The organism is Burkholderia sp. JKS000303, assembly GCF_002563755.1.
GTDB classification, from domain to species: domain Bacteria; phylum Pseudomonadota; class Gammaproteobacteria; order Burkholderiales; family Burkholderiaceae; genus Burkholderia; species Burkholderia anthina_B.
Genome location: NZ_PDBZ01000002.1, coordinates 1 through 57671 on the forward strand (window position 1 = coordinate 1; position 57671 = coordinate 57671).

The following is a 57671-nucleotide window of genomic DNA, read 5'->3' on the forward strand; positions in this document are numbered from 1 at the left end:
CCCACTTCGTTTCCCACTTAGCTATATTTGGGGACCTTAGCTGGCGGTCTGGGTTGTTTCCCTCTTGACACCGGACGTTAGCACCCGATGTCTGTCTCCCGTGATTGCACTCTTCGGTATTCGGAGTTTGCTATGGCGGGGTAATCTGCAATAGACCCCCAAACCATGACAGTGCTCTACCCCGAAGGTGAGACACGAGGCACTACCTAAATAGTTTTCGGAGAGAACCAGCTATTTCCAAGTTTGTTTAGCCTTTCACCCCTATCCACAGCTCATCCCTAACTTTTCAACGTTAGTGGGTTCGGACCTCCAGTACGTGTTACCGCACCTTCATCCTGGCCATGGATAGATCACTTGGTTTCGGGTCTACGCCCAGCAACTGAACGCCCTATTCGGACTCGCTTTCGCTACGCCTGCCCTATACGGTTAAGCTTGCTACTGAACGTAAGTCGCTGACCCATTATACAAAAGGTACGCCGTCACCCCTTTCGAGGCTCCGACTGTTTGTATGCATGCGGTTTCAGGATCTATTTCACTCCCCTCCCGGGGTTCTTTTCACCTTTCCCTCACGGTACTGGTTCACTATCGGTCGATCACGAGTATTAGCCTTGGAGGATGGTCCCCCCATCTTCAGACAGGATTTCACGTGTCCCGCCCTACTTGTCGCACACCTAGTTCTTTCGTACTGTTTTCGCCTACGGGGCTATCACCCGCTATGGCCACACTTTCCAGAGTGTTCGGCTAACAATACAAATAAGAGTGCAAGGCTCATCCCATTTCGCTCGCCACTACTTTGGGAATCTCGGTTGATTTCTTTTCCTGCGGTTACTTAGATGTTTCAGTTCACCGCGTTCGCTTCGCATAGCCTATGTATTCAGCTATGGATACTCCAAAGGAGTGGGTTTCCCCATTCGGACATCTACGGATCAAGCTTGTTTGCCAGCTCCCCGTAGCTTTTCGCAGGCTACCGCGTCCTTATCGCCTGTGATCGCCAAGGCATCCACCACATGCACTTGTTCGCTTGACCCTATAACGAGTCTGTCTCATCGACAGTTCGTTACAGGTTGAGTTCTCGCATTTGTGCCGTATTCCAATTGAGTCAAACATAGAGTTCGAATCATCTTGAGATACATCGATACATCACAACCCGGATAGTTTTCACGTCCATCTCATAGACGCTTCCGCTATCCAAATTACTTACTTCTTCCAGATTGTTAAAGAACGACAGCCGATATGGTGTTACTCATATCACTCTGACTGGCTCAATCGCCAATGACAAACGTTCGACGAAGTCGAACGCTTGTCATTGAAGATTGGTGGAGGCAGACGGGATCGAACCGACGACCCCCTGCTTGCAAAGCAGGTGCTCTCCCAGCTGAGCTATGCCCCCATGTACAGGTATGCCTCAGGGTGTACCGTCCGCCAAGACGGTGGTGGGTCTGGTTGGATTCGAACCAACGACCCCCGCCTTATCAAGACGGTGCTCTAACCGACTGAGCTACAGACCCCTGAGTCTGTCTTTAATTTACAGCCGATAAGCGTGAGCGCTCAACTTTGCGAGAAGCTCTAGAAAGGAGGTGATCCAGCCGCACCTTCCGATACGGCTACCTTGTTACGACTTCACCCCAGTCATGAATCCTACCGTGGTGACCGTCCTCCTTGCGGTTAGACTAGCCACTTCTGGTAAAACCCACTCCCATGGTGTGACGGGCGGTGTGTACAAGACCCGGGAACGTATTCACCGCGGCATGCTGATCCGCGATTACTAGCGATTCCAGCTTCATGCACTCGAGTTGCAGAGTGCAATCCGGACTACGATCGGTTTTCTGGGATTAGCTCCCCTCGCGGGTTGGCAACCCTCTGTTCCGACCATTGTATGACGTGTGAAGCCCTACCCATAAGGGCCATGAGGACTTGACGTCATCCCCACCTTCCTCCGGTTTGTCACCGGCAGTCTCCTTAGAGTGCTCTTGCGTAGCAACTAAGGACAAGGGTTGCGCTCGTTGCGGGACTTAACCCAACATCTCACGACACGAGCTGACGACAGCCATGCAGCACCTGTGCGCCGGTTCTCTTTCGAGCACTCCCACCTCTCAGCAGGATTCCGACCATGTCAAGGGTAGGTAAGGTTTTTCGCGTTGCATCGAATTAATCCACATCATCCACCGCTTGTGCGGGTCCCCGTCAATTCCTTTGAGTTTTAATCTTGCGACCGTACTCCCCAGGCGGTCAACTTCACGCGTTAGCTACGTTACTAAGGAAATGAATCCCCAACAACTAGTTGACATCGTTTAGGGCGTGGACTACCAGGGTATCTAATCCTGTTTGCTCCCCACGCTTCGTGCATGAGCGTCAGTATTGGCCCAGGGGGCTGCCTTCGCCATCGGTATTCCTCCACATCTCTACGCATTTCACTGCTACACGTGGAATTCTACCCCCTCTGCCATACTCTAGCTTGCCAGTCACCAATGCAGTTCCCAGGTTGAGCCCGGGGATTTCACATCGGTCTTAACAAACCGCCTGCGCACGCTTTACGCCCAGTAATTCCGATTAACGCTTGCACCCTACGTATTACCGCGGCTGCTGGCACGTAGTTAGCCGGTGCTTATTCTTCCGGTACCGTCATCCCCCGACTGTATTAGAGCCAAGGATTTCTTTCCGGACAAAAGTGCTTTACAACCCGAAGGCCTTCTTCACACACGCGGCATTGCTGGATCAGGCTTTCGCCCATTGTCCAAAATTCCCCACTGCTGCCTCCCGTAGGAGTCTGGGCCGTGTCTCAGTCCCAGTGTGGCTGGTCGTCCTCTCAGACCAGCTACTGATCGTCGCCTTGGTAGGCCTTTACCCCACCAACTAGCTAATCAGCCATCGGCCAACCCTATAGCGCGAGGCCCGAAGGTCCCCCGCTTTCATCCGTAGATCGTATGCGGTATTAATCCGGCTTTCGCCGGGCTATCCCCCACTACAGGACATGTTCCGATGTATTACTCACCCGTTCGCCACTCGCCACCAGGTGCAAGCACCCGTGCTGCCGTTCGACTTGCATGTGTAAGGCATGCCGCCAGCGTTCAATCTGAGCCAGGATCAAACTCTTCAGTTTAAACCTGTTACTGTTTTCGGTTCAGTTAAGAACCGGTCGCTCACTCAAAGCTGACAGGAATATGAATTGCTTCATAAACCTGACTTACTTTAGTGTGAGACTCTTGATACTTTCGCTATCTGATCCGAGGATCAGCTCGCGTCCATCAAGCGCCCACACTTATCGGCTGTTAATTTTTAAAGAGCATTTCTGCGAGGAACTTCGTGTCTCTCAGCAGCGCTGCGTTTTCAGCAGCAGAGAAGCGAGATTATGAACCGTCTTTTTCAACTCGTCAACAACTTTTTTAACTACTTCGTTGCGACGGTTGGGGTTCAACGCCTTGTGCGCCGGGGCTCTACAGCAACCTCGACCGCACTGCTTCCCTTCCTTCTTCTCTCGCGCTGCGTTTCCGTTAGCGCGAAAGAGGCGTGATTCTAAGCACCCACCCCAATCTCCGCAAGCCCTTTTGTGAAAATATTTTGAAAAAGCCTCCGTGCGCTACCGCGCACGGAGGCTTTGGGTATGGCGGGCCTCGGTCACAACAGAGACTCCCTATATAGGCAGCACGCTGCATCGCGTGTTCGATCGTATTGCGCATCCCTGTCTCGCGGGCCACCTGGCTGCCGAACATATAAAGGGATTCGCGCTGTCGAGTATCATGCCGCGATCGAACAACGCACTCATACCGACGATGGACAGCACCACTCAATCCGGCGACGCCGATCTCCGCGACGAATATGCAGCGCTGCGCGAGCGCGCCATCATGCTGGAACAACACGTTCCGCCGCTTCTGCAACGCATCTCGGATGTCCTCCCGCGCATCAGCGGCGAATCCGAACTGGCGGACGAGCATCGCGAACGGCTCGTCGGCGCACGCAACGCGGCGATGGTCTCGATCGAAAACTATCAGCAGGCAATCCCGTTCCTGCAGACGGCCGATTCGGTCATCGAGCAGCTGGACAAGACGCCCGAGCGCGACGAAGACATCGAGTGGCGCGAATCGCTGCTGCAACGGCTCGATGAACTGATCGACGTCGCGGTCGTGATGATCGACGATGCGCAAGGTTATTTCGAGCAGGCCACCGCTTGCGATCTGTCCAGCGTGCCGAAGTCCATTCTCGAAGACTGAGCATCGCCCGAGCGCGCGGCGTATCGACTGCCCATGTCGCTTACGCCGTCTGCGTCGTGCTTGCGCGGCGAACGGTTGCTGCGTGCATCGCGCAACGCCGACAATTCACCACATCTCCCGAAAAAACTCACCTTGCCGTAGCCGGCATTCGCCGGCCGCACACCATGGTCAAAGCGCGTCGAGCGCAATCGTCTCGCTGACGACCGGCACGCGGATATACCCGCCCTGCGCATCGCCATAGGCATGCGCGTTTCCGTCGATCACGTATTGCGCGGTCAACGCACAAAGCGTGGCGTCCCGCGCGTCGACCGATCGCAGCGTCGAGACGTCGATCCCCAACTGTTCCAGCAATTGCCGGCGCTGGATGCGTTTCTGCTTCGCGGAAGCAATCGCCTTGCCGAGCATCGCGCAGGTAATCGCGTACGGATAAGTCTCGAAGCTCACGCGGCCGCCGGCATACCGCGCATCGGTCAGCAGCGGATACGCATCCGCCAGCGCGCGGTAGACGCGCTCGCCCATGAACATCCAGTCGAAGAAGCCCGACGTGCTCGCGATGGCCTGCTCGCGCGACGGCGTCGGGAAACACGAGATCCGTTCGCGCGCGAGCGCCTGCTCGGCCGCCCGACGTCCGCTGCCGGTCCACCACTGGCTCGGCGCATCGACGCCGACGGCCACGACATCATGCTCGATGCACAGCGAAGGCAGCGCCTCGGGCGCGATCTTCGCCTCTCGACACACGATCGCCGAGCCACGCAGGATCACGAGATCGCATTGTTTCCTGTCGCCGCCCACATCGACGCCCGCTACCGCGGGCAGCGGCCGGGCGGTGGATCGGGATCGGACCGCCGACATGGCCGCGGTCAGTGCGTCGGCCGTGCGTCGTACGCGACGTCGAAGATCCCCTCCAGACCGGGATGCACGCCGCGCATCCGGTCGACGACGGATTTCGCCCAGTCGAAGTACGCCTGCTTGCGTTCGAGCGGCCAGTCCGCGGGCGGATGCCGCGCGATGTCGCGCAGGTTGCAGATCTTGTCGGCCAGCTTCACGAGCTTCGCGCGCCGGCTGATGGTCGCCGCATGCTCGACCTGCAGGCGCTTGCGCTCGTCCTTCGGCAACGACTTGTCGTCGGTGACCTCCATCACGATGTCGGCGACGTCCTTGCCGAACAGCCGCAACAGCTCCTGTTCGGTGGTCTCCGTATCCTCGATCGTGTCGTGCAGCACGGCAGCGACGATCACGCGCTCGTCCTCGATGCCGGCTTCGTTTGCCAGCACGTCGGCAAGCGCAATCGGATGATTGATGTACGGCGACGCCTCGTCGTCCTTGCGCCGCTGATTGCGATGCTTGTCCGCCGCAAACGCAATGGCGGCTACCAGCTTATTCATATTGACCCCTCGTGTGGCCGGTCCCGCGACCGGCGGAACCGGTCGCGTGCGTTTCGGAACCGCACATACTACCTGTACGCGATGACCTTTCCCGAATATCGGGACATCGGGCCGCCCGGCGTCATGCGCCGGCGGCCTCACGCTGCAGCGCGACCACGTTGACCTGTGCGCCGAACACGTCCCGCACGAGCGGCAGCAAATGGTCGTGGTGCGTCAGGAACAGCACCTGGGTTCGCGTCGACAGATCGCGCAGCGCCTCGAGTCCGGCCTTCGCGCGCGCATCGTCGAAGTTGATGAACAGATCGTCGGCGACGAACGGCAGCCCGGTCCTGCTGGCGAGCTGCAGTTCCAGCGCCGCGATCCGCAGCGCGAGAAACAGCTGGTCGCGCGTGCCTTCGCTCAGGCCGGTGACGTCGACCGACGTGCCCTTCGTGCGCCGCGCGTACAGTGCGGGCGGCGTTCGTTCGGTGTCGACGGTCAGCCGCGCAAATTCGCCCAATGTGAGCCCCGCGAAGATCTCGCTCGCGCGCCGCAGCATCGGCCCCTGCTTCTGATCGCGATAGCGATCGGTCGCCCACTTCAGCAAGCGGCTCGCGGTGGCCGCCTCCAGATACTGTTCGGCCGCGTCGCCCATCGCCGCCAGCGCTTCCTGCCGCTTCGCCTCGGCCACGGCCGCGCTCGCGTGGCCGTCGATCGCGCCGAACGCCTGTTGCACCACGACCTGTTGCTGCGCGAGCGCGTTCAGCCGCTTGCCGACGTCGTCGAGCGCCTGCTTGGCCGCTTCGAGATGCACGGGCACGTCGGCGATCTCCTGCTCCGCGACCTCGGCTTCGATGGCCTGCTGGGACAACCCGTCGCCGTCGCGCACCAGCGCCTCCTTTGCGGCATCGACGGCCTGCCGGAACTGGCGCTGCCGATCCGATCGCTCGGCCAGCGGCAACGCCGCGTCGATCGACACGACGCCGGCCAGTTGCAGCAGCGGCTGGATGCGGGCATCCGCGCCCGCCACCGCGGCGGCCGCATCGGCGAGCTTGCCGTCGGCCTGGCGCACGGCCTCGTCGGCGCGACCGATCGCGCGCGCGGTTTCGCGCGCCGCCGCCACGCGCATCGTCAGCTTGCGTGCAACGTCCAGCCAGTCGCCGCTCGTGAGCCACTCGGGTTCGAGCGCTTCGGCCAGCCGCCGTGCACCGGCCTCGAGCGCGACCAACTCCGCGCGAATCGCGGCAATCCGGTTGCGCGGCGCATCGGCGTCGACCAGTTCGGCCGTCACCGTGTTCGCGAGCGCGAGCGCGCCTTCCGCAGCAGCCTGCGTCACTGCGTTCGCGGACAGTTTCGCGTCGGCAAGCGCGTCACGCCACTGCGTGCTCCATGCATCGTAGGCGGTCTGGGCCTGGCCGGCGCGCAACCGCGCCGTCGCGCATCCGCGTTCGGCTTCGCGCGCGCGATCCTCGAGGCTGTCCTTCTGCGCGAGCGTCTTCTCGGCCGACTGCACGAAGGTCTCGGCGATGGCGATGAGCGCCGCCAGCCCGTCCGCGTCACTGCCGCGCGATACCAACCGCAGCGCCGAACGCAACGCGGCTTCCGCATTGGTCCGTGCATCGCGTATCGTCGCGAATTCGCGGCGCTGGCGCTCGAGCTCCGTCTGCGCGGCGAATACCGCGTCGCGCTTCGCGAGCCAGTCGCCCATCGTCGCCAGCGGCATGCCCGGGACGCCCGCCGTCGCCGCTATGTCGGACCACGCGTCGCGATGCGCGGCCAGCTCGCGTTCGCGCTCGTCCACCGCGGCCTGCCGGCGCGTCAACACGGCGCGTGCGGACTCGACCTGCTGACGCAGCGATTGCAGCGTCGCCGCCGCTTGCGTGGCACCGAGCTGCGCATCGACGAGTTCGTCGGCCAGGCGAATCGCATCGTCGACGGCCGGTGCGCCCACGGCGAGATCGACCGCGCCGCTGCGAATGTCGCCCCACGCGCCATCACGACGCGCACGCGCCGCCAGCACCTCGGCGGTCGTGACGACCTTGTGGGTCTCCGCGAAATGCTTCTCCTGCAGTTCGAGCCGTTCGTGTTCTTCGTGCGCACCGTCCCGTGCGTCGCGTGCAGCGGCCGCCGCGCTCGCACGCTCGCTTGCTTCGTTGAGCAGCGCCCCGAGCCGAGCCGCCGACGGCACGTCGAGCGCACGCAGCGTGTCGACCGGCTGGCGCCACTGGCCGAGCGCCTCGAGCGTGTCGGCAAGCGTACGCTCGGCCGCGGCGATGTCGCGTTCGAGTGCCTGTTCGCGCTGGCCACTCGTGCGAAAACCCTGCGCATCGGCAAGTGCTGCACGCAGCGCTTCCGGTACCTCGACGGTCGACAGGCGCGCCAACTGCTCCTGGACCTGGGCAAGTTCCTGCGTGCGCTCGTCGCGCGATTCGCGCGCACCGGCGAGCGCCTGATGCAGCGCGCCGTGGTCGCGCAGCAGGTTGGCCACCGTCTTCAGCGACAGCGCAGTCGGCAGTGCCGCGCGCAGCGACGCCTCGTCGGTCGGCCAGCCGAGCTGCGCGGCGGCGGCACCCGCCGCGGACAGATGTCGCTCGACGTCCGAACCGAGCAGCAGCAGATCCTGTGCGTGATTCATGCACGCGCCGCGCAAGCGGTCGAGCACTTCGATGTCACCCTCGAGTGCCAGTGCATCGGCATCCGGATCGATCGCATCGCGCGCCTGCTGTTTCGCGAGCAGATCGGCACGCCGTTCTTCACGCACCTTCTGTTCGGCCGCGAGATCGCCCTGCGCTTTCAGCAGGTCCGCATACGCGGTCGGCGGCAACTCGACGACCGTGCCCAGCTCCGCCAGCGCCGCTTCCTTGACCGTCAGTTCCTTCAGATACGGCGCCAGCCGCCGCACACGTTCGAGCTTCGAGCGCAGCGCTTCGAGGCGGCGCTGCTCCGCGCGCGCCTGCTCGATCTCGTGCTCGACCGCGTCGCGCGCCTCCTTGCGGTCGACCCAGTCGCGCGTACGCACCTGGACCGTCTTCAGTTCGCCGACGGCTTCGTTGAACGACGTCTCGGCCTGCGCGAACGCGCTGCCGCTGCGGCGCGGCGCCCACAGCTCGACCGCCCGCGCGTCGAGCTCCTCGCGCACGGGCCCGAGCGTGCCGACGCCTGCCGCCGACTCGAACAGCACCTGGCCGAGCTTGTCGGAGGCATCGAGAATGCTGCGGCCGCCGTCGACGAGCCGTCCGTGGTCAAGCCCGAACATCTGCTCGAAGAACTCGCGTGTCGCGCCGTCGAGGATGCCCGCGAGATAGTCGTCCGGCAGCTTGTCGTCGGCGGGGGTGCGCAACGGGCTGCGTCCGCGGGCGCGATGAAACGCGAGCGCGCCGGCGCCGCTCTCCAGCACGCCACCGATCCGCAGTTCGGGCGTCGCGTGCAGGAAGTCGAGCGGCGTCTGCAGCTTCATCCCGAACAGCAGTTCCGACACGGCCGTCCGGATCGTCGACTTGCCGGCCTCGTTCGGCCCCACGATCACGTGGAAATCCTGGCCGGCCGACGGGAAGCGCAGCGTCTCGTCGGTGAACTTGCCGTACTTGATCAGATCGAGTTGATTGATGCGCATCGCTTATTCCCCCCTCGCCAGCCGCGCGAGCAACGCGGGACCGACCTGCTCGACGAGCGCCGTGAGCTCGCTCGCACGCGCCATCGTCAGCAGCGGCACCTCTTCCTTCACGTCGCTGCGCACCTTGCCGACGAACGGCTTCAGGTCGCGTTCGAGCAGCGCGAGAAAGTCCGGATCGTGTGCCGCGTCGGCCAGGATCTGCTTCAGGTCCTCCAGCGCTTCGAGTTGCTCGCTCTCGCCCTGTTGCTGCTCGGGCGCGGACGTCGCGAGCCGGACCTTCTCCAGCCACAGCCGCTCGTTGCCGATGATCCCGATCTGGTTCAACACCTCCGCGCGCAACTGCGTCGCCCGACCGAAAAAGAGGCCGTGCGCGGGCGTGCGCCCCGTGACCGTCACGCGCACCGCGCGCGGCACGTGGCCATCGACTTCCAGCAGGGCCTCCAGCGACTGGCCGATCTTTCTCGACAGATCGGCGACGGTGAAGCAGTCGGACGCATCGACGGAGACCGCCTCCCAGCGCAGCACGTCGAGGTACAAACGTTCGACGTGCGTGCGGCCCTGCTCGAGCGTCACGAGCACCGCGCCGCGGCGGCCCGTCTCGCGGATGTGGCGCCCCTGCAGATTGCCGGGAAATACGACGGTCGACGGCCCCGACCATTGCTGGAACTCGTGCACGTGGCCGAGCGCCCAGTAGTCGTAGCCCTTCGCGTGCAGCTCCGCCAGCGTGCACGGCGCGTAGTTCGCGTGCGCCGCATAGCCTTCGAGTGCCGTGTGCAGCACGCCAATGTTGTAGTAGCCAGGCACGGGATCTGGATAGCCGATCGCGAGATTGTCGACGACGGCCTTGTCCTTGAAGCTCTGTCCGTGCAGCGCGATGTCGAACTCCGGCAACCGGTGCGTTTCCGGCTTCCGGTGGCCGAACACGGTGACGTTGTCGGGCAACGTCAGCTTCTTCGTCATCTCGCTTTCGGCATCGTGATTGCCGCCGAGCACGAATGCGCGAATGCCAGCCTTGCGCAGGCGGCCCATCTGCTGACCGAAGAAAATGCCGGTGTTGTGGTCCTTCCAGTCGCCGTCGTACAGGTCGCCGGCGATCACGAGAAACGCAACCTCCTCTTCGATCGCACGATCCACGAGTTGCCGCAGCGCCTCGCGCGACGCGCTGCGCAGCTGCGCGGCCGGCGCGTCGGGATACGCGCTCAGGCCGTGCAACGGGCTGTCAAGGTGAATGTCTGCCGCGTGGATGAACTTCACGAAGATTCCTCTGTGTCATGGCGAAGGGGCGACGTCGATCCGCATTGTGCGCCGTCGAGCGGCGAGCGCGGTCGGCTGCTGCCGGATGCGCGGTCGCGATGTGGCAACGGGCCGATGGTACCGCCCGTCACCGGCGGGTCGGGATGGTACCTGAAAGCGGGTGCCGCGAATGCGCGCGGCCTGGCGTCCGTCAACGACCGCGTGACAGCGCGATCTCGACGAGCCGGTGATCCGAAACCCGGTAGACACGATGCGGCGCGCTACCGCTCGCATCGCAGGATCTTACGAAGTCGGTGGCGGACGGCACCCGTGATCTGCGTCCCCGCGCGCGTCACTCGCCACGCGGCACGGGCGGCGGTGCAAAACCGTTGTCGTTACCCGGGAACGGATTCGCGTTGCGACGCAGCGCATCCTCGTCGTTCTCCTTCTGCGCGAACAGCGCGACGCCGATCACCCCGACGTTCGCCGTATCGCCGTACTTCGAATTCGCGACATAGCTGTCGGACACCGACGCGAAGCGGAACGCAGCGACTTCATCGCGACTCTTGCGGAACCCCTCGATCGTCAGCGTGCGCCCCGGATACAACACATAGCCGCCGTTCGTGTAGCTGCCCGGCCGCCCCGACAGCACGTCGAGCCCGTCGACCGTCGACACGACCTCGAACGCGCGACGCCCCTGGTTGCGCAGCACGATCATGTAACGCGCCCCCTCGACACCGGCCATGTGCCAGCGGCCGTTGCTCCGCGCGAGATGCAGCGGTGCGCCCTTCTCGTCCGTGAACGACAGCGCGATGTCGCCATTCGCGAGCGCGACGCGCGTGGGCAACCGGCGCATCCGCGACGCCGGCGGATGCCCGGGCAACGCATCGTTGTAGTAGACCGATGCGAGATCCGTCGGCGTCGTCAGGTCCGCCCGTTCGAAATCGACCTTGCGGGTTTCGGAACGCACCGACTCGCCCCATGCGGTGCCGAGCCCGCGGCGTTCGCCGGCTTCCTGGCTGGACGGTGCGGGAGCGGGCGCAGCGGCGCTCGCAGAAGGCGGAGGCGGTGATGCGCACGCCGCAAGCCACAGCACGCAAGCGAGCGCGAGAAGACGGAGCAGGATGGTCATGATCGTGATGCCTCGGAATGTTATCGGACCACGCCGGACGGGCCGGGCGGCACTTTGGTGTCATCTGTCGTCACGATGCCGATCGGACATGCTTGCCTGATCGACCGGCGCCGCCACGCGCAGCGGCCCGGCAACCGGAAGCCCCGCTATTTAAGCATGGCGGGCGGGCAATGGGCAGCGCGTGCGGGGCGCTTCCCGTTTCGGTCCGCGGCAGACGCATCCGGCCACGATATGCGGCGCGCCAATAAAAAAGCCCGGCCCGCATCGAAGCGGGCCGGGCCTTGGCTCGGAGCGGATCGCTTACTGCGCGCCGCCTTGTGCCGACGCCGAACCCTGCACGCCGACCGATGCGCCGCCCTGCACCGAGTTCGTCGCGCCCGCGAGCGCTTCACCGGCCTTCGCCTTGGCGCCGCCGGCGACGTTGCCCGCCGTCGACATCGCGCCTTGCGCGTGGCTCTTCGCCGAAGCCGCGGCGTGCTTCACGTGCGACTTCGTTGCGTGCGCAGCCGATGCCGCCGCATCCTTCGCCGAGCCAGCGGCCGAGCCGACCGCGTGCGTCGCGCCGCCCACCGCATTGCCTGCCGCGGAACCGACGCCGCCGACCGTCTGGCCGACGCCGTGCAGCGCGCCACCGACGAGGCTGCCTGCGCCCGAACCCGAGCCCGCTGCATTCGCGCCTGCGCCGCCCTGCACACCCACGCCGCCGCCGAGCAACGGCGTCTGGACCTGTGCGCCGACGCCGGCGGAACCTTCCGCGCCCGTCTGCGCCGTTTGTGCGAAAGCAGCCGATGCGATTGCCGTCAGCGCGGCACCAAGCAGGATCGTGCGAATCTTGTTCATGGTCATTCTCCCCAAAGACGTTGTTGCTGCGGGCCGCCTTCGTGCGGCTTGTCGCATGCCTTGCCGCGACGTGCGGCAGGTGGAGCTAATGTAGCGGCGCCAACGTCCGAAACCATCAAATTGCGGGGACTGTTACTTCAGTTGCAAATGCTGACGATTGACTCACACTGTTTGACAATCAGGCCTCCCGGCCATGGATTGCGAATCGCCCGATGGCATGCATCGGCGCAGCAGGCACGAGGCATCGGTCAGCACGGGAAGCGACCGTTTTGATACGCATTCCAAAGCAAGTGAATCGGCCAGCCATCGACTCGACCCGACAGCCGGCTTCTCGCGATCAGCTCGATGTCGTCGGCAACGCATGCCGCAATGTCGGCGTTCCCCGACGCCCTGAACGCGAGCCTGAACGCCTTTTCCCTCAGCACGTCCACCGCCGGCTTGTCGAGCGCGGCGCCCGGATCGCCGTCGATTTCGTCGAACGCCGCCATCCATGGCGTATCGAAAGGCTCGGCATCGCGACTGTCCAGCACGCGCTCGCAATCGACGTCGCCGAGGAAATCGAAGAAGCCCGGGGCCGACAGGATCGCGTCCATCTCAAGCAGATGCGGGTTCGTCACGGCAATCCTTTGCCACGATACGTGGCGATTCCATTCATCGGCCGGCCCCGCCGCGCACCGCGTCGGCGTTCCGATCTGCGACGCGCGGCTCCGGCGCTGCCATTGCCGGCAGGCCGGAGCCGCGCGCCATCGCAGGATACCGCCCGCTTACGGCCTGAACGTGTCACCCAGCACGACGCCTTCGCGACGCGGGTCGGTGCCACCCTGCAGCACGCTCGCCTGTCCGAGCGGCACCCGCATCACCGTATTGACGCCGCTCGCCTGCGCGGACGTCGACACCTTGTGGCCGAGTGCGACGAGCCCCGTGATCAGCGGATCGTTCGCGCCGCCGTTCGACGCATCGACGTTCGGATGTTCACCGCCGATGGTCGTCGTCGGGCTGTTGCTTGCGCCGAAATCGACGAGCCCCGCGGATTGCTGTGCATCGAGCCCCCAGTCGAGCGCACCGACCAGCGTCTTGACCACGTATTGCGGAATCGTACCGCCGCCCGGCGAACCGGTGGCCATCACGAACGCGCCACGCGAGCCATCGGCGGCCTTGCCGAACACGATCGTCGGCGCCATCGAGCTGCGCGGCCGCTTGCCGGGCTGCAGGCGGTTCGCCACCGGATTGCCGGCGCTGTCGAGCGGGTTCGCCGAGAAATCGGTCAGCTGGTTGTTCAGCAGGAACCCGTTGGTCATGTGAAACGAGCCCATGCTCGACTCGACGGTCGTCGTCGCACTCAGCACGCTGCCGTCGCCATCGACGATCGTGAACTGGTTGGTGCCGTGCTCGATCAGCGTCGTGTCGACGCCGAGCGGCACCGAGCCGAGATCGCCCGGCTGCGCGGTCCCCATGCTCTTGCTCGTGTCGATCAGCGCCGCACGCGACTTCAGGTACGGCTTGTTCAGCAGCGTGTCCCACGTGCCGCCCGGCAGCGGCACGAAATCCGTATCGGCCACGTACTTGTCGCGGTCGGCATACGCAAGACGCTCGGCCTCGGTCACGAGATGCACGCCGGCGACGGTCGGCTTGCCGCCTTCCAGATCAATCGCCGTCGGCTTCAGCGGCTTCAGGTCGAAGTTTTCGAGAATGCCGAGCGCCGACGCGACCGCGATGCCACCCGAAGACGGCGGCGGCATCCCGCATACCCAGTAGCTACGATAAGTCGTGCACACGGATTCGCGGCGCTTCGCCTGGTATGCGGCCAGATCCGCGACGGTCGTCTTGCCCGGCGTGATCGTCGAGCCGTCCGCGCCCTTCGCCGTCGCGATCTTCGCAACGATGTCCTGCGCGATCTGCCCCGTGTACAGCGCGTTCGCGCCGGACTGTGCCATCAGCGTCAGCGTGCGTGCGTAAGCCGGGTTCTTCAGCACGGTGCCGAGCGTTTTCGGCGAACCGTCCGTGTTCAGGAAATACGCGGCGGCCTCGGGATCGCGTTTCAGGTTCGCGGCGTTCGATGCGATCGCGTCGGCGAGCCGGCCGCCGATCGGAAAGCCGTTGGTCGCGAGCGTGATCGCATCGCCGAACAGGCCCTGCCACGGCAGCTTACCGTGATCCTGCTGCAATGCCTCGATGAGCCTCGGCACGCCGATCGTGCCGATCGAACGGCCGCTTGCGCGCGCGTTCGGTTGCGGCGCCGACTGGTCGCTCTGGTCGTCGACGTAGCGCAGGTAGTTCTCCGTTGCAGCGGCAGGGGCAGTCTCGCGTCCGTCGTACGCCTGCAGCGTCTTGCCGCGCGCATCGTAGTAGAGCAGCACGCCGCCCGACCCGAGGCCCGTCGCCTCCGGCACCGTCAGACCCAGCACGGCCTGCACGGCGACCGCCGCATCGGCGGCCGTGCCGCCGCGCTTCAGCACCGCGCAACCGGCTGCGCTCGCATACGCGTTCGAGGTCGCGACGAGATAGGTTTTTGCATAGACGGGTTTCATGCCGGTGCGGTAGCCCGACGCGGCTTCGGGCAGCGACGGGTCGCCCGGCTGGTTCGAGCCGACGACAACCGTCGAGCCGCTGTTGTCGATCGCGAGGCAGCTCGCGTCGGATCCGGGCGTCGGTGTCGCGCCGGCGTCGTTTTCGATGTCGTTACCGCCGCATGCCGTCATCATGGCGGCTGCAACCAGTGCGGATGCATACGGGAAGATCGCTGTTCTGTTCATTGTCTGTCGATGTTCTTGTAGGTCGTTGCGATGTTCGTCACGCTGCCTGCGACCCCCTCGGTGCGCGGGCAACGCAGTCGATAGTCCCACGAACGGATTTTTTTGCGCAATAAGGAAATGACGCGATGCGCCCGGCTGTTGTGTGTGCAACGTCACCGAACCTGCACGCGCAATCGCGCGACGCCCATGTGCTGCATCGTGCTGCGTCGCGAAACGGCCTCACTTGACGACGCCCGCGCTTGCGCCGACAATCGCCGCACCTTCCTGGCGCGGGCACTCGATCCAGCCGGCACGTGCGTCTCCTCGACGCTGCGCCGGCTTCAGGTCTTCCAGTCCCGATCTCCGCGCCGCCGTGCTCACGCACGCATATCCACCGGCCCGGCCGGAAACGCTGTCGCAAGTATCGTCCCCAACGTCGGTTCAGCACCGCGCGCTCGAACGTGCGCGTGCCCATTCAATTCGGAGTCCGTTATGATCGTTCGCCTTTCCAAGGCCGCCATGGTGCTCGCCATGGCTTTCTTCGCATCCCTCGTCGCGTTCGGCAACATGACCGATTACGCGACGAATTTCGCGTTCGTGCACCACGTCTTTCTGATGGACACGACCTTTCCCGGCAACGGCATCATGTACCGCGCCATCGACACACCGTGGGTCCATCACGCCGGCTATGTCGCGATCATCTCGATGGAAACGCTGACGGCCATCCTGTGCTGGATCGGCGGCATCCGGCTGCTTCGCGCGCGACGCGCGAACGACGCGGCATTCCGTGCCGCCAAATCGTGCGCGATCGCCGGGCTGACGCTCGGCTTCCTCACGTGGCAGGTCGGATTCATGTCGGTCGGCGGCGAATGGTTCGGCATGTGGATGTCGAAACAATGGAACGGCGTGCCGGACGCGTTTCGTTTCTTCATCACGCTGCTGCTCGTGCTCGTCTATCTGACGATGAACAACGACGGGGTCGACGGGACTGACGCGGCACGCACCGCGCGTTGAGCCATCGCTTGCATCGCGCCGGCAGACGCATCGAACATCGCGGCGATTGCCGGCGCCACCGCGTTCCGCGGTATAAATCGTGAATGGACACGAATCGCTGGACTCACGATCCCGTCGGCACGTTTCGCACGTGGCAGGAAACGGCCGCGACCGGTGCCGGCCACCGGCCATTCGCGCCGCGCTCGGTCGTGCAGCACGTGGCGATGTTCGACCGGTTCCTGCGTCACCTGATCGCGCACCGCGTATCGCTGGCCTCCTTCGGCCCCGAGCACGTCGCGGCATTTCTGGCGGAACTCGAACGCACCTGCGCGCCCGGCACGTCGACGCGTGTTCGCTACGCGAAGCTGATCGACCGGCTGAGCCGGCATCTGGTCGAAGCCGGCGTGCGGACGCACCACCCTGCCGGCCGGACGACGCGCGATCCCGTCTGGCCGGATAGCGAACCCGAACCGTGCTGCCTGTCGTCCGATGCCGACGCCGCACTGCAGCGTCATGTGCAGCCGCAACCGGCGGACACGCCGGCCGCGTGCCGGAATCGCGCGATCGTCGCGCTGCTGCTCGCAAGCGGGATCACGTCGGCCGAGATTCGTGCAGTGACATGCGACGCGCTCGATCCCGACGCGCAGCCGCCATCGCTCACCGTGCCGCGCCATCGCGCGCGGCCTGCGCGAACGATCGCACTCGCTTCGTTCGCGTGGACGCCGCTCGCCGCATGGCGAGCGATGTCGCCCGATGCGCCCGCATCGGCGCGACTGTTTCCTGCCCCGCGCGGCGGCGGTGCAATGAACGACATGTTTCTGCTGCTCGTCGTGCGCGATGCGCTGACCGCGATCGGCTTTCATGCGGCGGACATGAGCCCGCGCGTGCTGCGCAATACGTATGCACGCCGCCAGTTGCTCGATGGTCATCCACATGCCGACGTCAGCGCGATGCTCGGCCTGGCCAGTTCGCGAACGGTCACGCGGATCCGTCAGACGCTGACGCCCGATGCGGCCGCGGACCGCGCCGCGCGCGAACGCTGATCGGGCTCGCGCGCACGGCGACGCGCAGCAGCGCCTATTCGCCCGGGTTCGACTGGACGAGCCGCAGGATCCGGCTGTCGTACGGCGACTGCATGACTTCGGCGATGCGGATTGCGGATGCGTCCGGGTGCAGCGGATTCAGCAGGAAATTGTGCGCATGCGGCACGACGACGCTCGGCACGCGCAGCAGTGCGCTCGGCTGCGTGTGCAGCCATTCGGTGCCGGCGCTGCGGGTCCAGTCGAGATTGGTTCGCCAGTCGGCCGGCGCATCGCTTTCCACGATCTCGGCGACGTCCACCGATTCGGGCGCCTCGATGCGAAGCAGCTGGTAACCGCTCGGCAATTGCGCAACGGTGGTGATTTCGAAGTGCACGAGCGTCTCGAGCAGCGCGAGCGCCGGGTGCTCGGCGAGATAGACGACGGGCTGCCCGGCAAAATGCCAGCGCCCGCCGGCACGCAACCCGCCGATGCCTTTCAGGTCCGCGTAATTGCTGATCCGCCACAACGTCGTCAAGCGAAGTACCCCTCGTCGACCTGCGTGAGGACCTCTTCGACGAGTCGCGCGCCGTGCTCGGTGCTCGACATGTCGAGTGACGTGCGGCCGCCGAAGCGCTGGAGCCCGTTGCGCAGCCACGCCATCGCCTTGTCCTGATCGCCGAACGTGGCCGTCGCCTGCGCGACGATGCGCGCAAGACGGATCGCCTTGTCGGACTCCTCCGGCGACAGGCGCTCGTGCGCCTGACGGCGATGACTCAGCGTGCGTCGCGGGATGATGAACGCGAGTTCGTCCGACTTCAGGCCATGCTCAGACAGCCGGTCGATCACCGCGACGTCGACCCGTGAACTCGCCAGCTCGGCAAGATCGGCGCCCGAGCGGACGCGAATCGCGAGCAGTTGCTCGAGTATCGTGAATTCGGCCTGACGCGGATGCGCGACGCCCGAAGGATGGAACGCGATGGTGCTCATGACCTCTCTCCGGCAATTTGCCCAATCATTATAGGCGTTTTGCCGGGAAGGCGAGGATTTGTCGAGTGTCGGGGAACGGTCGCCTCGGCGGGCCATTGCCTGCCGGTGTCGGCGGGCTCCTCCCCGTAACGTTTCGCCGGGAGTGCGCGAATCGAAGATTCGCCCGGGGAGGGTGGCTCCTGAAATTCAGTATATAAAGTCGATGCCAACGTCGAATCGTTGTCACGTAACAACTTTTCTTACTGATAAATGCGTCCAGCAGGCCTCCGGCGCACCGTCGTCAACCCGCCCAGACCGACGCTCGGATCACGCTGCAGAAGTTGCCCGCGTGGAAACGCGGATCCTTGTCGGCCAGCACATCGGCCTTCACATTGCCGAACGTCGTATCGGGCTTGTGACGGATGCCGTCGTAGAACGCCTGGATGATGTCTTCCTTGAAACGCGGCGTCCGCGGATGCGCACGGACGACCGCGTCGCGCTCGACGTCGCTGTACTCCGGATAGGTCAGCCCAAGCACGTCCATCTCCACCCCGGCGGTTACGAGCGCGACGACCGGATGCATGTGCTGCGGAATGCCGGGCGTGGTGTGCAGCGCGATCGAGGTCCATACGACGTCGATGTCCTGCTGCGAAATGCCCCTGCTCGCCAGGAACGCGCGCGCGGCGTTGGCGCCGTCCACTTCGAATCGCTCGCACGCGCTGCTGTGCTGATGCGTCAGCCCCATGTCGTGAAACATGCAGCCGCAATAGAGCAGCTCCGGATCGAACTTGAGCCCGCGGCGCTGGCCCGCCAGTGCACCGAAGTAATAGACACGGCTGGAGTGATGAAACAGCAATTCGGACTCGGTATCCCGGACGAGCTCGGTGATTTCGCGAGCCAGTTGGCTATCGGGAACGGCGATGCCGGCGACGTTCATAGTCATGGTCGACCTCCATTGAAGACAGCATCGATTCTCCGGAATCCGACATTTGGCATCAATCGACGTAGTACGCCAAATCCTGCCATTTCGCTCGCGCGACGGCCATGACTGCCGAAACCGTGAAAACGCATCCGCAAGGCACGCGGACAACAGCGCGTCGCGACGTGTCGCGCGTCTATACTGCTACGCGTCACGTTCGACACATCGACACAACCCGCAACCGATCATGCCGAAGGTCGTTGGTATTCTCGCGGTACCGGGCGTACAACTGCTCGACGTCTCCGCCCCACTCGACGTATTCGCACAGGCAAACGCCGAATGCGGCAAGCCGTTCTATACGACACGGATCATCGCGACCGAGTCCGGCCCAATCCGCAGTTCGTCGGGCGCGCAATTGCTGGCCGACTGGATCGCACCAGACATCCCCGATCGCATCGACACGCTGCTCGTCGCCGGTGCGCCCGGCGCGACCCGCATCGCGCTGCGGACCGACGTTCTCGCCTGGCTGCGATCGGCCGCCGTGCAAAGCAAACGTTACGGGTCGATCTGCACGGGCGCATTCATCCTCGCCGCGACCGGGCTGCTGAAAGGACGACGCCTGACGACGCACTGGGCCGCCGCCGATGCGCTCGCCGAAGCCTATCCGTCGCTCGCTGTCGAGGCAGACGCGCTGTACGTGCGGGACGGCAAGCTGCGTACCGGTGCCGGCGTCACGGCAGGGCTCGATCTCGCGCTCGCGCTGGTCGAGGAGGATCTCGGCCGGGACATCGCGCGGCGCGTCGCCGCGCAACTGGTCATGTTCTTCAAGCGCCCGGGCGGGCAACTCCAGTTCAGCCGCAGCGGCGAGGCGCGCCCGGCCGGGCGCTCGGTCCTGCAGGAAGTCCAGCGCTGGATCGCCGGCCATCCGGAATTCGAACACTCGGTGGCCGAACTCGCGAAGCATGCGGGGATGAGCCCACGCCATTTCGCGCGACTCTTTCGCGCGGAGGTCGGGATGACGCCCGCAGCCTGGGTTGAAACGACTCGCATCTCGGCGGCTCGCCAGTTGCTCGAAAACGGACATGACACGCCGAAGCAGGTCGCCGCGAAATGCGGCTTCGCGAATGTCGATACGCTCCGGAGAGCGTTCGTGCGGCATGTCGGGATCACGCCGGCCGAATACCGGAAACGACAGGCGGTCGTGGAAGCATGATCCGGCACGGAGCGGCGAGTCGGCACGAGCGTTCCGCTTCATGCGTGAAGCATGCGGGAAGACAGAGGCAACCGCTTATCGCAATGCGATCGTGTCGGGGCATTTCGATACCTCCTTAAATGATTCGTTATCCGATTCAATTCGTCATCATGTCGACCATACCCGACATGTGACCGCAATACGTCCCTGCCCCGAATCGCACCGGTAGATCGCCAACGCGCAATCCTGGCGCTTCGCTACCGGCCACGAAAAGCGAATTCCATCGTGCCTCGGCAATCGCGCATGCAAGCATGCGACCCTCGCAAGATCCCGATTGCGCTTCAAACCTTCGCCAATCATCAGACGATATCTCGGACTCCATTCCATTCGAATCGTTTACCCAGTTGCAATAATCATTCGCTGGAACGCCTATTTCCGACCGGTAACGCGATCGCTACGATGTAATCAATCGCTGAACGCAACAAGCGAAGCGCGAAATCTACTAAACCGGAGGTCACCATGAAATCGTTCATCTACGCAGTCGCCGCTGCCACCGCTCTCACCGCATCCTTTGGCGCATTCGCACAATCGAATCCGTCGGGCGAGCTCACGCGAGCCCAGGTTCGTGCGGAACTGGTTCAGCTCGAACAGGCCGGGTACAAGCCGGAAGTTTCCGACGTTCACTACCCGAATGCACTGCAGACCGCACAAGCGCGCGTGACGAACGACGACGCAACCGGTTACGGCACACAGGCTGCGGCCAGCGTGCGTGCCGGCCGCGTGATCGCGGTCAAGCAGGACGCTCGCGACTCGATCTATTTCGGTCAGTAAGCCCCCCGCACGCGGCGCGTACCCGGCGCATCGCCCGTTACGCCCGCTGCCGACGCAACACCCCGCTCCCGTTCATCGGGGCGGGGTGTTGCGCTTTCGGTGCATGAAACCGCCGCTCCACGACGGGCAATCGCCGCGCCATACCGTTCACGCAAACTGCCGACGTTTGCGCATAGAATGGCCGCGTGGTCGGCGCTGGCCGACCCGATGCCGCACGCATCGCATTTTTCGAAAAGGAGCGGTTTCATGTCTCAAACATCTGGTTCCATGATCAAGTTTCACCGCCCGGACGGCCAGGAACTGCAGGGCTACCTCGCCACGCCGGAAAAGACCGAAGGCGCGCCCGCAGTCGTCGTCATCCAGGAATGGTGGGGGTTGAACGACCAGATCCGCGGCGTCGCCGACCGGCTCGCGCGCTGCGGCTACTTTGCGCTCGTGCCCGATCTGTATCGCGGCAAGTCGACGGTCGAAGAGGAAGAAGCGCACCATCTGATGACCGGGCTCGATTTCGGCGACGCCGCGTCGCAGGATATCCCCGGCGCGGTGCAATACCTGAAGACGCGCGCATCGCGCGTCGCCGTCACCGGTTTCTGCATGGGCGGTGCACTGACGCTGCTGTCGCTGCAGTTCGCCGATGCGGACGCCGGCGTCACGTGGTACGGCTTCCCTCCGCTCGACTACCTCGATCCGTCGAAGATCAAGGTGCCGCTGATGGGCCACTGGGGCACGCAGGACGCGTTCTTCGCGATCGACCAGGTCGATGCGCTGGAGAAGAAGCTGACGGACGCCAAGGTCGACATCGAGTTCCACCGCTATCTCGCGCATCACGCGTTCGCGAACGAAACGGCGGTCGGGCCCGGCCGCATCGGCGGCACGCAGTTCGATCCGGTGTGGTCGCAGTTCGCCTGGGATCGCACGCTCACGTTCTTCGGGCGCACGCTCTGGGACCAGCGAAGCTGATCCAGCGCTGCGGTAAGCACGACAGACGCGCAGCAGGACACATCAAACGAAACGCCACGGATTCACGTCCGTGGCGTTGTCGTTTACCGGAAAGGATCCGTCACGCGAGCGCGGGCGGCGCGGCCTGGCTCACGTCGACACGCTTCGGCAGGATCCCCGCCTGATAGAACACATCCGCGATGCGCTGCTGATACGCAAGCGTGTCGCGCGTCACGGGTTCGACGCCGAACCGCGCGCGACTGAATGCGAGCGCGACCGCCGGCTCCGGAATGCCCCACAGTTTCGAGAACTCGGCCGCGCCCTGCGCGCGATTCGCGTCGAGCCATCGCTGGACCGCCGTCAGCTCGGACACGGCCACGCCGAGCACGTCGGCATTGTGCTGCGCATAAGTGCGCGACGCGAAGTAGTAGCTGCGGTTCTCGACGAGCCCCGTGCCGTCCGCGACGATGCGCGCACCCAGCGTCTGCTGGACGACCGCGAGAAACGGATCCCAGATGATCCACGCGTCGACCGAGCGGCTTTCGAACGCGGCACGCGCGTCGGACGGCGACAGCCAGACCGGCGTGACATCCGCATAACGCAATTTCGCTGCCTGCAGCAGCCTGACCAGCAGGAAGTGCGTATTCGATCCCTTCACGAGCGCGATGCGCTTGCCGCGCAGATCCGCGAAGGTCTTCACCGGCGAGTCCTTTGCAACGACCACGGCCTCGGTCGCGGGGCCGGCCGGCGTCTGCGCGTAATAGACGAGCGGTGCGCCCGCCGCGAGCGCGAAGATCGGCGGCGCCTCGCCGACATCGCCGAAGTCGATCGACCCCGCGTTCAGCGCTTCGAGTTGCGGCGGCCCCGACGGGAATTCGGTCCACGTAACGTTGACGCCGAGCGTGGCGAGCTTGCCCTGCAGCGAGCCTCTCGCCTTCAACAGGCTCAACGGCCCTTTCTGGTAGCCAATGCGCAACGTGCGCGTGCCGGCCGCACCGGCAAACGCGAAGCGCGGCTGGGCGGCAGCGCCCGCGGCGATCGCCAGGCCGGCCTGGATGAGCCGGCGGCGGGATCTGGAAAGTCGGTCTGCCATGGTGTCCTGTGTTCGAACGGAAGGAAGCGGAGGAACGCGTTGCGTGCTCGCGGTTCGCGACATTGAAACTGGCGTGTCGAACCGCTCGCGCGAGTCGAATCGATTCTAGGGGTTCGACGCTTCGCATCGAACCAACGATGTCCGATATCGAAAGCAGGGGTTTTCATAAAGACGTGCGGCCGACGACGCGGCCGATCGGAGAAATCGCATCGCACCGTTCGCACTTGTCACTTCGTTATGCGAATCATCTGGGGCGAACGAAAAACGATTCATGCGCTACAACACGACGCGCCGCGTCATCGGACGCGGCATGCGTCGTTACCTTGCGCTCAGGACTCGCTGGGCGCGCACAACGCCGCCTCGTCGGCGGACAGCATTTCGGGCACGCATTCGCGCAGGAAATCGACGAAGGTGCGGATCTTCGCGTCGAGGTACTGGCGCGACGCATACAGCGTATAGACCGTCAGCTTCTGCAACCGGTACTCGGGCAGCACGCGAACGAGGGCGCCACTGGCCAGCGCCGGCACCGCGCTCGACATCGGCAGCGAGCCGATCCCGAGGCCGGCGCGCAACGCACCGCCGAGCGCATCGGCGATGTTGACCTGAAAGTCCGGCGGCGGCAGTTCGAACGTCTCGCGACCATTAGGGCCGTCGAGATGCCAGCGGTCGCGCGGAAACACGGGCGTGACGATCTGCAGGCAGGCATGCGCTTCGAGATCACGCACGGTGCGCGGCATGCCGCGTTCCTTCAGATAGGCGGGCGACGCGCACAGCACGCTGTGCACATCGCCGAGCCGCTGCGACACCAGCCCCGAATCGGGCAACTCCGTCGAGCTCAGTTGCAGCGACACGTCGTAGCCTTCGTCGATGATGTCGGGCACGTGCTGCGACAGCGTGAGCTCGACCGCCACGGACGGATAGCGCTGCCGGTATCGCACGACCGCGGGCACCAGATACGCCTGGCCAAAACTCGTCGTCGCGTGGACATGGAGCCGCCCCGACGGCTTCGCCTGCGCGTCGGCCGCCTCGGCCTCCGCTTCGTCGATATAGCCGAGGATGCGCTGGCAGCGGTCGAGGTAGCGCTGTCCGGCATCGGTCAACGCGATGCGGCGCGTGCTCCGGTTGAGCAGGCGTGTGCGCAGGTGAGTTTCGAGTTGGGCGACCGACCGCGATGCGTAAGCGGTGGTGATGTCCAGGCGCTGGGCCGCGCTCGTGAAGCTGCCCTCCTCCGCCACCCGGGCGAAAATGCGCATCATCTGTAACGTGTCCATCGACATGTCCCCGGGGATTGAAATCGCTTCGCAGCGGCGCCCGCCCCGGCACTGGCCGGTCTGGCGCGAATTGTGCGGAACAGTACCGCAGCGATGCAGGCGTGTCCAGTTTGCCGTGTGCGGGGAAGGTGGACGATCGTTCACGCGACGGCGCACGCCCGAAGGGCGACCGCACCGGATCGGTGCAGGCCGCGTGGCGACGGCCTGCCGGGCCCGCATTGCGCGGGCCGCGTCATGCTTACGCCGGGTCGAAAGGATTGCTCAGGACGATCGTGTCGTCGCGCTCGGCGCCGGTCGTGATCATCGATACGGGCACGCCCGCCACCGCCTCGACGCGTGCGATGAAATCCTGCGCGGCACGCGGCAACGCCGCGCGTTCGCGCACCCCTTTCACCGTCCCGTGCCAGCCGTCGAACCGTTCGTAGACCGGCTTCGCGCGCGACTGCGCATCGAGGCTGGCAGGCAGGTGCTCGACGCGTGCGCCGTCGAGTTCGTAGCCGACGCACAGTTCGATCGTGTCGAAGCCGTCGAGCACGTCGAGCTTGGTGAGCGCGAGGGAATCGATCCCGGAGATCCGGACGGCCTGACGCAGCTGCGCGGCATCGAGCCATCCGCAGCGGCGCGGCCGGCCGGTGTTGACGCCGAATTCCTGGCCGCGTGCACGCAGCGTTTCGCCGGTTGCGTCGGTCAGCTCGGTCAGGAACGGGCCGCCGCCGACACGCGTCGCATACGCCTTGGTCACGCCCAGCACATGGCCGAGTCTGGACGCGCCGAGGCCCGTGCCCGCTGCGGCTGCCGACGCAACGGTGCCGGACGACGTCACGAACGGATATGTGCCCCAGTCGATGTCCAGCATCACGGCCTGCGAGCCTTCGAACAGGATGCGCTCGCCGCGGTCGGTCGCATCGTTGAGGTCGGCCCACACGGGGCGCACGAACGGCAGGATCTTCGGCGCGATGTCGACGAGGGTCGCGAGCAGCGCGTCGCGCGAGTACGGCTCGAGCCCCAGCCCGCGAAACCATGCGTTGTGGTGATCGACCAGCATGTCGAGCTTGTCGGCGAGCCGGCCCGGTTCCGCCAGATCGCCGACGCGCAGCCCGCGGCGCCCGACCTTGTCCTCGTAGGCCGGCCCGATCCCGCGCAGCGTGGTGCCGATCGGCTCGCGACGCTGACGCTCCTGCGCCTGGTCGATCGCACGGTGGATCGGCAGCACCAGCGTCGCGTTTTCGGCGATCGACAGATTGTCCGGCGTTACCGACAGCCCGAGCTCGGCCATCCGCGCGATCTCCGCGAGCAGCGCCTCCGGATCAAGCGCCACGCCGTTGCCGATCACGCCGCGCTTGCCGCGCACGATGCCGCTCGGCAGCAGCGCCAGCTTGTACGTCTTTCCGCCGACAACCAGCGTATGGCCCGCGTTGTGGCCGCCGTTGTAGCGCGCGACCAGGTCGGCCTGCGCCGCCAGCCAGTCCACGACGCGCCCCTTGCCTTCGTCACCCCATTGGGCGCCCACTACGACCACGTTCGGCATGTTCCATACTCCATGTGAGAAATCCAGACACGTATTCAGGCCGTATCGGCCGTTTGTGTGCCATATTGGCAAAGCTGGATCGCATGATCAAACGATTAAATCTGAGAATTCGCGTGAGTAAATTTCACACGAAACGATGAAATGGCCCGACGACTCCCTCCGTTGAATTCGCTGCGCGCGTTCGAAGCCGCGGCCCGGCTCGGCAGCTTCACGCATGCCGCCGACGAGTTGTGCGTGACACACGGCGCGATCAGCCGGCACGTACAGCAGCTCGAGACATGGCTCGGCCGGCCGCTCTTCGAACGGCATAACCGGCGCGTCGAGCTGACGGATGCGGGCCGCGCATATCTCGCCGAAGTCGGCGCATCGTTCGACCGGATCGCGCTCGCCACCGCGCAGCATTTCGGCCACGCGCAGCAGCGCGTGCTGCGCGTGAGCGCGCCCGCAACGTTTTCGCTGCGCTGGCTCGTGCCGAAGCTGTCGTCGTTCCAGGTCGCCCATCCGGCGATCGAGGTGCGGCTGTCGACGTCGAACGAGCCGATCGAGAAGCTGCGCGACAAGGTCGACCTGATCGTCCGCGGCGGCCCGCAGACGATCGACGGTTACGTTGCCGACGAATTCCTGTCCGAAGTCCGGTTGCCCGTGTGTGCGCCGAAGCTGCTCGAGGGGCGACCGTTGCGCACGCCGGCCGATCTCGCCGGCTTCACGCTGCTGCATGCGGCGACTTATCCGGGCATGTGGCCTGAATGGCTCGCGGCGGCCGGTTACGCGAACCTCGTGCCGCGGCACTCGCTGACGCTCGAGCACTTCTACCTGACGTTGCAAGGCGCGCTCGACGGGCTCGGCGTCGCCATGGGACCGATCGCGCTCGTCGCGGACGACATTGCCGAAGGCAGGCTCGTGCAACCGTTCAGCGAACCGGCCTTGCCGCCGTGGCGGTATTTCACTTATGTGGCGGCCGCACGTGCGGAGGACGAAGCCGTGCGCGCGTTCAAGGACTGGCTGAAGGTGACGGGCAGCGCGGCGGCGGGAGGGCAGCGCTGAATCGGATGGGCTGCGTTCTTGTCCGGAGGATCCCGCTTTGATAGCGCGTCCGATTTGGGTCGGTGGGCGAGACAGATGGCGAAGATCCTGCTGACGCAGCTTCCGCTCGCGCCGTCAAAACATAGGATCACGAATCAATTGATGCGGACTTTCCGCCTGTATTTTTCACGGAAACGCAGCGCGCTTCCGTGGCACATGCGCCAAACCGCGGATCGAGCCGAGGTCTGGCGCCCGGGTGACACTTACTGGCTTGCGCCAGCGCCGGCAGCTTTCTTCTGAGCGTTCTGCAGATTCTGCGGATAGTTCGGATCGTTGGCCGCCGGCTTGTAACCGGCGTCTTCGAGCTTCTTCAGTTCGGCGGTGTTCTTCGCGCGCGCCGCCTTGTGTTCGGCTTTGCGTTTTGCACGAGCTGCCTTGCGCGCCTCACGTTTTGCGGCCTTGGCATCCTGCGCGGCCGGCGCGCTAGCGTCGGTCTGCGCGAACACGGGAGCTGCCGAGCCGAAGAGGAAAGCTGCTGCCGTAGCAGCCAGCGTGAGCTTTTTGATCTGGATTCGCATCGCTGAACTCTCTTTTCTGATTGATCACGGATTGAAAGCACGTCGAGATACCACCCCCTGCCCCCGACCGGCCATCGGGTCACGATCAGGGCTTTTGCATCATAACCGTGTTGTGAAAAAAGTGGCGCCAAGGTGACTGCGGTTCGGGGGTAGACGTGTATGGGAAACGTCGCATTGCATGGGTTCGCTGTGCGCGCTGCGATCAGCGGCCGACAAAGGTAGCAACGGTGCATCGTTCGGCACTACGTGTACGGTGTCTGTGGTGAAGGTAACCATCCGGCGAACCGGATCGCTCCGGCAATACGGCACAGGTTGTCGATTGGGGTGTGCTCCGTTTCGATGCGCCGTGCATTCGCATGTCGTCGCTGCTTCAACGATGACGTCCGCTACTCGTACGACGTAATCGTCGTTTCGCAAGCGGGCTCATCACAGGAAGCGCTTGCCTGTGAACCAACGTCCCTGTTCGATGCCGTGCGAGTGTCGCGCTCCCATAAACGACCACGAATCACTCTGTGCCGAATTCCCGCTCGCTCCTGGTACGGCGATGGCGTTCGACGCACACGATCGGGTAGCTGCTCGATGCGCGTGTGGCTACCTGTTCGTTGTTCTTTCGTGCAGCTCTTTCTTGCTGGCCTGTCTCGCGGCTCGTCGGGTGCGGTGTGCACGTGGTGATGAGACATCCCGGCATAGAGTCACCGCAGTCACCGTCTTGATCAACGGTCGTTGCTCACACACGCGATGAGTGCCGTGAGCGCCTTCGCGTATTCAGACGCTGCAATTTCATGCCCTGCCCACGTCGCGACGAATCCAATGCCTGTGTATGACGGCATCGACATGCGCTCCATCACACGGATTCTTCACAGCTTTTTCGTTGGGCTGATGGTGTCCTGAGCGGACCATTCGTGCAGCCGGTCCGATCACTTTATTGGTGAGCTTTTACGGGACTCGACAGCTTTCCAGGGTGAGAATATTCGGGAACCAGGCATCGATCGGATTACGGTGAGATTCGTCGGCGACTGGAACCTCACGTTCAGGACGATGCCGGAATCGCGATGGATGATCACAGGTGATAGGTCTGGTTTTCGGCCGAAGGGGGAATGGATCCTCATCTGTCGCTCACGATAGCGCACCGATTTAGGCACAGATCCAAAGGTAGAAAATCATGAGACCGGTGAGAGATCACTCGATCTCGGCAGCGCTTATCGGGGCACGACCCACAGCTCCCGGTCACACATTCGTCTATGGATATTCGCCGGAGACTTATCCGCGGAACGGCTCGCGCAGGCGCCGAAAAAATCGCTCGCTGCCAAATTCGAGCGATTTCTGACTGCTGTGATGGCCATCGCGACATACAGGTGTCGAGCGTGACGGCCCAGGTCGGCGACGATTCCTGTGCGGGGAGCCGCCAGCTCCGGCCGATTTTTGGCCCCATAGGTGGGTACCTATATCCCGGAAACGTCGATTTCCTCCCATAAGCTTCTACGTTTGAGGGCTTGTGAGTAGGTACTCACATTCCTTGGAAGCCTTGTTGGGCTTGAAACATGGCGGAATGGCCTGCGTTCCACAGCGTTTGGAGGCTCATTGCTGTGCTCATCGACCGCAGTCAGATCGTTTTGGTAGCGGTTTATGGGGGTTGTTTTTCTGCACAGTCACACGTGTGTTTACATCTTTGGTAAACGACGTTTACTACTTTAACTACCTTTAGACGGCTCACAGCCTTATCTGGCAAGGGTTTGACCGGTGTTCGGTACCCATTTATGGGAGCACAGGTGGAAGGGTCTGGGGGCTTAGGTCTGTGGATTTGGGGAATTGGGTACCGTGCTGTGGGAAATCAGGGTTGTGGATATGGGGCGCACGTAGACGGTTATGGGAATTTGGCCCAAAAACGCTTCAGGTAGCCCTCTATGGGGAAATGTTTGGGTAGCCGTTTATGGGCTGATTTTTCATCGTGGCCGATGGTCATGGACACAGTGTTTTATGTGGGGTTGCCTGTTATGGGGGCGCGCACAGGTAGCCAGATATGGGGCTGGTTTCGAGCTTGCTGACCGGGTATCGCGTGCTCGTTCTGTGGCGCCGTCCCATAAACAGTATCGCTGCAGCTCATAGGTAACCTTCTATGGGGAAATTTAAAGGTATCCATTTATGGGGGCAATTTCGGTCTCCGGGGCGCTGATGAAGACAAAAACCGAAGCCGACGGCGCTTCACAGGTACCCATTCATGGGAATCCCTAAAGGTAGCTCGTTATGGGAGGGAAAACGGATCGTGTTGCAAAGCACCATGGATCGCACTTGTCGATCCATTTCCGATCGATTGCTTCCCATGAATGGGTACCTTCAGCCCGGCAAATCCCGTGCCGGATCTGGCTGCCGGACCCGACAGGTAGCTGGTTTTGGGAGGGTTTTTGGCATAAAGGTATATGGATATGGGGGTCCATATTAGAATGAAAATGAAGATTTTCCCTTTGTTTACAAATGGTTAGGCGTAATAGTGAAAGTAATACTGGAGAAAAGAGGCATTGCTCGTCAGCGGGAAAAGGTATAAAGTCAGCCCCCAACAAGGTCACCTTATCCGGACATCACGATGCCGCGCAAGCCCGCAATCAAAGGCTCCGACAAGCAGGTTTCGCTATTTCAGACACCCGAGCCTCCCGATCTGTTGCGCAAGGCGGTCCAGGCAATTCATATCGCTCCGAAGTCCGGAAAGATCGGTTTGCAGCAGCGCAAGATGTTCAGCTCGCTGATCAAGAACGCGCTTCGCCAGGAAGCGTTCGAGCCAGGTCGGACGAGCTTCTCGATCTCGATCGCGGCGCTGTCGCACGAGAGTGGGCTGAACAGCAACAATACGAAGTACGTGAAGGACACGGTCAACTCGCTGATCAGTACCGTCGTCAACTGGGACTATCTCGCCGCGGACCGCTCGACGGTGTGGAAGGCGTCGGGCCTGCTTGCCGGCGCCGAGCTCGAGCAATCGGTGCTGAAGTACAGCTTCTCTGACCAGATTCGCAGCGAACTGCTCAATCCGGAAATCTACGCGCTGATCGATATGCGGATCGCTCGCGAGTTTCGGCGATCGCACTCGCTCGCGCTGTGGGAAAACACGGTGCGCTACGAGGGGATCGGCATCACCGCGAAGATTCCTCTGCCGAAATTTCGCGATCTCATTCTCGGCCAGGACAAGGCATCCCAGTCGTACAAGGAATACAAGCTCTTCAAGAGCAAGGTCCTGGTGCCGTGCATTCAGGAGGTGAACGAAGTTTCCGACCATACGCTCGAGCTGATCGAACACAAGTCGGGGCGCAGCGTGGAAGCCGTTCAGTTCAAGGTGACGCGCAAGCCGAGTGCGGATACGGTCGAGGAAGGGGATGTCAAAAACGAAGCGCTGGTCGAGGAGGTCGCGAAGTTCGGCATTCCGCGCTCGGAGGCACGCCGGTTGATCACGCAGTACGGTGTGCAGCGCATCAAGGCGGCGATCGCCTATACGCTCAATCGGACTACGAAGAAGAACGCGGCACCTGTCGACAATGTTGCCGCGTATTTCCGCAAGGCGCTGACGCACGGCTATACGCTGGCTGACGGGCAGGGCACGGAGGCGGCCGCGCCGGCAAAGGAATCCGCGCAGAGCAAGCAGGAGCAGATTCGCGACAAATACCTGGCCGCGAAGGTCGACGAAGCCGGTGCGTATTTCCGCGAACTGGAGATCGACGACCAGACCAAGTTGATCGAGCGCTACAACGAGACGGTTGCCGGGTCGAAGGATCTCACGCTGTCGCCGAAGAAGAAGGCCAGCAAGCTGGCGCAGACCAGCTTCTTCCGGTGGCTGGCACTCGATACGTGGGGCGAACCGACCTCGGACGACTTGCTGGAATTCCTGCTGAAAAGCAGTCTCGCGACCAACTGATCAAGGCCTCGCAGCCAGGATGCGCGGTGCGCCGGATATCATCCGGCGACGCCGCGCCATGCCGGAGCGAGGCCTTTGCTTTGGGCGCCTACTTTTGCGTCGCTGAAGCCAGTTCGGCGACGTATGCGTCGATGACGGTCTTGAGCCGATCGGCAAGCGCTTCCTGGTGGGACGCATCCACCCCCTTGAGCTGCAGATCCAGACGCCCGTCCGGATACGTCTTCAACTGACCGATCGCGCGCGATTCGAGCGCGAAATCGTGGCGAACGCTGTAGCGCGTGCGCCCCGTCTTCTTGTTGCCATCGCTCTGCGCACGCAGGAAGTTCTCGAGATCGCGCACCGACTTCTTGCGGTCGATCACGGACGTGAGCAGACGGTCGGCGGCCGGTTCACCCAGGCGCTCGAAAATCAGCTTCAGGAAATACGCCGCCTGCAGGCCGACCACGTCGTTCGCGCTGGCCATCCGCTCGAGCAGCGTGTTCGGCAGTGCGTTCAGCGACAGTGTCTTGCTGATCGATGCCTTGTCCTTGCCGATCTTCTCCGCGAGCGTGTTCTGGTCGGGGAAGACCTTTTCGTCGAGAAGACGCTTCCACGCGACCGCATCGTCGAAGATCGTCTGGCGTTCGTGGTCGTGGTTGGCGCGATACGCGATCGTATAGAGCTGCTCGGGCGTGTGATCCGTGCGGAACGTCGCGTTGATCGTTTCGTCGCCGTTGATGCTCGTCGCGCGCAGCCGGCGTTGCCCGTCGATCACGACGAGCTTGCCGGGGAATTGCGGGAGCCGCGTGACCTTGATCGGTTCGATCTGCCCTTCCCGCTTCAGCGTCAGCGCGAGCTCGTGCAGGCTCGATTCCGAATAGAACACGCGCGGATTGAACGGGTTCGGGATGCAATCCTTGACCGCGACCCGTTGCGGTGCGCCGAGATCGGAGGCATCCGCAGATGCCGGTGCGCTCGGGGCGGCGGCGGTCGTGGTTTCGACGGCGATATCCGATGCCGGGGCTACCGGTTCAGGCAGCCGCGTCTCCAGTGCCGCGTTTTCCTGCGCGAGCCCGCGCAGCAGGCCGGCTGCAAGGTGCAGGTTGCCGGTCGGCTTCTTGTCTTTCGATGTGTCTTTAGCCATGAGCGGCTCCGGTAGCGCGCGTCGAAGCGATGTATTGGGCCATTTCCGTGACGAGCCTTTCGATCTCTGCGCGGGCTTCCTTCAGCCCCTTCAGGTACCGGTTGTGATGATGGATCGTGGTGCCGAGCGCGAACGTCTGACGGTAGACCTCGCGCTGCGCGATCTGGCTGTCGAGCAGATGCTCCCCTATTTCTTCTGCCCTTAGAATTTTTAAAATTTCTTCACGCATTTTAGTTTTTCCATTGACACTATTCAGCATCAGCGCAGAAGAAAGATTTGGGTTACGAACGGAGCGCATTGATTCGATCATGCGAATCATCGCGACAGTGCTGTACAGATCGGCAGGCGATGGAGACAGCGGCACGAGACAGAAATCAGCGACTTCGAGTACGGATGCGATGCGGGGATCTTCGAGGTTGCCTGGACAGTCGACGACGATCACGTCGAAGTTCGCATCCTGCTTCTTGATCTCGCCGCCGATGCCGCGGCCGGCGGGCGCCAGCGACAGTACCGTCATCGGGAGAGTGTTTTCGCCGCTCGTGACCCAACGGACCGACGTGCCTTGGGGATCGGCATCGATCAATGCGACCTTGTTGCCACCGGCCTCGAAGGCTGCCGCGATATTGACGGAGATGGTGGTCTTTCCAGTACCACCTTTTTGATTGCTAACGGCGATCTTGAAAGCCATTAAAGTCCTCCACGGAGTTTTTCGTAATATATGTAGTTGTTATCGAAATGTCCAGAAAAAGTGTTCGATGACGATATGAATTTGTAGATCGAGATGGTTGTCACGTGACAAGTGCGTCGAATGGCCAGACATCCGCCCCCGAGATTCTGTGCTTGGAAAAATAAAATAAATGTTGTGACACGGACTTTCGATAAGATATCCAGGTTAAATACAGAGTCCACTTGAATTCTCAACGAAAAATCCGAAAGCCTCGGATTTCACGAATGACTTGGGCGTGATTCGAAAATTTTTCTGCGATTGCATGATCGTTCGACAGTGGGCGATGCAGTCTTGCGCAGTTGTCACGTGACAAGCTGGTGGTCTCGGGGCTTCGATGTGCGTGGACGAGCGATATACCGATTGGGTTGTGACTTGGGTCTCTCGGAGTCGTTCTTTATTTCGGGATAGGAGCGTGCCGGCCAGATACAAGGGATGCAGGCACGAGCGATTGTCACGTGACAACCGGCACGGGAGACAGTTCTCGAGGTGGGTGGCGGTCAATTTAGAAATATCCGCAACAGTGGTCATGGGGCTGGAAATCTGCCCGCGACGTACTAGAGCCTCTTCACGCTAATAACGGACTTGCGAACGTGCCTTTCCGCCCGTATGGCGGCGTCGTTCGTCGTTGCAATAGCTACGGCTATTGCGCCTCCTCGCTTCTTGCCCTACGGGCGGAAAGGCACATTCCCCTGTTGGGAAAATTCATTCGTGGGGCTGGCCACCAGAAGGGCCGATCGCCGCGTCATGTTCCTCGCGAATACGTCGAGTATTCGCTTCGTCGCATTCCTTGCGCTCGGCCCTTCTGGCGACCAGCGCAAGCCCGTTATTAGCGTGAACAAGCCCTAGCAGAGATCGCGCTGACCGTCGGAGATTTGAATTGAACCGTCGTGGGAGGTGAGATTCGAGTTGTCACGTGACAACGGTACTAGCTCGGGGAGCCGAATAGCGGGCTCCAAAAGGGCTGAACTGATTCGCAAGCTCCGATAGCTGGCGCGAGGATAACTGTGCGGCGCAGACCCTTGAGGGCTGGGATCGCCGCCAGAGCGCACCGGTCGATACAAGCGACCCGGGGCCGCTAGAAGCTCCAGCGTGCGTATGGGTCGATCTCCTTGTATTGATATGACCCCATTTAAATTGGCCGCGCTCACTACTGTTCCGGGGCGGGGGAGGGTGGGGTTCGCTGCGCTGCGTTCGTTGAGCGACACGATGATCGTGCAGGTTTGTCACGTCGAAGCCCCATGTTGCATATCAATTCGGACCCACTGTTACGAGCGGCGACGTCGAGTCGCATGTTCGTGAAACATTTTCGAAAAATGGGGCGTTTCCGTAAACCCTTGTCAGGCAATGAGTTGCGGCACTTTCTTCATGTTGTTTCACGCAAAACGCACGAGATCCGTCGTGTAAATGGGGGCGCATGAAGCAGGGATGAGAAATTGACTTCCGGTTGACGTGATTTGGATGAAAATGTGTCAAATAAAATGTGTTTTGTGGTGTTTGATACGTGCAAGTATGTCCATCAATGAGGTTGTCTGTTTGGCTGGGTGCTTGCGACGTGCCTGGCGTGAATCAACGGCGAGTCAATGCTTGCGCGCTCATGGTGAGTTGTCACGTGACAACGCGTTTCTTCACCACGATGGGATTGCGAAATGACTGTCTTTGGCGCGATCGAAGCGTCTTAATCCGATATTGGATCGACGGGATGCGTCTCCGACCGATTTTCTATGATCGAGCCGGTTTTCGAGGGGGAGAAGATCAGGCCGATAGGCGCAGGAGCGATTTTGAAGCGCTTGGTCGGCGGCGGCCGTAGGGGAGTGTGGTGCGGGGGCCCGCATTGGTCACCCGATTCGGACGACGATATTCGCCCGATAGGCTGAATTTCCGGTGGGTGGCTGAAACACTATTCCATCGGGTCGATCGCCGTTGACGACGCGCCAGCGGCTTTGCGTCACTCCGTGCCGGAGCGCACATCGCCGCCGCGCTTCTCCCGGAAGGAAAGCGCAGCGGCCGGTAAACCTACTTCGTTGCCTGCGTTGCGCACAGCTGCCACCGACGCGATTTCGTCGCTGGCTTCTCTGCATGCTCTTCAACCGTCCGCCACCACTGTTCGCCGCGATGCGGTTCGTTCAAATCGAGCCGCTCGCCGATCCTCGGCGTCGACAGTCCCACGCCTCGCACCATGGCCAATGCGGTGACCCGCTCGAACGGTTCCTGCCATCGGTGCATCGCGAGATCGAACGTGCCGTTGTGAATCGGTATCAGCGTGCGGCCGCGCAGATCGATATGTGCCTGCACGGTCTCTTCCGGCTGCATGTGTACGTACGGCCATTGCGGGTCGTACGCGCCGGTTTCGATCAGCGTCACATCGAACGGCCCCAGGCGTTCGCCGATGGCCCGGAAGCCATCGAAATACCCGGTGTCGCCGCTGAAGAACACACGCAGATCATCATCGACAATGACCCACGATGCCCATAGCGTGCTGTTGCCATCGAACAGGCTACGTCCGGAAAAGTGCTGCGCCGGTGTCGCGGTCAGCATGAGTCCGTCCACGTCGATGCTTTGCCACCAGTCGAGCTGGCGTACCTTTTTCGCGTCGATGCCCCAGTCGATCAGGCGATCGCCAACACCCAGCGTCGTGATGAACACGTCGGTGGTGGCCGCGAGCGCAAGCACCGTGTCACGGTCGAGGTGATCGTAGTGATCGTGCGACAGGATCACGCCGCGCAATGGAGGAAGGTCCTCGAGTGCAATCGGAGGCGCATGAAAGCGCTTCGGGCCGAGGTGCCGGAATGGCGATGCGCGTTCTGCAAACACAGGATCGGTTAGCCAGAACCCGCCGCGCAGTTTCAGCAGCAGCGTCGAGTGTCCAAGTCGGTACAGGCTCCGGTCGGGGGCTGAGTCGAGTTGTTCCCGAGTCAGTGAATCGATGGGCAGAGCGCCAGTCGGCGTGGTGTTGCGCGGTTTGTTGACCAGCATGTTCCATGCGATCCCGAGCGTCTTGCCGAAACCTTCGGCCGGCCGTGGTGCGACGTTGCTGAAGCGTTCGCCGGTGTGTTGCGGCGACCCGCTGGACAACGCACGGCCACGCCTGGCGGCAGCGAAACCCAGAACGCGATGAAGGAAAACGAGAGGCGAAGCCATGTCGATTCGTCCGGAAAGAAAAGTACACCGAGCAGTGTAGTTTATCTCTGGGAAAAGTAAACTCGGCGGTGTAAAATTTTTGGATGGATACGAGTACTTCTCCTGCGCGCCTGACCGATCGAAAACGCGCGGCGATCATCGACGCGGCGATCGAGGAATTCCTCGCTGCGGGCTACGACGCAACCAGCATGGATCGCATTGCCGCGCGCGCGGACGTGTCGAAACGCACCGTCTACAACCATTTCCCGAGCAAGGAAGCCTTGTTCGCCGCGATTTTGCATCAGCTATGGGAGGCGATCCGGACGGCCAGCCCGCCTGCCTACAGTGCGGACGTCCCGCTGCGCGAGCAATTGCTCGCGCTGCTGGGTCGCAAATTGCGCTTGCTGAACGACGAAGCGTTTCTCGCGCTTGCACGCGTCGCGATCGGTGCGGCCATTCATTCTCCGGAGCGCGCGCGCGACATGGTCGAACGCATCGGCGAACGCGAAGAAGACCTGACAGTCTGGATTCGTGCGGCTGCTGCTGCCGGCCGCCTGTCGGCCACGGATCCCGTATTTGCGGCCCATCAACTGCAAGGTATCGTGAAAGCTTTCGCGTTCTGGCCGCAAGTGACGATGGGCCAGCCACCGCTTGGCATGCAGGAGCAGCAGAAGCTCGCCGAATCCACGGCCGACATGTTTCTTGCGTACTACGCGCGCCAGGATGCCGACGCTGCGTGACTGACCGCGCGTCGACCGCCCCAATGCATGCTTCACCGGCAGCATCGAAGAGGCGCAATTCAGCAACCGGCGGACGTTGACGAATCCAGAACCGGGCACACCGGTCGACGTAACCTGTCCCGAACCAGGCCGGCGCATATGCAGTTGAACGCGAGTGAACCCACATGAAGACGCTGTTGATCGTCTACCACACGATGACTGGCGGTACGCAACAGATGGCCGAAGCGGCAGCGAGCGCTGCGCGCGAGCAATCCGGCGTGGAAGTGAAGTTGCAGCGTGCCGACGCGACGAGCGCGGACGATGTGCTGGCCGCCGACGCCTATCTGTTCGCGACACCGGAAAATCTCGCTGCGATGTCCGGTTTGATGAAGGATTTCTTCGATCGCTGCTACTACGCTGCGCTCGATCGCGTGAACGGCCGCCCGTATGCGGCGATGATTTGCGCGGGCAGCGACGGACAGAACGCACTGCGCCAGATTGACCGGATCGCGACCGGATGGAGACTCAGGAATGTGGCGCCGGGCCTGATCGTCTGCACCCATGCGCAAACGCCCGAGCGCATTCTCTCCCCCAAGACGATCGGCAGCGAGGATCTCGCGCGCTGCGCCGAAATCGGCGCGGGTCTTGCCGCAGGGCTGGCGCTCGGCGTGTTCTGATCGACAGCGATCGAACCTGCTGAAGTGATGTCACCGCTGTCGTTTGCGAGAGCCGGAGAGCCGTTCACCACCGACACCGCCGCCCCCAATCCCGCGAACCGGATTGCAGTTCGCGTGACCGACACATCAGTCCTCTTTAACCGACATCGACGGCTGATGATGTTCAGGCCACAGGTGTTTCACGAGGTCGCGCGACGCGCCATACGCATAGCAACTGTCGATCTTCAGCGGTTTTCCTTCGCTGTTGCGGTCATTGAGCGGAGACGAACGTACACCGACCATCGTCTGATAGGCCGTCGTAGCAACTGGACCGAGAATTTCCTTCAGATGCGTGCAGGTGTCGCAAGACGGCAGACGCTTGCGGATCTCGCTGTTCCAGCCGGCGCCGATACGCAATCCAACGAGCGCCTGCAGTGAGTCGCCGCCACCCGGACATTGCGCATAGGGATGCGACCTGATGAACGTGGAGACCGCACGCACGATCATGTCGACGTCGAAAACCAGCGTGACGCCGAGATCGTGAATCGCGGCCAGCGCCACGACGGTGCGCGTGCCGCCCGGTGGCGTGAAGTCGCTCGTCTTGCGGTCGGCGAGACAGGCCGTCACTTCGAACAGGCCGTCGCTGCGCCGATAGCCGCGCATGTCGATCTGTCGATGGTGAATTTCTTCTCGGGTAATGCCGTCGTGGGGAGTGTCGTGTCGGGAATTCATGTATTCGCTCCGTTTGATACGACCGGGGCCTCGTTGCATTCGATAGCGATGTCGTCGGCTGGCGGCGCCACGGCGAAACCACCCGTGACAAGCGGCCGCCAACGTCGATCTGGCCATACTACGCATTTTCCGGCGCGGTCGTACGATCGAGGATCGATGTGGACGCAACTAATAGGGACACCGGTGCATTGCATTCATCGCGCCCTGAAATCCGGTCTTCCCGGGTAGCGCGGGTCCGCAGCCGCGAGCGTATTCACCGTCTGTATCGACGCTCGCATCCCGCAGTGTGAAATAACGCGTGCGTGGCGCAGTCGAATAGCGACACTACGTAACGCGTGTGTCGATCGCGCGCGAAAACGCCGCCATAATGCGCACCACGACCGCGTGGACACGTTGTCCGTTGCCGGAATCCGGCGAATGCGAACCGGTGAGTCAACCGACAGCCGCGCGTACCGGTATACTTCCACTCCTGCCTTCTCCGGCATCGTGGCCGGGTGCCTGAAACAGCGGTGGGTGCGATGCGGCCCCGCAGTGTATGTTCCGCGTCGGCGGCAGACGGGCCGCAGGCAATGCGGCGAAACGCCGATGTGCGGAATGGCTGCACGAACCACACCTTATATATTCCTGGTGGATTGAATTTATGGGTTTTGAACAACTTGCCGAATTGCGGGCGCAGCTCGCAGCAAAGGCCAAGCAGGAGCGCAACGCGAAGCGTCCGGCTACGCAGACGGACGCCGGCGCGAAGCCGAAGTCCGGCGACCGGCCGGCTCGTGGGGCCAAATCGGGTGCTGGAGCCGGTGCGGGTGCCGGTGCCAAAGCGGCATCCGGCGCGAAGCACGCTTCGGCGAAGCCGTCGACGCCGGTCGATCCGGTCATCGTCGCGATCGGCAAACTGCAGCGTCGGTTCCCGCGCGCATTCCCGAAGAATCCGGCCCCGAAAGTGCCGCTGAAGGTCGGTATCTGGGAAGACCTTGCCCGTGAGGCGCAGGCCGTCGGCCTGAGCGAAGCGGAGCTGCGCGATGCGATGTCAACGTGGTGCCGCGGCAACCGTTACTGGTCGTGCCTCGTCGAAGACGCGGTGCGCGTCGATCTGCAGGGTACCGAAGCAGGACGCGTGACGCGCGACGACGCAGCACGCGCGCGTCGCCTGAAGTCACGCCGTCCGGGCAAGGGTGCAGGGCAACCGGCGAAGGGTGCCCCGCAGCAGCAGGCCGAAGTACAGGCCGATGCCGCCGCGCCGCAACCGGCCAACGCCGAAGCACCGGCCGACGCAGCACCGCAGGCCGAGCAGCAAACCACCGCGAGCGAGTAACGCGCGATGCGTCGCCGTGCGATTGCGCGGCGACGGCCAGCATCCCCATGCAGCGCATCACCTGACGGCCGACCTGCCCCTACCCGGGCAGGTCGGTGCTGTCTCCGCCGGCAGCACCGCCAGTTCGCCGGGCCTTACCTCTCCGCTCCCGAACCGCCAAAACGACCAGACGACGAAAGTGCGCCAATGGACGTCGCTTGCGCACTGTGTCGCCCATATCGCATGAGCATCGAGACGGGATCTCGCTTGCGAGGAGCGTCGTGTACGATGAAATCACGTACGTTTCCCCAAATGATTCGGTTTCCTAAAATAAGAATAAGCAGGGTGTAAATTCCTTTGATCAATCGCGAAGGAGGTGCCGGATTCTCACTTGTCCAATGCTGCCGTCGTTCGCCATTCAGTTGGCGAGGCGCGAAGCAACCGCGATAATCTCTGCCGACGCATGTTGCCGAGAACGTCCGACACGACAGGAACGTGAAAGCCTCCATGGCTCACCCCGCGTTCCGCGACATCGAAAGCATTCGGCAAGCCGGACAGGCCACTGCGTCACGCGCAGCCCACCGATTCCCTACACGGACACAACGCCCGCATCATGAAGCCGAGACACTCAGCGATTCTCGTCGCGCTCACTGCCGCCGCGCTGTTCGGCGCTGCGACGCCGCTCGCCAAGGCATTGATCGGCGCGATGTCGCTGTTCATGGTGGCGGGCCTGTTCTATCTCGGCAGCGGAATCGGCCTGGGCATCGGAATCCTGCTGCGCGGACTGCGCCGCCGCCGCACGCCGGCCGAGGATGCGGCGCCGCTGCAACGAACCGACCTGCCGTGGCTGGCCGGCGCGATCGCGGCCGGCGGCGTGGCTGGCCCGGCGCTGCTGATGCTCGGGCTGTCGAGTACGCCGGCCGCGACGAGTGCGCTGCTGCTCAATCTCGAAGGCGTGCTGACGGCCGTCATCGCGTGGGTCGTGTTTCGCGAGAACGTGGATGTCCAGGTGTTTCTCGGCATGGTGACGATCGTCGCGGGCGGCACGCTGCTGTCGTGGGTGCCGGGGCGCGCGAACGTGCCGGTCGGCGCACTGCTGATCGCCGGCGCGTGCCTGTGCTGGGCGATCGACAACAACCTGACCCGCAAGGTCGCCGCGAACGACGCGATGATCATCGCGTGCGCGAAAGGCCTGATCGCCGGGCCCGTGAACATCGGCATCGCGCTCGCGACCGGCGCGTCGCTTCCTGCTGTTCCGGCCACGGCCGCCGCGATGCTGACCGGACTCTGCGGCTACGGGATCAGCCTCGTGTTGTTCGTCGTCGCGCTGCGTCATCTGGGCAGTGCGCGAACGGGCGCGTATTTTTCCGTCGCGCCGCTGTTCGGCGTCGTGCTGTCGCTGCTGATCTGGCCGGCGCTGCCGTCGGCTACTTTCTGGATCGCGGCTGCGTTGATGGCGCTCGGCATCTGGCTGCATGTGCGCGAACGGCACGAACACGTGCATGCGCACGAACGGCTCGAGCACACGCATCGGCATCGGCACGACGAACATCATCAGCACGCGCACGACTTTCCGTACGACGGCGACGAACCGCACACGCATCCGCATGTGCATCTGCCGATCACGCACAGTCACGCGCATTTTCCGGACATTCATCACCGCCATCGACACTGATCGCGTTGCGTACGGCATGCACCGCAAGGTAACCGTTTATGGGGCGTCAAACCGGGAGTGCGGCTTGTGAGCGGCGCAGCTTCAGCCGCTTCAGTCGTCGGTCTGGATCAACCGAATCAGCGAACCGTCCGGGTCGATCAGCGCGCCGACGATACCGCCCCATGCTTCGCGTTTCGGCCGATGCGCGCGCGGCCAGCCGGTCGCTTGTTCCGGAATGCCGGCGGCAACCACCTCGTCGAAAAACGCGCCGACGTTGGCGAGCCGCAAGCAGCAGCTGAACCAGCTCGCGGCAGGATCGAGCTCGGGGTGCGGAAAGAACTCCAGCAGCAGCCCGTCACGTTTCAGGATCATCCAGCCGTCGTCGCGCCAGGTTTCGGCGAAACCGAGTTTCGCGTAGAACAGCGACGTCGTTTCGAAATCGCGTGACGGCAGGTTCGGGCTTGCGAGGTCGGCCAAGACGGTTCTCCGGTGGGGCGCTGCGATCAGATGCATCGACGGGAAACGATGCGGACGTACGCGCGAACGATACGGACAGGCACGTCGCGCAGGCCGCCCGCGTGGCTACTTTCCGCGTGGAAAACAGAACCCGAAATCCTCGCAGCCCGGACATCCGGGTGCCGGCCCCGGCGGCAGGCCGAGCGATACGGCCACTTCCTGTGCGAGGAATTTTTTCCACCGCAGATTCGCGACGTTGCGTGCGGCGAGCGCGGGGAAATAGCGGGCGAGCATCGCGGATACCGCGTCGCGTCCGGCCAGGCCGAGATCGCGCCACAGGTGGTCGGGGCGCAGGCACGCATGCGCGATGATCGCGGCGACGCAGTCGGCATCGTCGTGCGCGACGGCTGGATGCGCGTCGCGCATCAGCAGCGTGTGCAGCGTCGTGACGAATGGCGCATGCGACGAAGGCTGCGGCGCGATGGTGTCGACCGACACGAGTGCCGATGCATCGGCGGGAGGCAGGTGCGGAAACTGGCGGGCAAGCAGGCCGCTCAACTGAGCGGGAGACAGGCCGAGCAGCGCGAGCTCGTTGCGGCACGCGCGTGCCGCAACGAGTGCGCCAAACAGATGCGCGTCTGGGGAATCGGCGTCGGCCGCCCCGGCGAGCAGCGATTGCAATGCGCGTTCATGCGCGCGATCGAGCGCGGACGTCATCGTGCGCGCCCGGACGTTCGACGGGTGCGATGGTTCGCGCGAAGACGCGACGAACGACGGAGCGTCATTGCAACCGGGTCGGACACTTACTCGACGCCGACGATCACGCTCGACGCCTTGAAGATCGCGGACGCGGCCTTGCCGCTCGCGAGGCCGAGGCGATCGACGCTGTCGTTGGTGACGATCGCGACGATTTCGGCGCCGCCCGCGGCCTTGATTACGACTTCCGAGTTGACCGCGCCTTTTGCGACCGACGACACGGTGCCCGCGACACAGTTGCGGGCCGATACCTTGCTGCTGTCGACGTCGACCATCACGATGACCGACGACGCCTTCACGAGCGCGAACGCCTTCGTGCCGGCCGCGAGGCCCAGCGATGCGGCGCTGCCGTGCGTGATCACGGCGACGATGTCGAGGCCGTCCTGGGTGCGCAGCGTGATTTCGTCGTTGACGGCACCGGGCTTGACGGCGCCGATCTGGCCGACGAATTGATTGCGGGCGCTGGTTCGCATGATGACTCTCCGGGGAAATGGGCCGCCCGGCGGGCGGCGAGCGAGTGACGGAAACTGCGGACGAGTGTACCGGCAACGGCTGCGACGCGCGACGCCGGCGTCGACATACCGGACATGCGAGATCACGAACGATCGTGCGGGACGGCGGCCAATCGGCCAACCGCCCGCATGCCGTGCTGCACTGCGGGACGGGGCGTCAGCGTGCTGACGTGCGCGGGCGGCAGACGCGGTTCCAGGCGCCGCGCCGGGCGATCACTCGGCGCTGGCGGATGCGGCGACCGGCGCGCCGGCCGCCGACGTTTGCGGCGCGGCAGCGGCCGCCGTATCGCCTTCCCACCCGCCACCGAGCGAGAGGAACAGCCGCACCTGGTCCGCGGCGACGTGCCCTTCGGCCGCGGCGACCTGCGCGCGCACGCCGGTCAACGTGCGCGTCGCATCGAGATCGGAGATGAACGATTCGCGACCGGCCGTATAGAGCCGGTGCGTTTCGTCGGCGGAACTGCGCGCCGATTCGTATGCCGTGCGCAGCGCGTCGGTGCGCTGCACGTCGGCCGCGTAGGTCGCGAGGCTCGACTGCGTTTCGCGCAGTGCGTTCAGCACGACGCCGTCGAAGTGCGCGAGCGCACCGCCCGTCGCGGCTTCGGCTTCCTGTACGCGGGCACGCTGGCCGTTGACCGGGAACGACCAGCTGATCAGCGGTCCGAACGACCAGCGGTTGGTGGTCGACGAGAAGAGATCGCCGGCGATACCGACCGACCCGGCCGACGCGCCGATGCTGATCGACGGGTACAGCGCGGCGGTCGCGACGCCGATACGCGCGGTCGCGGCGGCGAGCTGACGCTCGGCTTCGCGCACGTCGGGGCGGCGGCGCAGCAGTGCGGCACCGTCGCCGATCGGGATCGGCTGGCGCAGCTTCGGCAGGCGCTCGCATTCGGCGACCGCCTTCGGCAGATCGGCGGGCGAACGCGCGAGCAGCGCGGCGAGCTGGTATTGCGCGATCTTGCGACGGCCTTCGAAACGCGGGATGTCGGCGGCCAGTGTGCGCACCTGCGTGACGCCGCGCGTCACGTCGGTCTGGTTGCCGCGACCGGCATCGCGCAGCCGCTGCGACAGCGTCACGCGCTGCTGCTGCAGCGCGAGCGACTGCTTCGCGATCGCGAGCTCGTCGCCGGCGGAGCACGATTCGACGTACGCGCGCACGACATCGGCGACGACCGTGATGCGCGCCAGGTCGGCCGCCGCCTTGACGGCCTCGCTGTCCGCGTGCGCGGCCTCGACGCCGCGCCGCAGCTTGCCGAACAGGTCGAGCTCGTACGACACGCTGATGCCGACCGTGCCTTCGTTGACGACCGGCAGCTTGTTTTCGAGCAGATATTGCTCGGCCGATTCCTGCGCGCGCTGCACGGCGGCTTCCGCGCTGCCGGAGAAGCCGCCCTGCTGGTTCGCGACTTCCAGCGCCGCACGCGAGCGCGCGAGGTTGGCCGCGGCGACGCGCAGGTCGGTGTTCGATTTCAGCGCGCTGCGCACGAGATCGTCGAGGACGGGGTCGTCGTACAGCTGCCACCAGTTGCCGGGCACCGCGTCGCGCGACACGAGCGTGCCGTTCGCGTCGTCGAGCGCATGGTTCGCGAGCGGCGCATTCACGTACGCCTGCTGCGGCAGCGTGTAGTCGGGGCCGACGGATTTGCACGCGCCGAGTGCGAGCGCGAGCGGCGCGAGCGCCGCCGCGAGGCGCAGGCCGTGTCGCGTCATTGCGAGGCCCCCGCTGCGCTGGCGGGCGCGGGCGACGCCGCCGCCGCGGCGGTCGACGCGCCGGCGGCCGGCTTCGCGTGGTCGTCACCGCGCGTGTCGGTGCGCATCGCGACGGTCGCGGTGCGGCCGGCAATCATCCGGAAGTCGTCGGGCACCTCGTCGAGCGCGACGCGCACCGGCACGCGCTGCGCGAGCCGCACCCAGCTGAACGCGGGGTTCACGTTCGGCAGCAGGTTCGCGCCCTGCGTGCGGTCGCGATCCTCGATCGCGGCGACGATGCTCTGCACGTGGCCGCGCAGCGGATGCGGCTCGCCCATCACGACGATGTCGACGGGCTGGCCGATATGGATGCCGCGCAGCTTGGTTTCCTCGAAGTAGCCGTCGACGCGGAACGAATTGCGGTCGACGACCGACAGCACCGCGCGGCCGGCCGGCACGTATTCGCCGACGCGCGGCGCGCGGTCGTTCAGGTAGCCGTCGACGGGGCTCACGATCGTCGTGCGCTGCAGGTTCAGCTTCGCGGTGTCGAGCGACACCTGCGCGTCGGCGACGGCGGCTTCGCCCTGCTCGACACGCGTGCGGCTTTCCTCGACCTGCTCGCTTGCCACGAGGTTGCCGAGCTGCAGGTTGCGCGCGTATTCGCGTTTGGCCTGCGCGAGCGTCGCGGTGCGTTGCGCGAGCGTCGCCTCGGCGAGCCGTTCCGCGAGCGTGTAGCGCGCCTGGTCGATCACGAACAGCACCTGGCCGCGCCGGACCTCCTGGTTGTCCACGACCTGCACGCCGGTGATCAGCCCGGACACGTCGGGCGCGACCTGGATCACGTCGGCGCGCACATGCCCGTCGCGGGTCCACGGCGAGAACATGTAGTAGTTGATGATTCGCCACAGCACGAGGGCAGCCACGACGACGACGATCAGGGTGAGCAGGATCTGCCCTGCCGAGAGCCAGGTTTTTTTCACGATTAGGTAGCCACGAAATGGTGAGACACGATCACGACTGCGGCAAACACGAAGACGTAGATGCCGAGGTCGAAGATCGAACGGTGCCAGACGAGGCGGTAAAAGCCGACGCGTTCGAGCACCGCGCGCACGACGATGTTGATCAGATAGGCGATCAGCATCAGCACGAGCGGAGCCGGCACGAATACGCCGAAGATGTCGATTTCGCCGATCATGGTCGCGGTCGGAAAGACAGGTTGGAAAACGGGATCATGCGCGTGCTCCGTCCGGCGCTGCGTGCGGAGGCTGCGCGGACGCGGCCGGATACAGCGACAGGCGCAGCCCGACGAGCGCGTGCAACGTGTCGCGCAGCCAGCGATGCGCGGCCGGCGAGGTCGGCGTGGCCGGCTGCGGCGTCGCGCCGTCGTCCGGCGTGGCTGCGCCCGGCAGGTTGCGGCCGGCCACGCGCTGCAGCGCGTCGTCGATCGACGCGAGCAGCGCCGGCGGCGCGGGTTGGCGCGCGTTCGCGGCCGCACAGCGCGTGTAGTGATCGGTCACGCCGGCCAGCACGCGATCGATCGCGTCGGGCACGTCGCCCGACAGCTTGCGGCGCGTGCGGCGCAGGTCGAGCGCGTTCAGCGCGATGCGCAGGTCGCGGAAGCTCTCGATCGACGGGTGGCGATGATCGTCGGACGCGCCCAGTCGCGGCAGCAGCTGGGTGACGCGATCGAGCATCCGCGACGCGTGGTTGCGCTGGTCGTCGAGCGGCTGTGTCGACGCGGACCGCGCGACGTCTTCCCAGCCCGAGCGCAGCAGGCGTCGCACCGCGAGTTCCGCGCCGAACGGCCGCGTCGCGCGGGTCCAGACATACGCGAACAACAGCCCGGCGACGCCCGCGAGGTTGCTGTTCAGGAACACGAAGAAGTCGGCTTCGTATGCACCCTGGATGCTGATGAAGGTGGCGGTGTTCACCGCGACGAGCATCGTCACCATGTTGAACTGCGGGCGCGGCAGCAGCGTGCCGATCAGGATGAACGGCCCCGCGAACATCAGCACGAGCATCGGGAAATCGTGCACGTGCGGCAGCACGGCGAACAGGTACAGGCCCGCGAACACGACGCTCGCGGCGGTGGCGAGGAAGAACTTGAACACCAGCGGCGCAGGCTCGTCGAGCGCGGCGAAGAAGCTGCAGGCGACGGCCACGAGCGTGACGGCGCCCGCGCCGTCGTGCCAGCCGGACTCGATCCACAGCCAGCACGCGAACACGATCGCGCCGACCACGGTCAGCGTCGAGAACAGCATCATTCCGCGATCGAAGAAGCGCTCGGTGCCGCCGAGCCGCCAGTGCCGGTAGCGCGGCTGCCAGACGCCCGACTCGTTCGCGATCAGCGCGCGCAGCGAGCGGCAGTCCTGCCAGATGTCGATGACCTGGCGCAGCCGCCACAGCGCGTTCGACAGCAGCGCGCCGTCCCAGCTCGTCAGCGCGGTGTCGGGCGGCTGCAGCGACGCGATGCGCGCGCGCAGGTTGTCCGCGACCGGATCGTCGGTCATCTCGCCGCCGGCACCGGCGGTGACGGCCGGCAGCGGCGCGTCGAACCACTTCGCGGCGTCGGCGAGCAGCGCGTCGAGCGCGGCGGGGCGCACGTGCAGGTCGCGCATCAGCGCGATCAGCGGATCGGCGAGCGACGACATCAGCGGCAGGAACAGCTGCATCCGGCCCGCGAGCGCCTGCGCGCGGGCCAGCACGCGCGGGTGCGCGTGGTCGTAGCTGAGCTGGCTCAGCAGGAATTCGAGGCCCGTGATGGTCGCGGCGAGGCGTTGCCGGCATGCGGACAGCGCCTTGCCGGCGAGATGCCCGGACAGCGTTTCGCGGCCGTAGAACGCGGCGTCCCGGAACCACGCGTCGGTGCGCTCGATCAGCGCCGGCGCGAGCCGGTTCGGGAACACGGCGCTGCCGACCACGCTCGCGCACACGATGCCGAGCACGATTTCCTCGGTCCGCGCGATCGCGACGTCGAAGATCGTCGACGGATCGGTGACGGTCGGCAGTGCGACGAGCGGCATCGTATAGCCGGCGAGCATGAACACGTAGCTGCGCGCGGTGCGGTCGGAGATCGCGAGGTAGAGCAGCGTGCCGCACCACGTCGCGACGATGATGCTGAACAGGAGCGGCGTCTCGACGAACGGCGGCACGAACAGGATCGCGGCGGCCGCGCCAAGCGCGGTGCCGAGCGCGCGATACAGCGCCTTCGAGCGGGTCGCGCCGACGAACGGGTTCGACACGATATAGACGCTCGCCATCGCCCAGTACGGGCGCGGCAGCTGGAAATACAGGCCGAGGTACAGCGCCAGCATCGACGCGGCGAACGTCTTGCCCGAGAACAGCCAGTCGCGAAGGCTCGGATAGGTCATGACGCGGAATCGGCAGGGTGGGGCGGGCGCGATGCCGGATGGTGCGTATCGGCCGTGTTGAATGCGTCGAGCACGCGCAGCGTCGCTTCGAGATCGGCGCGCGTAATGCCCTTGAGCACCTGGGCGCGCAGCACGCGCAGGTCTTCTTCCATCCGGGTGGTGACCGCGCGGCCGGCGGCGGTGAGCGAGATCGTTTTCGCGCGGCGATCGTGCGGATCCTCGTCGCGGCGCGCGAGACCGGCCGCGCACAGCTGGTCGAGCAGGCGCACGAGCGACGGCCCCTCGATGCCGACGTGTTCGGCGAGCGTGCCCTGGCGCACGCTTTCGCCGAGGCGGCCGGCGATCAGCAGCGGCGTCGCGCAGGCCTCGGACACGTTGTAGGCGGTCAGCACGTCGTCGCTCGTGCGGCGCCACTTGCGGGCAGTGAGCACGAGCAGGCTGCTGACGGCGAGGCGAAGGTCGTGCAGATTGGTCATGGGCGAGATGATAGGGGCAAAATTATTCGATAGCAAACTATCGTTTTCTTGTCACCGGGATGTCACGCGGTACGCCGGGCTGCCGACCTGCAACGAGCAATTTAGGCCGGGTGCCGGGGAGGGTCAAGCTGTAAGGTTGGGGGCGGCTGCCCCGTTGTGATGCACCGCGCCAGCGCGGCCGGCGGCCGGTGCCGTGCGCCGGGGCGTCAGGGTGTCGGCGCAGCGAACCCGGGCGGAACACCGGCCGATCGTGCCCCGGCCGCGCCCGACGCGCCGCACCATCCTGCTTTCCGCGCACGATTGCACTAGGACAATATTTTCAGGGTGTCTTTCTGAGCGACCATGCGGAAGCAACGACGGAGACATCGAGATGGGACGGACCGAGGTATCGGCGCGCTGGCACGACGCGATCGGCGCGGTGCACGGCATCGAGTCGAAATACAAGCGGCTCGTGAAGGCGATCGCCGCCGACATCGACAGCGGCGCCCTCGCGCCGGGCGCGCGGCTTGCGCCGCAGCGCGACGTCGCGGCGAGCCTCGGCGTCAGCGTGCAGACCGTCACCAATGCCTACAAGGAACTTGAAAGGCAGGGCCTGATCCGTTGCGAGGTCGGGCGCGGCAGCTTCGTGGCCGCGCGCGTGACCGAATCGATGTCGAACTACATGCTCGATACGGCCGAGCGCGAGCTGGTCGATTTCTCGATCGCGCGCATCGTGCACACGCCCGAGCACGATGCCGCGTGGCGCGCCGTCTGCGCGGCGCTGGCCGGCGCGGACGACCAGCCGTGGATCCGCTCGTTCCGGCCGATCGCCGGCCTGGACGCGCATCGGGAGGCCGGTGCCGCGTGGCTCGCGTCGCTGAACATGCCGGTGCATCCCGAATCGCTGCTGATCACGAACGGCGCGGCGCACGGCATCTTTCTCGCATTGCCGAGGGCGGCGGCCGCGATCGCGACCCGCGGCAAACTATGCGGCGCGTCGCCGGGTGAGGCCGCCTCGTCCGGAACGGACGCGGCGGCAGAAACGGAAGTCCACGATGGCACGTATCGCATGAGGGATCCTCGCTATCAGCATGCGCCCGGGCGGGCGCCGACGAGGATCAAAGTAATCCCGCCAATTAGCGATGCCCGATGTCATAGGACGATGTGGGGATCGGGGTTTTCCCGTGCCGCGGCGGGCGGTTCGACGGCGTGGCGGGTGTCCGGGAGCGACCGTCACGCACGCACGTCGGCGGACGGCAGCAGCGCGGCGAAGCGGTCCGCGAGCGTCGGCCGCGATCGTGCGGGCCAGATCGCGCTCAGCTCGAAGTTCGGCAGTGCGCCGCCGTCGCGCACGGGGCTGTAGGCGACGCCGTCGAACGCGAACGCGTGGATCGAGCGCGGCAGCAGCGATACGCCGCAGCCGGCGGCCACGCACGCGACCACGGTCAGCGTGCGGTTCACGTCGAGCACGATGTCCACCGGATGGCCGGCCTGGCGGAACGCGCTCAGGATGCCCGCACGGATCAGCGGCAGTTGATCGTGAGGAAACCATACGAGTCCGGCCGCGGCGAGATCGGCGAGCGTCACGGTGCCGTCGTGCTGGCGCGGAAAATCCTTCGGCAGCACGGCGACGAGCGGGTCGTGCCGGATCAGTTTCTCGCGCATCCGGCCGTTGACCGCAACCGGCGTATGCAGCAGCCCGATGTCGATCTCGCCGCGCTCGAGCGCGATCGCCTGTTCGGCGTTGCTCATCTCGCGCATCACGAGTTCGACGTCGGGCGCGCTTTCACGCAGCGCACGGATCGCGCGCGGCAGCGTATCGAACAGCGCGGCGCTGACGAACCCGATCGTCAGCCGCCCGGCGCGCTGCGCGCCGATCTCGCCGGCCCGGTGCGCGGCCGCGTCGAGCCGCGCGACGCTCAGGCGCAGGTCGTCGACCATCGCGAGCCCGGCGGGCGTCAGGGTCGCACCGCGCCGGGACCGGTCGAACAGCCGGACCCCCAGTTCCTTCTCCATCCGGTTCAGCGCCTGGCTGAGGGCCGGCTGCGCGATGCCGAGCTCGCTGGCCGCGCGCGTGAAGCTGCCGGAGTCCGCGATCGCGAGGAAGTAGCGGACGTGCCTGATTTCCATAAGCTAACGTTATGAATAATTATTCGAAACATGGTAGCGAATTATCTCAATGATTCATAGGATGCACATCGAGACGCGCTGCCGATGACGGCGGCGACCCCGGCCGCGCAAGGATGCGGCGCAACGGCTGCGACACGAGGAGACCTGCGTTGAACTGGACGCGCGAACTATCGACGACCGAACGGCGCACGCTGCGCGGCTGCTTCGCGGGCTGGGCGCTCGACGGCCTCGACACCCAGATGTTCAGCCTCGTGATCCCGGCGCTGCTGGCGACCTGGAGCATCGGCAAGGGCCAGGCCGGCCTGATCGGCGGCGCGACGCTGGTGGCGGGGGCGCTCGGCGGCCTGCTGGCCGGCGCGATCGCCGACCGCTACGGCCGCGTGCGCGCGTTGCAGATCACCGTCTGCTGGTTCTCCGCGTTCACGTTCCTGAGCGCGTTCGCGCAGAACTTCGAACAGCTGCTGGTGCTGAAGGCGCTGCAGGGGCTCGGCTTCGGCGGCGAATGGACCGCGGGCGCGGTGCTGCTGGCGGAGACGGTGGGCGCGCGCCATCGCGGCAAGGCGATGGGGATCGTGCAGAGTGCGTGGGGCTTCGGCTGGGGCGCGGCGGTGCTGCTGTACATCATCGTGTTCGCGTGGCTGCCGCAGGCGTGGGCATGGCGCGTGCTCTTCGCGATCGGTGCGCTGCCCGCGCTGCTGGTGCTGTATATCCGCCGCGCGATTCCGGAACCGCCGCGTGCGGCACCAACGCCGGCGTCGGCGAGTGCGAGCGCGAGCGCCGACGATACGCCGACGGTCGGCATCTTCGACCGGACCGTCCTGCGTGCGACGGTGGTCGGCGGCCTGATCGGCGTCGGCGCGCACGGCGGCTATCACGCGATCACGGTCTGGCTGCCGACCTACCTGAAGACCGAACGGCACCTGTCGGTGCTCGGCACGGGCGCGTATCTGGCGGTCGTGATCGTCGCGTTCATCTGCGGCTGCTTCGTCAGCGCGTATCTGCAGGACCGGATCGGGCGGCGCCGCAACGTGATGCTGTTCGCCGTGTGTTGCGCGGTGACGGTGAACCTGTACGTGTTCCTGCCGCTGAACGACATCGCGATGCTGCTGCTCGGCTTTCCGCTCGGCCTGTTCTCGGCCGGCATCCCGGCGACGCTCGGCACGCTGTTCAACGAACTGTATCCGCGCAACGTGCGCGGGCGCGGCGTCGGCTTTTGCTACAACTTCGGCCGCATCGTATCGGCCGGTTTCCCGGTGCTGGTCGGACGCATGGGCGAATCGCTGCCGCTCGGCACGGCGCTCGGCATCGACGCGGGCATCGCGTACGGGCTGGTCGTGATCGCGGTGTGGTTCCTGCCGGAAACGCGCGGACGCCGGCCGGTCGACACGGCGGCGAGCAGCGACGTCGATGCCGAGGGCCGCCCGCGCGCCGGGGCGTCGCTGTAGCGGTCGCCGCGCTTTCGGACGTTTTCCTCACGCTGCGTCGCCTGGCGACATTGCTGCGTCGCGTCGTTTCATCACTCAATCGCGCCGGCCGCCGCATCGGTCGGGCGCTTCTTGCAGACTCATCATGGATCGAGCCGTGAAGCACTTCGCCGAACAGGTCAGCACCGCACCGACGGTCGACGCATGGTACGCCGCGGATCCCGCCGTGGCCGCCGTCGATGCGCATGCGCACGTGTTCGCACGCGGCCTGCCGCTTGCACCGGTCGTGCGTCATGCGCCCGACTACGACGCATCACTCGACACCTACGTCGCGCATCTTGCGGCGCACGGCATCACGCACGCGGTGCTGGTGCAGCCGAGCTTTCTCGGCACCGACAATGCGTTCTTCGTCGACGTGCTGCGGCGCTTCCCGCGCCGCTTTCGCGGCGTCGCGATGGTCGACCCGGCGATTTCCGACCACGATCTCGACGCGCTCAACGGGGCGGGCGTGGTCGGCATGCGGCTGAACCTCGTCGGGCTGCCGATCCCGGATTTCGGGGCGCGCGCATGGCGTGCGCTGTTCGCCCGCATCAACGCGCTCGGCTGGCATGTCGAGATCCATCGCGGCATCGAGGATCTGCGCGCGATCGCCGCGCCGCTGCTCGCGCAGTCGTGCACGCTGGTGATCGACCATTTCGGCCGTCCGTCGCCCGCGCTCGGCGCGCGCGCGCCGGGCTTTCGCGAGCTGCTGTCGCTCGCGGATACCGGCCGCGTGTGGGTCAAGCTGTCGGCCGCATATCGCAACAGCGTGAGCGGCGACGGCACGCTCGACGCACGCGATGCCGCGCGTGCGCTGCGCACCGCATTCACGGCCGAGCGGCTCGTGTGGGGCAGCGACTGGCCGCACACGCAGCATCGCGAGCGCGTCGACTTCGATGCCGCTTACGCGGCGCTCGCGCGCTGGCTGCCCGATACCGGCGAGCGCATGCGCGTGCTGCGCGACTCGCCACGCACGCTTTTTCGTTTCGACCAGTGAGGACCGCATGACCAATCACACCGCCGTTCGTCGCGCCGCATTCCGGCGCAGCATCGCCGCCCGCCAGGGGCTGCTCATCGCCGGCACGTTCAATGCGCTGAGCGCGCGCATCGCAGCCGATGTCGGCTTCGGTGCGCTGTACCTGAGCGGCGCGGGCGTCACCAACATGTCGCTCGGGCTGCCGGATCTCGGCTTCGTCGGGCTCGGCGAGCTGGCCGAGCACACGGCGCGCGTGCGCGACGCGGTCGACCTGCCGCTGATGGTCGATGCCGACACGGGCTTCGGCAATGCGCTGAACGTGCTGCACACGGTACGCACGCTCGAGCGCAGCGGCGCGGATGCGATCCAGCTCGAGGATCAGGTGCTGCCGAAGAAGTGCGGCCACTTCGCGGGCAAGGAAGTGATCTCCGCCGCGGAAATGGTCGGCAAGCTGAAGGCGGCCGTGGATGCGCGCGTCGATCCGAACCTGCTGATCGTCGCGCGCACCGATGCGGCCGCCGTGCACGGCATCGACGACGCGATCGAGCGCGCGCACCGCTATGCCGCGGCCGGCGCCGACGTGCTGTTCATCGAGGCGATGGAAGCGCCGGAGGACGTCGAACGGCTGCCTGCGCTGTTCGAGACGCCGCAACTGATCAACATCGTGATCGGCGGCAAGACGCCGACCCGCTCGCGCGATGCGCTTGCCGGGCTCGGCTACGGCGCGGTGCTGTATGCGAACGCGGCGCTGCAGGGCGCGGTGCACGGCATGCAGGCCGCGCTGACGACGCTGCGCGCGACGGGCCGGCTCGACGAGGATCCGACGCTCGTCGCGCCGTTCGCCGAACGGCAGCGGCTCGTCGACAAGGCGCGCTTCGATACGCTCGACGCGCGCTACGCGGCCGAGCAGGCGTAAGCGTTAGCGTTCGCGGCGAAGCGGCGATGGGTGGCTGCCGGCCGCCCTCCGCCGCCCTTCGCCACATCGCATCGCAGCGTCCGACACACGATCAACAGGAGACGACCGTGACACCTTCCTCACCCGGAGCGGCCGGCGCGCCGCCGCGCATCGGCTCGATCGTCGGCGGACTGGCCGGCAACCTGATCGAGTGGTACGACTTCCTTGCGTACAGCCTCTTCTCGATCTATTTCGCGCCGTCGTTCTTTCCCGCCGACCGGCCGACCGTGCAGCTGATGAACACGGCGGCGATCGCGGCGGTCGGCTATGTCGCGCGGCCGGCGGGCAGCTGGCTCGTCGGGCTCTATGCGGACCGGCGCGGGCGCAAGGCCGCACTGACGAAATCCGTGCTCGCGATGTGCGCGGGCTCGATGCTGATCGCCGTCACGCCCGGCTACGCGACGATCGGCGTGCTCGCGCCGGCGTTGCTGGTCGCCGCGCGGCTGCTGCAGGGGCTCAGCATGGGCGGCGAATACGGCACCAGCGCGACCTACCTGAGCGAGATCGCGCCGCCGAACCGGCGCGGTTTCTACGTCGGCTTCCTGCAGGTGAGCGTGGTCGCCGGCCAGCTCGTCGCGCTCGGCCTGATGCTCGCGATGCAGCAGATCTTCGCCGGCACGCACGACATCGAGCGCTGGGGCTGGCGGATTCCGTTCTTCGTCGGCGGCGTGCTCGCGCTGTTCGCGCTCTACATGCGCCGCAACGTCGTCGAGAGCGATGCGTTCATCGCGAGCCGCGCGCGTGCGGCGAAGACGCGCGTGTCGGCCGATCTCGCGGCCCACTGGCGCGAACTGCTGCTCGCGATCGGCATCACGATCGGCGGCACCGTCGCGTTCTATACGTACACCATCTACATGCAGAAATACCTCGTCAATTCCGTCGGACTGCAAAAGGAAACGGCGACCTGGATCTGCACGATCGCGCTGCTGCTGTACATGCCGCTGCAGCCGCTGTTCGGCCTCGTGTCGGATCTCGTCGGGCGCCGGCCCGTGCTGCTGTGGTTCGGGATCGGCGGCGCGCTGCTGTCGGTGCCGATCTTCACGGCGCTCGGCCACGTGCACGAGCCGCTTGCCGCGTTCGCGCTGGTGTTCGCGGGGCTCGTCGTGCTGAGCGGATTCACGTCGGTGCACATGCTCGTGAAGGCCGAGCTGTTTCCGCCGCAGATCCGCGCGCTGGCGGTCGGGCTGCCTTATGCGCTGACGACGGCGATCCTCGGCGGCACGACCGAGTTCGTCGCGCTGCGGCTGAAGGCGGGCGGCAACGAGTCGATGTTCTTCTGGTACGTCGCGGCCTGCGCGGCGATTTCGCTGATCGTGTACTGGCGGATGCCGGAGACGCATCCGGCGAAGCGCGCGCGCACGACGGCGGAGGTCGCGCGTGCGATGTAGGCGGTCGCGCCGGTCGGTATCGCGCGCGACACGGAAGTGATGCGGCGACGCCGGTTCGATCCGGCGCCGCCGTGACGTGCTGCCTAGCGCACGTGCGGCAGCAACGCGCGCAGCCAGTACGCGACCGCGACCGCGCCGCCGTCCGGCGTGCCGATCGCACGCTCGCCGAGATAGCTCGCCCGGCCCGCGCGCGGCGTCATGCCGGCCGTTTGCTGCGCGCCGTGTTCCGCGGCTTCGACGGCCGCCGCCCACGCGCTGGCGTGATCGAGATCGCTGTCGAGCGCGCGGTCGAACGCGGCGGCGGCCGGCACCAGCGCATCGAGCATCGTGCGGTCGCCGGCGTGCGCGCCGCCCAGTTCGCTGATCGCATCCACCGCGTTGCGGAACGCCGCGGCCCAGTCGCGCGCGGACGGCGCGGCGACGTCGGAGGCCTCGCCGAGACGCCGTGACGCGCGCAGCAGCGCGGTGGCATAGAACGGCCCGGAGCTGCCCGCGATCGCGCGGCGCAACGCTGTGCCGAGCGCCGCGAGCGTACCGGCCGGCGTGCCGTATGCGGCTTCCGGCAAGTCGAGGATCGCCTGCGCGGCGCGCTGCATGCTCGCGCCGAGATCGCCGTCGCCGGCGGCCGTATCGAGTTCGGTCAGCGTCGCTTCGTGGTCGATCAACGCCTGTGCGACCGCCTGCAGCGCCGGTTGCAGCCGCGCCGCCCACGCGCGGCCCGCCGCGTCGAGCGGCGGCAGCGGCTGCTCGTGCACGGCGGTCGCGGCCATGCGAATCCGCGTGTTGACCGCGCCGCCGCCCGGCCATGCGCGCGCCTGCGTCGGCGCGTCGAGCAGCGCGGCCCGCTCTTCGTTCAGCCGCAGCAACGAGATCGAACAGCCGGGCATGTTCAGCGCCGACAGGAACGTGCCGGCCCATGCGCGTGCGACGGTGATGCCGCGCCGGCTCAGGTTGTCGTGCGCGGCGCGAAGCACGATCGCCAGTTCCATGTCGGGCGTCGCGCCGAGGCCGTTGACGAGCAGTGCGACGCGTTCGTCGCGATCGAGCACGAGATCGGCGACGATGCTCGACAGCAGCGTGTCGACGAGTGCGTCGGCGGGCTGCAGCGCGGTGCGTTCGATGCCTTTCTCGCCGTGGATGCCGAGGCCGAGCTCGATCTCGTGATCGGCGAGGCTGAAACCCGCCTTGTCGGTGCCGGGAATCGTGCAGCCGTCGAGCGCGACGCCCATCGTGCCGAGGTCGGCCGCCGCGTCGCGCGCGATCGCCGCGACGCGGGCCAGCGACAGCCCGCGCGCGGCAGCCGCGCCGGCCAGCTTGTGGATCAGCACGGTGCCGGCGATTCCGCGTCGCTGCCCGCGCTCGACGCGGCCGCGCAGCGATACGTCGTCGGCGACGATCACCGTCTCGACCGGAATGCCCTCCGCGCGCGCGAGTTCGGCGGCCAGCCCGAAATTGAGGCGGTCGCCGGTGTAGTTCTTCACGACGAGCAGCGCGCCGTTCGGGCCGGCGCTCGCGCGGATCGCGGCCAGCACCGCGTCGGTCGACGGCGACGTGAAGACTTCGCCGCAGACGGCCGCGCTCAGCATGCCTTCGCCGACATAGCCGCCGTGCGCGGGCTCGTGGCCGCTGCCGCCGCCGGACAAGATCGCGACGGGGCGCTGCGCCGGCTCGGGCAGCGGCTGGCGGACGAGCACGTGCTCGTCGCCGAGGATCGCGAGATGCGGCGACTGCCGCGCGATGCCTTCCAGCATTTCGCGCACGACATCGGACGGGCGGTTCACAAGCTTTTTCATGGCAGCGGTTTTCCTGACGGTGGGACGGCGGCCGGCGGCGCGGCCGCGCGACGGACTGTGAATGGCAGGCGGCATGACCCGGAAACGGCCCGCCGCACTGTCGGCGTTACGTAACATCCGGACATTCGTAGCACGAATGTAACGAAAACCGCGCCGCTCATGGGGGCGAAAAACGCCGCTCGAACGACGGGAGAGCACCCGTGCGCATGCGCGGAGGCTTGCCAGACGGTCGAGATGCCGGTTCGCGCGTCGCAATGGCATGGAAAGTGCTGATTGTCCTCCGGTCCTGTTCAGAACATGCCATCGCCCGGACCGCGAGGAGACCATCAT

At 65.0% G+C, this 57671-nt stretch carries 46 protein-coding genes, 2 tRNA genes, 2 rRNA genes and 1 pseudogene (1 of these 51 running past the window's edge); 18 read left to right on the forward strand and 33 right to left on the reverse strand.

Annotated features, from left to right (window positions below):
* From BX604_RS22070 to BX604_RS22085, 4 genes are all read right to left on the reverse strand, one after another.
* Positions 1–1027 (reverse strand): 23S ribosomal RNA (locus tag BX604_RS22070); the annotation flags it as partial.
* Positions 1028–1314: 287 nt separating this feature from the next.
* Positions 1315–1390: transfer RNA gene (locus BX604_RS22075), tRNA-Ala, on the reverse strand.
* Positions 1391–1431: 41 nt separating this feature from the next.
* Positions 1432–1508: transfer RNA gene (locus BX604_RS22080), tRNA-Ile, on the reverse strand.
* A 62-nt stretch (positions 1509–1570) separates the two neighbouring features.
* A 16S ribosomal RNA gene (locus BX604_RS22085) occupies positions 1571–3100 on the reverse strand.
* A gap of 637 nt (positions 3101–3737) precedes the next feature.
* Here BX604_RS22085 and BX604_RS22090 point away from each other — a divergent pair.
* A complete protein-coding gene (locus tag BX604_RS22090) occupies positions 3738–4208 on the forward strand; it encodes an ATPase (protein WP_098553022.1) in 471 nt (156 codons plus the stop codon).
* A 168-nt stretch (positions 4209–4376) separates the two neighbouring features.
* Here BX604_RS22090 and BX604_RS22095 read toward each other — a convergent pair whose 3' ends face one another.
* The 8 genes from BX604_RS22095 to BX604_RS22130 all read right to left on the reverse strand — a co-directional run bounded on the left by BX604_RS22095 (position 4377) and on the right by BX604_RS22130 (position 15143).
* Complete coding sequence (locus BX604_RS22095; RefSeq protein WP_098553023.1) at positions 4377–5060, reverse strand: DUF429 domain-containing protein; 684 nt, start codon at positions 5058–5060, stop codon at positions 4377–4379.
* Positions 5061–5068: 8 nt separating this feature from the next.
* Positions 5069–5593, reverse strand: coding sequence for an HD domain-containing protein (locus BX604_RS22100; RefSeq protein WP_096507993.1), 525 nt, complete (start codon positions 5591–5593; stop codon positions 5069–5071).
* Positions 5594–5714: 121 nt separating this feature from the next.
* Complete coding sequence (locus BX604_RS22105) at positions 5715–9185, reverse strand: ATP-binding protein (protein WP_098553024.1); 3471 nt, start codon at positions 9183–9185, stop codon at positions 5715–5717.
* Positions 9186–9188: 3 nt separating this feature from the next.
* The gene (locus BX604_RS22110; RefSeq protein ID WP_098553025.1) at positions 9189–10439 is read right to left on the reverse strand and encodes a metallophosphoesterase family protein; all 1251 of its coding nucleotides are present in this window, start codon (positions 10437–10439) and stop codon (positions 9189–9191) included.
* A gap of 331 nt (positions 10440–10770) precedes the next feature.
* Entirely contained in the window at positions 10771–11550 is a 780-nt protein-coding gene (locus BX604_RS22115; protein ID WP_098553026.1) for a hypothetical protein, read from the reverse strand.
* Positions 11551–11850: 300 nt separating this feature from the next.
* A complete protein-coding gene (locus BX604_RS22120; protein ID WP_098553027.1) occupies positions 11851–12390 on the reverse strand; it encodes a hypothetical protein in 540 nt (179 codons plus the stop codon).
* A gap of 248 nt (positions 12391–12638) precedes the next feature.
* Complete coding sequence (locus BX604_RS22125; protein ID WP_098553028.1) at positions 12639–13007, reverse strand: hypothetical protein; 369 nt, start codon at positions 13005–13007, stop codon at positions 12639–12641.
* 147 nt (positions 13008–13154) lie between these two features.
* Positions 13155–15143: a gamma-glutamyltransferase family protein gene (locus BX604_RS22130; protein WP_098553029.1), complete on the reverse strand. Its 1989-nt coding sequence runs from the start codon at positions 15141–15143 to the stop codon at positions 13155–13157.
* A gap of 471 nt (positions 15144–15614) precedes the next feature.
* Here BX604_RS22130 and BX604_RS22135 point away from each other — a divergent pair, with 471 nt between their 5' ends.
* Entirely contained in the window at positions 15615–16136 is a 522-nt protein-coding gene (locus BX604_RS22135; RefSeq protein ID WP_098553030.1) for a DUF2165 family protein, read from the forward strand.
* Between the two features lie 83 nt (positions 16137–16219).
* Positions 16220–17158, forward strand: a complete 939-nt coding sequence (locus BX604_RS22140) for a tyrosine-type recombinase/integrase (RefSeq protein WP_098553031.1) — start codon at positions 16220–16222, stop codon at positions 17156–17158.
* Positions 17159–17192: 34 nt separating this feature from the next.
* Here BX604_RS22140 and BX604_RS22145 read toward each other — a convergent pair whose 3' ends face one another.
* The 3 genes from BX604_RS22145 to BX604_RS22155 form a co-directional block, all read right to left on the reverse strand.
* The gene (locus BX604_RS22145) at positions 17193–17672 is read right to left on the reverse strand and encodes an RES family NAD+ phosphorylase (protein WP_098553032.1); all 480 of its coding nucleotides are present in this window, start codon (positions 17670–17672) and stop codon (positions 17193–17195) included.
* Complete coding sequence (gene parS / locus BX604_RS22150) at positions 17669–18124, reverse strand: type II RES/Xre toxin-antitoxin system antitoxin (protein WP_098553033.1); 456 nt, start codon at positions 18122–18124, stop codon at positions 17669–17671. The genes BX604_RS22145 and parS overlap by 4 nt, the downstream gene beginning before the upstream one ends.
* 280 nt (positions 18125–18404) lie before the next feature.
* The gene (locus tag BX604_RS22155) at positions 18405–19046 is read right to left on the reverse strand and encodes an HD domain-containing protein (RefSeq protein ID WP_098553034.1); all 642 of its coding nucleotides are present in this window, start codon (positions 19044–19046) and stop codon (positions 18405–18407) included.
* Between the two features lie 223 nt (positions 19047–19269).
* Here BX604_RS22155 and BX604_RS22160 point away from each other — a divergent pair, with 223 nt between their 5' ends.
* The 3 genes from BX604_RS22160 (at position 19270) to BX604_RS22170 (ending at position 22005) form a co-directional block, all read left to right on the forward strand.
* Entirely contained in the window at positions 19270–20235 is a 966-nt protein-coding gene (locus tag BX604_RS22160) for a GlxA family transcriptional regulator (protein WP_098553035.1), read from the forward strand.
* 498 nt (positions 20236–20733) lie between these two features.
* Positions 20734–21045, forward strand: a complete 312-nt coding sequence (locus tag BX604_RS22165; RefSeq protein ID WP_098553036.1) for a DUF4148 domain-containing protein — start codon at positions 20734–20736, stop codon at positions 21043–21045.
* A gap of 246 nt (positions 21046–21291) precedes the next feature.
* A complete protein-coding gene (locus BX604_RS22170; protein WP_098553968.1) occupies positions 21292–22005 on the forward strand; it encodes a dienelactone hydrolase family protein in 714 nt (237 codons plus the stop codon).
* Between the two features lie 100 nt (positions 22006–22105).
* Here BX604_RS22170 and BX604_RS22175 read toward each other — a convergent pair whose 3' ends face one another.
* The 3 genes from BX604_RS22175 to BX604_RS22185 all read right to left on the reverse strand — a co-directional run bounded on the left by BX604_RS22175 (position 22106) and on the right by BX604_RS22185 (position 25876).
* The gene (locus BX604_RS22175; RefSeq protein WP_098553037.1) at positions 22106–23077 is read right to left on the reverse strand and encodes an aliphatic sulfonate ABC transporter substrate-binding protein; all 972 of its coding nucleotides are present in this window, start codon (positions 23075–23077) and stop codon (positions 22106–22108) included.
* Positions 23078–23406: 329 nt separating this feature from the next.
* Positions 23407–24348: a LysR family transcriptional regulator gene (locus tag BX604_RS22180; protein ID WP_098553969.1), complete on the reverse strand. Its 942-nt coding sequence runs from the start codon at positions 24346–24348 to the stop codon at positions 23407–23409.
* A gap of 238 nt (positions 24349–24586) precedes the next feature.
* Positions 24587–25876 carry an adenylosuccinate synthase gene (locus BX604_RS22185; RefSeq protein ID WP_098553038.1) on the reverse strand — a complete coding sequence of 430 codons (1290 nt, stop codon included), beginning with the start codon at positions 25874–25876 and terminating at the stop codon, positions 24587–24589.
* A gap of 141 nt (positions 25877–26017) precedes the next feature.
* On the opposite strand from BX604_RS22185, the gene gcvA reads away from it, so the two are divergent.
* Positions 26018–26920 (forward strand): transcriptional regulator GcvA, encoded by a 903-nt coding sequence (gene gcvA, locus BX604_RS22190; protein WP_098553039.1) that lies wholly within the window; start codon positions 26018–26020, stop codon positions 26918–26920.
* A 242-nt stretch (positions 26921–27162) separates the two neighbouring features.
* Here gcvA and BX604_RS22195 read toward each other — a convergent pair whose 3' ends face one another.
* A complete protein-coding gene (locus BX604_RS22195) occupies positions 27163–27477 on the reverse strand; it encodes a hypothetical protein (RefSeq protein ID WP_098553040.1) in 315 nt (104 codons plus the stop codon).
* Positions 27478–30058: 2581 nt separating this feature from the next.
* Between BX604_RS22195 and BX604_RS22200 the strand changes: the two genes are divergently transcribed.
* Positions 30059–31375, forward strand: a complete 1317-nt coding sequence (locus BX604_RS22200) for a replication initiation protein (RefSeq protein ID WP_098553041.1) — start codon at positions 30059–30061, stop codon at positions 31373–31375.
* Between the two features lie 88 nt (positions 31376–31463).
* Here BX604_RS22200 and BX604_RS22205 read toward each other — a convergent pair whose 3' ends face one another.
* From BX604_RS22205 to BX604_RS22215, 3 genes are all read right to left on the reverse strand, one after another.
* Entirely contained in the window at positions 31464–32498 is a 1035-nt protein-coding gene (locus BX604_RS22205) for a ParB/RepB/Spo0J family partition protein (protein ID WP_098553042.1), read from the reverse strand.
* Positions 32491–33186, reverse strand: a complete 696-nt coding sequence (locus BX604_RS22210; protein ID WP_098553043.1) for a ParA family protein — start codon at positions 33184–33186, stop codon at positions 32491–32493. Before BX604_RS22210 ends, BX604_RS22205 begins: the two co-directional genes overlap by 8 nt.
* Positions 33187–35238: 2052 nt before the next feature.
* Complete coding sequence (locus BX604_RS22215; protein WP_098553044.1) at positions 35239–36363, reverse strand: MBL fold metallo-hydrolase; 1125 nt, start codon at positions 36361–36363, stop codon at positions 35239–35241.
* An 83-nt stretch (positions 36364–36446) separates the two neighbouring features.
* Between BX604_RS22215 and BX604_RS22220 the strand changes: the two genes are divergently transcribed.
* A complete protein-coding gene (locus BX604_RS22220; RefSeq protein ID WP_098553045.1) occupies positions 36447–37082 on the forward strand; it encodes a TetR/AcrR family transcriptional regulator in 636 nt (211 codons plus the stop codon).
* A gap of 164 nt (positions 37083–37246) precedes the next feature.
* On the forward strand, positions 37247–37738 hold the full coding sequence (locus tag BX604_RS22225) for a flavodoxin family protein (RefSeq protein ID WP_096508015.1): 492 nt from the start codon (positions 37247–37249) through the stop codon (positions 37736–37738).
* A 126-nt stretch (positions 37739–37864) separates the two neighbouring features.
* On the opposite strand, the gene BX604_RS22230 is transcribed toward BX604_RS22225, so the two are convergent.
* Complete coding sequence (locus BX604_RS22230) at positions 37865–38449, reverse strand: DUF2889 domain-containing protein (RefSeq protein WP_098553046.1); 585 nt, start codon at positions 38447–38449, stop codon at positions 37865–37867.
* Between the two features lie 640 nt (positions 38450–39089).
* Between BX604_RS22230 and BX604_RS22235 the strand changes: the two genes are divergently transcribed.
* Entirely contained in the window at positions 39090–39761 is a 672-nt protein-coding gene (locus BX604_RS22235; RefSeq protein ID WP_098553047.1) for a ProQ/FinO family protein, read from the forward strand.
* Between the two features lie 592 nt (positions 39762–40353).
* Positions 40354–41415: a DMT family transporter gene (locus BX604_RS22240; RefSeq protein WP_098553048.1), complete on the forward strand. Its 1062-nt coding sequence runs from the start codon at positions 40354–40356 to the stop codon at positions 41413–41415.
* Positions 41416–41505: 90 nt separating this feature from the next.
* Here the strand turns inward: BX604_RS22240 and BX604_RS22245 are convergent, their stop codons facing one another.
* The 8 genes from BX604_RS22245 to BX604_RS22280 all read right to left on the reverse strand — a co-directional run bounded on the left by BX604_RS22245 (position 41506) and on the right by BX604_RS22280 (position 48657).
* Positions 41506–41871, reverse strand: a complete 366-nt coding sequence (locus BX604_RS22245; RefSeq protein WP_098553049.1) for a bleomycin resistance protein — start codon at positions 41869–41871, stop codon at positions 41506–41508.
* A 105-nt stretch (positions 41872–41976) separates the two neighbouring features.
* Entirely contained in the window at positions 41977–42567 is a 591-nt protein-coding gene (locus BX604_RS22250; protein WP_098553050.1) for a nitrogen fixation protein NifQ, read from the reverse strand.
* 86 nt (positions 42568–42653) lie between these two features.
* Entirely contained in the window at positions 42654–43079 is a 426-nt protein-coding gene (locus BX604_RS22255; RefSeq protein WP_098553051.1) for a TOBE domain-containing protein, read from the reverse strand.
* 252 nt (positions 43080–43331) lie between these two features.
* A complete protein-coding gene (locus BX604_RS22260) occupies positions 43332–44831 on the reverse strand; it encodes an efflux transporter outer membrane subunit (protein ID WP_098553052.1) in 1500 nt (499 codons plus the stop codon).
* Entirely contained in the window at positions 44828–45790 is a 963-nt protein-coding gene (locus BX604_RS22265) for an efflux RND transporter periplasmic adaptor subunit (protein WP_098553053.1), read from the reverse strand. The genes BX604_RS22260 and BX604_RS22265 overlap by 4 nt, the downstream gene beginning before the upstream one ends.
* 2 nt (positions 45791–45792) lie before the next feature.
* Complete coding sequence (locus BX604_RS22270) at positions 45793–46005, reverse strand: DUF1656 domain-containing protein (protein ID WP_098553054.1); 213 nt, start codon at positions 46003–46005, stop codon at positions 45793–45795.
* A 34-nt stretch (positions 46006–46039) separates the two neighbouring features.
* Entirely contained in the window at positions 46040–48181 is a 2142-nt protein-coding gene (locus BX604_RS22275) for an FUSC family protein (protein WP_098553055.1), read from the reverse strand.
* Positions 48178–48657, reverse strand: a complete 480-nt coding sequence (locus BX604_RS22280; RefSeq protein ID WP_098553056.1) for a MarR family winged helix-turn-helix transcriptional regulator — start codon at positions 48655–48657, stop codon at positions 48178–48180. Before BX604_RS22280 ends, BX604_RS22275 begins: the two co-directional genes overlap by 4 nt.
* 370 nt (positions 48658–49027) lie before the next feature.
* Between BX604_RS22280 and BX604_RS22285 the strand changes: the two are divergent.
* Positions 49028–49585, forward strand: a pseudogene (locus tag BX604_RS22285) (GntR family transcriptional regulator); the annotation flags it as partial.
* A 284-nt stretch (positions 49586–49869) separates the two neighbouring features.
* On the opposite strand, the gene BX604_RS22290 reads toward BX604_RS22285, so the two are convergent.
* The gene (locus tag BX604_RS22290) at positions 49870–50766 is read right to left on the reverse strand and encodes a LysR family transcriptional regulator (protein WP_098553057.1); all 897 of its coding nucleotides are present in this window, start codon (positions 50764–50766) and stop codon (positions 49870–49872) included.
* Between the two features lie 113 nt (positions 50767–50879).
* Between BX604_RS22290 and BX604_RS22295 the strand changes: the two genes are divergently transcribed.
* From BX604_RS22295 to BX604_RS22310, 4 genes are all read left to right on the forward strand, one after another.
* Entirely contained in the window at positions 50880–52211 is a 1332-nt protein-coding gene (locus tag BX604_RS22295; protein ID WP_257146391.1) for an MFS transporter, read from the forward strand.
* Positions 52212–52335: 124 nt separating this feature from the next.
* Positions 52336–53226: an amidohydrolase family protein gene (locus BX604_RS22300; RefSeq protein WP_098553059.1), complete on the forward strand. Its 891-nt coding sequence runs from the start codon at positions 52336–52338 to the stop codon at positions 53224–53226.
* 7 nt (positions 53227–53233) lie between these two features.
* The gene (locus BX604_RS22305) at positions 53234–54121 is read left to right on the forward strand and encodes an isocitrate lyase/PEP mutase family protein (protein ID WP_098553060.1); all 888 of its coding nucleotides are present in this window, start codon (positions 53234–53236) and stop codon (positions 54119–54121) included.
* A 107-nt stretch (positions 54122–54228) separates the two neighbouring features.
* Positions 54229–55548: an MFS transporter gene (locus BX604_RS22310; RefSeq protein WP_098553970.1), complete on the forward strand. Its 1320-nt coding sequence runs from the start codon at positions 54229–54231 to the stop codon at positions 55546–55548.
* Positions 55549–55631: 83 nt separating this feature from the next.
* On the opposite strand, the gene BX604_RS22315 is transcribed toward BX604_RS22310, so the two are convergent.
* Entirely contained in the window at positions 55632–57341 is a 1710-nt protein-coding gene (locus BX604_RS22315; RefSeq protein WP_098553061.1) for a dihydroxyacetone kinase family protein, read from the reverse strand.
* A gap of 328 nt (positions 57342–57669) precedes the next feature.
* Between BX604_RS22315 and BX604_RS22320 the strand changes: the two genes are divergently transcribed.
* Positions 57670–57671, forward strand: partial view of a collagen-like triple helix repeat-containing protein gene (locus BX604_RS22320; RefSeq protein ID WP_098553062.1) — a 2-nt sliver only. 1213 nt of this gene lie beyond the right edge of the window; only 2 of the gene's 1215 nt are visible here; its start codon straddles the right edge of the window (only 2 of its three bases are visible, at positions 57670–57671); its stop codon lies beyond the right edge, outside the window.

What these genes read in the sequence shown, in the direction of transcription:
- BX604_RS22290 (WP_098553057.1), bottom strand. Translation starts at nt 50,766, where the DNA reads ATGGAAATCAGGCACGTCCGCTACTTCCTCGCGATCGCGGACTCCGGC.
- BX604_RS22275 (WP_098553055.1), bottom strand. Translation starts at nt 48,181, where the DNA reads ATGACCTATCCGAGCCTTCGCGACTGGCTGTTCTCGGGCAAGACGTTC.
- BX604_RS22240 (WP_098553048.1), top strand. Translation starts at nt 40,354, where the DNA reads ATGAAGCCGAGACACTCAGCGATTCTCGTCGCGCTCACTGCCGCCGCG.
- BX604_RS22135 (WP_098553030.1), top strand. Translation starts at nt 15,615, where the DNA reads ATGATCGTTCGCCTTTCCAAGGCCGCCATGGTGCTCGCCATGGCTTTC.
- BX604_RS22280 (WP_098553056.1), bottom strand. Translation starts at nt 48,657, where the DNA reads ATGACCAATCTGCACGACCTTCGCCTCGCCGTCAGCAGCCTGCTCGTG.
- BX604_RS22205 (WP_098553042.1), bottom strand. Translation starts at nt 32,498, where the DNA reads ATGGCTAAAGACACATCGAAAGACAAGAAGCCGACCGGCAACCTGCAC.
- BX604_RS22175 (WP_098553037.1), bottom strand. Translation starts at nt 23,077, where the DNA reads ATGGCAGACCGACTTTCCAGATCCCGCCGCCGGCTCATCCAGGCCGGC.
- BX604_RS22255 (WP_098553051.1), bottom strand. Translation starts at nt 43,079, where the DNA reads ATGCGAACCAGCGCCCGCAATCAATTCGTCGGCCAGATCGGCGCCGTC.
- BX604_RS22260 (WP_098553052.1), bottom strand. Translation starts at nt 44,831, where the DNA reads ATGACGCGACACGGCCTGCGCCTCGCGGCGGCGCTCGCGCCGCTCGCG.
- BX604_RS22160 (WP_098553035.1), top strand. Translation starts at nt 19,270, where the DNA reads ATGCCGAAGGTCGTTGGTATTCTCGCGGTACCGGGCGTACAACTGCTC.
- BX604_RS22200 (WP_098553041.1), top strand. Translation starts at nt 30,059, where the DNA reads ATGCCGCGCAAGCCCGCAATCAAAGGCTCCGACAAGCAGGTTTCGCTA.
- BX604_RS22140 (WP_098553031.1), top strand. Translation starts at nt 16,220, where the DNA reads ATGGACACGAATCGCTGGACTCACGATCCCGTCGGCACGTTTCGCACG.
- BX604_RS22180 (WP_098553969.1), bottom strand. Translation starts at nt 24,348, where the DNA reads ATGGACACGTTACAGATGATGCGCATTTTCGCCCGGGTGGCGGAGGAG.
- BX604_RS22130 (WP_098553029.1), bottom strand. Translation starts at nt 15,143, where the DNA reads ATGAACAGAACAGCGATCTTCCCGTATGCATCCGCACTGGTTGCAGCC.
- BX604_RS22270 (WP_098553054.1), bottom strand. Translation starts at nt 46,005, where the DNA reads ATGATCGGCGAAATCGACATCTTCGGCGTATTCGTGCCGGCTCCGCTC.
- BX604_RS22295 (WP_257146391.1), top strand. Translation starts at nt 50,880, where the DNA reads ATGCGGCGCAACGGCTGCGACACGAGGAGACCTGCGTTGAACTGGACG.
- BX604_RS22300 (WP_098553059.1), top strand. Translation starts at nt 52,336, where the DNA reads ATGGATCGAGCCGTGAAGCACTTCGCCGAACAGGTCAGCACCGCACCG.
- BX604_RS22185 (WP_098553038.1), bottom strand. Translation starts at nt 25,876, where the DNA reads ATGCCGAACGTGGTCGTAGTGGGCGCCCAATGGGGTGACGAAGGCAAG.
- BX604_RS22215 (WP_098553044.1), bottom strand. Translation starts at nt 36,363, where the DNA reads ATGGCTTCGCCTCTCGTTTTCCTTCATCGCGTTCTGGGTTTCGCTGCC.
- BX604_RS22210 (WP_098553043.1), bottom strand. Translation starts at nt 33,186, where the DNA reads ATGGCTTTCAAGATCGCCGTTAGCAATCAAAAAGGTGGTACTGGAAAG.
- parS (WP_098553033.1), bottom strand. Translation starts at nt 18,124, where the DNA reads ATGAGCACCATCGCGTTCCATCCTTCGGGCGTCGCGCATCCGCGTCAG.
- BX604_RS22220 (WP_098553045.1), top strand. Translation starts at nt 36,447, where the DNA reads ATGGATACGAGTACTTCTCCTGCGCGCCTGACCGATCGAAAACGCGCG.
- BX604_RS22225 (WP_096508015.1), top strand. Translation starts at nt 37,247, where the DNA reads ATGAAGACGCTGTTGATCGTCTACCACACGATGACTGGCGGTACGCAA.
- BX604_RS22230 (WP_098553046.1), bottom strand. Translation starts at nt 38,449, where the DNA reads ATGAATTCCCGACACGACACTCCCCACGACGGCATTACCCGAGAAGAA.
- BX604_RS22100 (WP_096507993.1), bottom strand. Translation starts at nt 5,593, where the DNA reads ATGAATAAGCTGGTAGCCGCCATTGCGTTTGCGGCGGACAAGCATCGC.
- BX604_RS22195 (WP_098553040.1), bottom strand. Translation starts at nt 27,477, where the DNA reads ATGCGAATCCAGATCAAAAAGCTCACGCTGGCTGCTACGGCAGCAGCT.
- BX604_RS22250 (WP_098553050.1), bottom strand. Translation starts at nt 42,567, where the DNA reads ATGACGTCCGCGCTCGATCGCGCGCATGAACGCGCATTGCAATCGCTG.
- BX604_RS22305 (WP_098553060.1), top strand. Translation starts at nt 53,234, where the DNA reads ATGACCAATCACACCGCCGTTCGTCGCGCCGCATTCCGGCGCAGCATC.
- gcvA (WP_098553039.1), top strand. Translation starts at nt 26,018, where the DNA reads ATGGCCCGACGACTCCCTCCGTTGAATTCGCTGCGCGCGTTCGAAGCC.
- BX604_RS22105 (WP_098553024.1), bottom strand. Translation starts at nt 9,185, where the DNA reads ATGCGCATCAATCAACTCGATCTGATCAAGTACGGCAAGTTCACCGAC.
- BX604_RS22235 (WP_098553047.1), top strand. Translation starts at nt 39,090, where the DNA reads ATGGGTTTTGAACAACTTGCCGAATTGCGGGCGCAGCTCGCAGCAAAG.
- BX604_RS22115 (WP_098553026.1), bottom strand. Translation starts at nt 11,550, where the DNA reads ATGACCATCCTGCTCCGTCTTCTCGCGCTCGCTTGCGTGCTGTGGCTT.
- BX604_RS22155 (WP_098553034.1), bottom strand. Translation starts at nt 19,046, where the DNA reads ATGACTATGAACGTCGCCGGCATCGCCGTTCCCGATAGCCAACTGGCT.
- BX604_RS22095 (WP_098553023.1), bottom strand. Translation starts at nt 5,060, where the DNA reads ATGTCGGCGGTCCGATCCCGATCCACCGCCCGGCCGCTGCCCGCGGTA.
- BX604_RS22090 (WP_098553022.1), top strand. Translation starts at nt 3,738, where the DNA reads ATGCCGCGATCGAACAACGCACTCATACCGACGATGGACAGCACCACT.
- BX604_RS22165 (WP_098553036.1), top strand. Translation starts at nt 20,734, where the DNA reads ATGAAATCGTTCATCTACGCAGTCGCCGCTGCCACCGCTCTCACCGCA.
- BX604_RS22120 (WP_098553027.1), bottom strand. Translation starts at nt 12,390, where the DNA reads ATGAACAAGATTCGCACGATCCTGCTTGGTGCCGCGCTGACGGCAATC.
- BX604_RS22315 (WP_098553061.1), bottom strand. Translation starts at nt 57,341, where the DNA reads ATGAAAAAGCTTGTGAACCGCCCGTCCGATGTCGTGCGCGAAATGCTG.
- BX604_RS22170 (WP_098553968.1), top strand. Translation starts at nt 21,292, where the DNA reads ATGTCTCAAACATCTGGTTCCATGATCAAGTTTCACCGCCCGGACGGC.